Annotated in this window: 44 protein-coding genes (2 of these 44 cut by a window edge); 15 read left to right on the forward strand and 29 right to left on the reverse strand. The window is 73.0% G+C overall.

What is annotated here, in order from left to right:
* From manD to IG94_RS0126885, 6 genes are all read right to left on the reverse strand, one after another.
* On the reverse strand, positions 1-915 hold the 5' portion of the coding sequence (gene manD / locus IG94_RS0126860) for a D-mannonate dehydratase ManD (protein WP_031042446.1). 300 nt of this gene lie to the left of the window's left edge; the window shows 915 of its 1215 coding nt (coding positions 1-915); the start codon lies at positions 913-915; its stop codon lies beyond the left edge, outside the window.
* Between the two features lie 48 nt (positions 916-963).
* Positions 964-1827: a carbohydrate ABC transporter permease gene (locus IG94_RS0126865; protein WP_031042449.1), complete on the reverse strand. Its 864-nt coding sequence runs from the start codon at positions 1825-1827 to the stop codon at positions 964-966.
* Positions 1824-2783, reverse strand: coding sequence for a carbohydrate ABC transporter permease (locus tag IG94_RS0126870; protein ID WP_031042452.1), 960 nt, complete (start codon positions 2781-2783; stop codon positions 1824-1826). The genes IG94_RS0126865 and IG94_RS0126870 overlap by 4 nt, the downstream gene beginning before the upstream one ends.
* Complete coding sequence (locus IG94_RS0126875) at positions 2783-4099, reverse strand: ABC transporter substrate-binding protein (protein WP_031042454.1); 1317 nt, start codon at positions 4097-4099, stop codon at positions 2783-2785. Before IG94_RS0126875 ends, IG94_RS0126870 begins: the two co-directional genes overlap by 1 nt.
* A 236-nt stretch (positions 4100-4335) precedes the next feature.
* On the reverse strand, positions 4336-5163 hold the full coding sequence (locus IG94_RS0126880; protein WP_031042462.1) for a FadR/GntR family transcriptional regulator: 828 nt from the start codon (positions 5161-5163) through the stop codon (positions 4336-4338).
* Positions 5164-5319: 156 nt separating this feature from the next.
* Positions 5320-6735, reverse strand: coding sequence for a DHA2 family efflux MFS transporter permease subunit (locus IG94_RS0126885; RefSeq protein WP_063763411.1), 1416 nt, complete (start codon positions 6733-6735; stop codon positions 5320-5322).
* A gap of 421 nt (positions 6736-7156) precedes the next feature.
* On the opposite strand from IG94_RS0126885, the gene IG94_RS0126890 reads away from it, so the two are divergent.
* A complete protein-coding gene (locus IG94_RS0126890) occupies positions 7157-7618 on the forward strand; it encodes a MarR family winged helix-turn-helix transcriptional regulator (protein ID WP_031042468.1) in 462 nt (153 codons plus the stop codon).
* 87 nt (positions 7619-7705) lie between these two features.
* On the opposite strand, the gene IG94_RS0126895 is transcribed toward IG94_RS0126890, so the two are convergent.
* Positions 7706-8695, reverse strand: coding sequence for an Lrp/AsnC family transcriptional regulator (locus tag IG94_RS0126895; RefSeq protein ID WP_031042472.1), 990 nt, complete (start codon positions 8693-8695; stop codon positions 7706-7708).
* Between the two features lie 345 nt (positions 8696-9040).
* Here IG94_RS0126895 and IG94_RS0126900 point away from each other — a divergent pair, with 345 nt between their 5' ends.
* Entirely contained in the window at positions 9041-10624 is a 1584-nt protein-coding gene (locus tag IG94_RS0126900) for an MFS transporter (RefSeq protein WP_052410893.1), read from the forward strand.
* A gap of 2 nt (positions 10625-10626) precedes the next feature.
* Here the strand turns inward: IG94_RS0126900 and IG94_RS0126905 are convergent, their stop codons facing one another.
* The 4 genes from IG94_RS0126905 to IG94_RS0126920 form a co-directional block, all read right to left on the reverse strand.
* A complete protein-coding gene (locus tag IG94_RS0126905) occupies positions 10627-11928 on the reverse strand; it encodes a glycoside hydrolase family 125 protein (protein ID WP_031042476.1) in 1302 nt (433 codons plus the stop codon).
* 123 nt (positions 11929-12051) lie between these two features.
* On the reverse strand, positions 12052-13065 hold the full coding sequence (locus IG94_RS0126910) for a LacI family DNA-binding transcriptional regulator (protein ID WP_031042477.1): 1014 nt from the start codon (positions 13063-13065) through the stop codon (positions 12052-12054).
* Between the two features lie 110 nt (positions 13066-13175).
* Complete coding sequence (locus IG94_RS0126915; protein ID WP_037763335.1) at positions 13176-14072, reverse strand: ROK family protein; 897 nt, start codon at positions 14070-14072, stop codon at positions 13176-13178.
* 62 nt (positions 14073-14134) lie between these two features.
* A complete protein-coding gene (locus IG94_RS0126920; RefSeq protein ID WP_031042480.1) occupies positions 14135-15853 on the reverse strand; it encodes a class I mannose-6-phosphate isomerase in 1719 nt (572 codons plus the stop codon).
* A gap of 292 nt (positions 15854-16145) precedes the next feature.
* Here IG94_RS0126920 and IG94_RS0126925 point away from each other — a divergent pair, with 292 nt between their 5' ends.
* The 5 genes from IG94_RS0126925 to IG94_RS0126945 are packed head-to-tail and all read left to right on the forward strand — an operon-like array spanning position 16146 to position 23715.
* The gene (locus tag IG94_RS0126925) at positions 16146-17459 is read left to right on the forward strand and encodes an ABC transporter substrate-binding protein (protein ID WP_031042483.1); all 1314 of its coding nucleotides are present in this window, start codon (positions 16146-16148) and stop codon (positions 17457-17459) included.
* Positions 17456-18415 (forward strand): carbohydrate ABC transporter permease, encoded by a 960-nt coding sequence (locus tag IG94_RS0126930; RefSeq protein WP_031042486.1) that lies wholly within the window; start codon positions 17456-17458, stop codon positions 18413-18415. The genes IG94_RS0126925 and IG94_RS0126930 overlap by 4 nt, the downstream gene beginning before the upstream one ends.
* Positions 18412-19233 (forward strand): carbohydrate ABC transporter permease, encoded by an 822-nt coding sequence (locus tag IG94_RS0126935; protein ID WP_031042489.1) that lies wholly within the window; start codon positions 18412-18414, stop codon positions 19231-19233. The genes IG94_RS0126930 and IG94_RS0126935 overlap by 4 nt, the downstream gene beginning before the upstream one ends.
* A 44-nt stretch (positions 19234-19277) precedes the next feature.
* Complete coding sequence (locus tag IG94_RS0126940) at positions 19278-20501, forward strand: glycoside hydrolase family 76 protein (RefSeq protein WP_031042493.1); 1224 nt, start codon at positions 19278-19280, stop codon at positions 20499-20501.
* Between the two features lie 49 nt (positions 20502-20550).
* Positions 20551-23715: a glycoside hydrolase family 38 N-terminal domain-containing protein gene (locus IG94_RS0126945; protein ID WP_031042496.1), complete on the forward strand. Its 3165-nt coding sequence runs from the start codon at positions 20551-20553 to the stop codon at positions 23713-23715.
* A 31-nt stretch (positions 23716-23746) separates the two neighbouring features.
* Here the strand turns inward: IG94_RS0126945 and IG94_RS0126950 are convergent, their stop codons facing one another.
* The 4 genes from IG94_RS0126950 to IG94_RS0126965 form a co-directional block, all read right to left on the reverse strand.
* Entirely contained in the window at positions 23747-24577 is an 831-nt protein-coding gene (locus IG94_RS0126950) for an ABC transporter permease (RefSeq protein ID WP_037763082.1), read from the reverse strand.
* Complete coding sequence (locus IG94_RS0126955; protein ID WP_052410894.1) at positions 24565-25668, reverse strand: ATP-binding cassette domain-containing protein; 1104 nt, start codon at positions 25666-25668, stop codon at positions 24565-24567. The genes IG94_RS0126950 and IG94_RS0126955 overlap by 13 nt, the downstream gene beginning before the upstream one ends.
* A 50-nt stretch (positions 25669-25718) precedes the next feature.
* Complete coding sequence (locus tag IG94_RS0126960; RefSeq protein ID WP_031042506.1) at positions 25719-25952, reverse strand: MbtH family protein; 234 nt, start codon at positions 25950-25952, stop codon at positions 25719-25721.
* An 86-nt stretch (positions 25953-26038) separates the two neighbouring features.
* The gene (locus IG94_RS0126965; RefSeq protein WP_031042510.1) at positions 26039-36595 is read right to left on the reverse strand and encodes a non-ribosomal peptide synthetase; all 10557 of its coding nucleotides are present in this window, start codon (positions 36593-36595) and stop codon (positions 26039-26041) included.
* Between the two features lie 342 nt (positions 36596-36937).
* On the opposite strand from IG94_RS0126965, the gene IG94_RS0126970 reads away from it, so the two are divergent.
* Positions 36938-37267, forward strand: a complete 330-nt coding sequence (locus IG94_RS0126970) for a hypothetical protein (RefSeq protein ID WP_224219737.1) — start codon at positions 36938-36940, stop codon at positions 37265-37267.
* Between the two features lie 111 nt (positions 37268-37378).
* Here IG94_RS0126970 and IG94_RS0126975 read toward each other — a convergent pair whose 3' ends face one another.
* The 5 genes from IG94_RS0126975 to IG94_RS0126995 form a co-directional block, all read right to left on the reverse strand.
* Positions 37379-37708 carry a putative quinol monooxygenase gene (locus IG94_RS0126975; RefSeq protein WP_031042516.1) on the reverse strand — a complete coding sequence of 110 codons (330 nt, stop codon included), beginning with the start codon at positions 37706-37708 and terminating at the stop codon, positions 37379-37381.
* 52 nt (positions 37709-37760) lie between these two features.
* On the reverse strand, positions 37761-38786 hold the full coding sequence (locus IG94_RS0126980; RefSeq protein WP_031042519.1) for an NAD(P)-dependent alcohol dehydrogenase: 1026 nt from the start codon (positions 38784-38786) through the stop codon (positions 37761-37763).
* Positions 38783-39574 carry an iron-sulfur cluster assembly protein gene (locus tag IG94_RS0126985; RefSeq protein WP_031042522.1) on the reverse strand — a complete coding sequence of 264 codons (792 nt, stop codon included), beginning with the start codon at positions 39572-39574 and terminating at the stop codon, positions 38783-38785. Before IG94_RS0126985 ends, IG94_RS0126980 begins: the two co-directional genes overlap by 4 nt.
* A gap of 1 nt (position 39575) precedes the next feature.
* The gene (locus tag IG94_RS0126990; RefSeq protein ID WP_031042525.1) at positions 39576-40577 is read right to left on the reverse strand and encodes an amidohydrolase family protein; all 1002 of its coding nucleotides are present in this window, start codon (positions 40575-40577) and stop codon (positions 39576-39578) included.
* Positions 40578-40659: 82 nt separating this feature from the next.
* The gene (locus IG94_RS0126995) at positions 40660-41457 is read right to left on the reverse strand and encodes an acetoin reductase (protein ID WP_031042539.1); all 798 of its coding nucleotides are present in this window, start codon (positions 41455-41457) and stop codon (positions 40660-40662) included.
* A 225-nt stretch (positions 41458-41682) separates the two neighbouring features.
* Here IG94_RS0126995 and IG94_RS0127000 point away from each other — a divergent pair, with 225 nt between their 5' ends.
* Complete coding sequence (locus tag IG94_RS0127000; RefSeq protein ID WP_031042542.1) at positions 41683-43491, forward strand: sigma-54-dependent Fis family transcriptional regulator; 1809 nt, start codon at positions 41683-41685, stop codon at positions 43489-43491.
* 64 nt (positions 43492-43555) lie between these two features.
* Here the strand turns inward: IG94_RS0127000 and IG94_RS0127005 are convergent, their stop codons facing one another.
* Positions 43556-44467: an endo-beta-N-acetylglucosaminidase H gene (locus IG94_RS0127005; protein WP_078892436.1), complete on the reverse strand. Its 912-nt coding sequence runs from the start codon at positions 44465-44467 to the stop codon at positions 43556-43558.
* A 369-nt stretch (positions 44468-44836) separates the two neighbouring features.
* On the opposite strand from IG94_RS0127005, the gene IG94_RS0127010 reads away from it, so the two are divergent.
* Together IG94_RS0127010 and IG94_RS0127015 are read left to right on the forward strand one after the other, a co-directional pair.
* Positions 44837-46240, forward strand: coding sequence for an MFS transporter (locus IG94_RS0127010; RefSeq protein ID WP_031042547.1), 1404 nt, complete (start codon positions 44837-44839; stop codon positions 46238-46240).
* Positions 46237-47481, forward strand: a complete 1245-nt coding sequence (locus tag IG94_RS0127015; protein ID WP_052410873.1) for an FAD-dependent monooxygenase — start codon at positions 46237-46239, stop codon at positions 47479-47481. Before IG94_RS0127010 ends, IG94_RS0127015 begins: the two co-directional genes overlap by 4 nt.
* A gap of 33 nt (positions 47482-47514) precedes the next feature.
* On the opposite strand, the gene IG94_RS0127020 is transcribed toward IG94_RS0127015, so the two are convergent.
* Positions 47515-48573 carry an MDR family NADP-dependent oxidoreductase gene (locus tag IG94_RS0127020; RefSeq protein ID WP_052410874.1) on the reverse strand — a complete coding sequence of 353 codons (1059 nt, stop codon included), beginning with the start codon at positions 48571-48573 and terminating at the stop codon, positions 47515-47517.
* A gap of 115 nt (positions 48574-48688) precedes the next feature.
* Between IG94_RS0127020 and IG94_RS0127025 the strand changes: the two genes are divergently transcribed.
* Positions 48689-49579, forward strand: a complete 891-nt coding sequence (locus IG94_RS0127025) for a LysR family transcriptional regulator (RefSeq protein WP_031042555.1) — start codon at positions 48689-48691, stop codon at positions 49577-49579.
* A gap of 153 nt (positions 49580-49732) precedes the next feature.
* Here IG94_RS0127025 and IG94_RS0127030 read toward each other — a convergent pair whose 3' ends face one another.
* Positions 49733-50725 (reverse strand): GlxA family transcriptional regulator, encoded by a 993-nt coding sequence (locus tag IG94_RS0127030; RefSeq protein WP_031042557.1) that lies wholly within the window; start codon positions 50723-50725, stop codon positions 49733-49735.
* A gap of 52 nt (positions 50726-50777) precedes the next feature.
* Between IG94_RS0127030 and IG94_RS0127035 the strand changes: the two genes are divergently transcribed.
* Positions 50778-51173 (forward strand): cupin domain-containing protein, encoded by a 396-nt coding sequence (locus IG94_RS0127035; RefSeq protein WP_031042559.1) that lies wholly within the window; start codon positions 50778-50780, stop codon positions 51171-51173.
* 46 nt (positions 51174-51219) lie between these two features.
* Here IG94_RS0127035 and IG94_RS0127040 read toward each other — a convergent pair whose 3' ends face one another.
* Entirely contained in the window at positions 51220-52332 is a 1113-nt protein-coding gene (locus IG94_RS0127040) for an NAD(P)-dependent alcohol dehydrogenase (protein WP_031042565.1), read from the reverse strand.
* A 169-nt stretch (positions 52333-52501) separates the two neighbouring features.
* On the opposite strand from IG94_RS0127040, the gene IG94_RS42630 reads away from it, so the two are divergent.
* Entirely contained in the window at positions 52502-53440 is a 939-nt protein-coding gene (locus IG94_RS42630; RefSeq protein WP_063763414.1) for a LysR family transcriptional regulator, read from the forward strand.
* Between the two features lie 79 nt (positions 53441-53519).
* Here the strand turns inward: IG94_RS42630 and IG94_RS0127050 are convergent, their stop codons facing one another.
* Positions 53520-53738: a DUF397 domain-containing protein gene (locus IG94_RS0127050; protein WP_031042570.1), complete on the reverse strand. Its 219-nt coding sequence runs from the start codon at positions 53736-53738 to the stop codon at positions 53520-53522.
* Entirely contained in the window at positions 53735-54574 is an 840-nt protein-coding gene (locus IG94_RS0127055) for a helix-turn-helix domain-containing protein (protein WP_031042573.1), read from the reverse strand. Before IG94_RS0127055 ends, IG94_RS0127050 begins: the two co-directional genes overlap by 4 nt.
* Positions 54575-54736: 162 nt before the next feature.
* On the opposite strand from IG94_RS0127055, the gene IG94_RS0127060 reads away from it, so the two are divergent.
* On the forward strand, positions 54737-55180 hold the full coding sequence (locus IG94_RS0127060; protein WP_031042576.1) for an ATP-binding protein: 444 nt from the start codon (positions 54737-54739) through the stop codon (positions 55178-55180).
* A 13-nt stretch (positions 55181-55193) separates the two neighbouring features.
* On the opposite strand, the gene IG94_RS0127065 is transcribed toward IG94_RS0127060, so the two are convergent.
* The 3 genes from IG94_RS0127065 to IG94_RS0127075 all read right to left on the reverse strand — a co-directional run.
* The gene (locus IG94_RS0127065) at positions 55194-55865 is read right to left on the reverse strand and encodes a response regulator (RefSeq protein ID WP_031042580.1); all 672 of its coding nucleotides are present in this window, start codon (positions 55863-55865) and stop codon (positions 55194-55196) included.
* The gene (locus IG94_RS0127070; RefSeq protein WP_031042585.1) at positions 55862-57061 is read right to left on the reverse strand and encodes a sensor histidine kinase; all 1200 of its coding nucleotides are present in this window, start codon (positions 57059-57061) and stop codon (positions 55862-55864) included. Before IG94_RS0127070 ends, IG94_RS0127065 begins: the two co-directional genes overlap by 4 nt.
* A 121-nt stretch (positions 57062-57182) precedes the next feature.
* A protein-coding gene (locus tag IG94_RS0127075; protein WP_043484638.1) for an MMPL family transporter crosses the window boundary here: on the reverse strand, positions 57183-57671 show its 3' portion. 1800 nt of this gene lie beyond the right edge of the window; the window shows 489 of its 2289 coding nt (coding positions 1801-2289); its start codon lies beyond the right edge, outside the window — the gene reads right to left on this strand; the stop codon is at positions 57183-57185.

Genomic DNA, 57671 nt, shown 5'->3' on the forward strand with positions numbered 1-57671 from the left:
CGCGGCGAAGTCGAAGAGCTTGCGCAGCGGGGTGACACCGCCGAAGTGGGTGACCGCGGAACGGACGTAATCGATCAGCTGCTCGGTGATCAGCAGCTGGTAGTCGTACACGGTGTTGAAGACCTCGCCGATGGCGAGCGGCGTCGTGGTGTTCCGGCGCACCAGGCGCAGGGCCTCCTGGTTCTCGGCCGGCGTGCAGTCCTCCAGCCAGAACGGGCGGTACGGTTCCAGGTCCCTGCCGAGCCGTGCCGCCTGTACGGGGCTGAGCCGGTGGTGCGCGTCGTGGAGCAGCGGCAGTTCGGCGCCGAACTCCGCGCGGACCGCCTCGAAGACGGTGGGGGTATGGCGCAGGTAGGCGTCGGTGTCCCAGTCCTCCACGAGGGGGCGGGCCTGCTGGTGCAGGACGGGTGCGCCGCCGTCGTCGGTGCTGTGCACGCCGTACACGGCCTTCAGGCCGGGGATGCCCGACTGGATGCGCACCGCCTGGTAGCCCTCGGCGAGCCTGGCGCGTACGGAGTCGAGGAGTTCGGGGATGTCGCGGCCATTCGCGTGCCCGTAGGCGCGGACGCGGTCCCGGCCGGCGCCGCCGAGGAGCTGGTAGAGCGGCAGACCGGCCGCCTTCGCCTTGATGTCCCACAGCGCCACGTCGACGGCGGCGATCGCGGCCATGGTGACGGGGCCGCGCCGCCAGTAGGCCCCCCGGTACAGGTACTGCCAGGTGTCCTCGATCCGGTGCGGGTCGCGGCCGGTGAGCAGGGGGACGACGTGGTCGGTCAGATAGCTGACGACGGCGAGTTCGCGGCCGTTGAGGGTGGCGTCGCCGAGACCGGTGAGGCCGTCGTCGGTCGTCAGCTTCAGCGTGACGAAGTTGCGGCCCGGGCTGGTGACGACGACCTGGGCGTCGACGATCTTCATACGTGTGCTCTTTCCGGTGCGGTGGCGTGGGGCGGGGGCTGGGCTTGCTCAGCCCTTGGTGGCGCCTGCGGTCAGGCCCGCCACCAGGTACTTCTGGCCGACGACGGCGGCGATGAGGACGGGGACGGTGATGAGGGTGGCGGCGGCCATGAGACCGCCCCAGTCCGTGCTCGCGTACGAGATGAAGTTGAAGAGGGTCACGGGCACCGTCTGCGTGCGGTCGTCGGCGAAGACCAGCGCGAACATGAAGTTGTTCCAGCTGAAGACGAAGGCGAGGAGCGAGGCGGTCGCGGTGCCGGGCGCGGCCAGGGGCAGCGAGATGCGCCAGAAGGCGCCGAACGCGCTCAGGCCGTCGGTGCGGGCGGCCTCCTCCAGCTCGACCGGGAGACCCGCGAAGAAGCTGATCATGACCCACATGATCAGCGGCACGGAGACGAACATGTGGCTGAGCACCAGGACGGTGTAGGAGCCGACGAGCCCCATCTGCGCGAACAGGTAGTACCAGGGCACGAGCAGCGAGATCGCCGGCACGATGCGCGCCACGAGGATGAGCGAGCCGGTGCGGTGCATGCCGAACCGGCCCACGGCCCATGCGGCGGGTACGGCGATGACGGCGGACAGCACCGTGGACACCGCCCCGACCAGCAGGGAGTTGCCCAGGGAGCGCACGATCTGACCGGCCTCGACGATGCTGCGGAAGTTGTCGAGGGTGGGCCTGAACCACAGCCCCACGCTCGGGTCGGTCACCTGCACGTTGGTCTTGAAGGCGGCGGCGAACATCCACACCAGGGGCAGCGCGAAGACGAGTGTGACCAGAGCGATGGCCGTGCCGCGCAGCCAGGACCACTTCCGGCGCCCGCGGGCGCCGGGCGCGAGCGGCGGCCGGGACGCGGGGGTGACGGTGGCGCTCATCCGTTCTTCCTTCCGCCGCGGCGGCGCAGGAGGACCACGACACCGATGATGAACAGTGTGAACAGCACCAGGACGGCGGCGGCCAGGCCGTACTCCTGGTAGTCGAAGGTGAGTCCGTAGGCGTAGACGTTGAGCGTCTCCACCTCGAAGTCGGAGCCCCCGCCCGCGCCCTTGGTGGCGTAGAGGATGTCGAAGGTCTTGAGCGCGTCGACGGCGCGCAGGACCAGGGCCGTGGCGAGCGTGGGGGCGAGCATCGGCAGGATCACGTGGCGGAAGCGCTGCCAGGCGCTCGCGCCGTCGACGAGCGCGGCTTCCTCGGGCTCCTCGGGGAGGGTGGTCAGACCCGCGAGCAGGAGCAGCGTCATCATCGGTGTCCACTGCCACACGTCGATGAGCATCAGCACCGGCAGCGACTGGCTCACCGAGCCGAGGAACTCCTGGCGGGGCAGTCCGACACCGGCGAGCAGGTGGTTGGCGATGCCGTTGGTGGGGTCGAGGATCAGCAGCCACAGGACGCCGATCGCGACCGGGGTGGCGAGCAGCGGGATGATCAGGACGGTGCGCACCAGGCGCATACCGCGGAACGGCTTGCGCATCAGCATCGCGAGCGCGAGCCCGAGGACCGTCTCCAGGACCACGGCACCGACGGTGAAGACCAGGGTGCGGCGCGCGGCCGGCCAGAACCGGCGGGTGTCGCCGAGCGCGTCGAGGAAGTTCTGGAGACCGATGTGGCGCTTGTCGGCGTTCACCGCTCCGAAGGCGTCGGTCAGGCTGAGATCGAGGGTGAAAGCCAGCGGAAAGACGATCATCAGGCCGACGAAGAGCAGCGCCGGGGTGAGCATCGCCCATTTCAGGCGCCGGTTGGCCTGCTCGAAGGCGCGCGGCGGCCTGCTGCGGGGTGCGTCCGGCGGCCCCTGGGTGCCGGCGGGGGTGGGGGAGACCTCGGTGGCGGCCATCAGGACTCCTTGTGGCGGTTGTCGCGGACGAGGAAATCGGCGAACTCCGCGTCGGCGTCGCGCGCGACGGGCCGTACGGACTCGCCGAGGATCGCCGCGACCAGGGGGCGCCCGACGATGTCCCTGGCCCGGCCGACCTGGAGGACTCGCGGCCGGTCGTAGCCGAGGCCGCGTTCGGCGTTGACCCGCATCGACTCGGCGAGGTCCGCCGGGAAGGACGCGAGAGTGCGGGAGTCGGCCCACACGGAGCTGCGGGCGCCGGGTATGCCGTCCGACTGGAGGTCGGCGGACATGGCCGGTCCCGCGGCCCACCTGATGAACTCCCACGCCTCGTCGCGCAGCAGGGAGAACTTGTTGATGCCGAGGCTCCAGGACGGGATGTTGTGCGGCTTCGCACCGGCCGGGCCCGCGGGGAAGGGGGCGAACCCGACGGAGTCCCGCACTCCCCGGGTGGCGATCTTCGGATCGAGGAAGTTGCTGTAGATCGCGTCGGCGTCGATGTAGAAGGCGGCCTTGCCCTGCGCGAAGATCGGCATGGCCTGTTCGAGGCTCATGTTGGTGGAGCCGGGCGGGCCGGCCCGCCCGAGCAGGTCGCCGTAGTACTCGTAGGCGGCCAGTGCCTGGCGGCTGCCGATGCCCGACCTGCCGTCGACGAGGAAGTCGCCGCCGTGCGAGTACAGGAAGCTGGACCACTGGGAGACGGCGCCGCTGCGCTGGCCGCGGCCGACGTACCCGTAGAACCCCTTGTCCTTCTCGGTGAGTTCCAGTGCGGTGGACAGCAGGGCGTCCAGGGTGCGGGGCGGCCCGTCGACGAGGTCCTTGCGGTAGTACAGCGTGGGGCGTTCGGTCACCACCGGGACGCTCAGCACCTTGCCGGCCGTCACGGAGGCCTCGCGCGGGGCCTTCTGGAAGTCCGTCCAGGCGAACTCCCGGTCGCCCCCGATCCGGTCGGTGAGGTCGGCCAGCCAGTCGTTGTGCGCGAAGAGCAGCTGCTCCTGGAGGGCGCGGACCATCATGACGTCCACGTCGGTGCCCGAGGCGTTGAGCTTGACGTTGTAGCTGCTCGACAACTGGTCCGCGGTGAGCAGGGTCATCGAGACCCGGCGCCCGATCCGCTCCTCGAACTCCTTCGTCCGCCGCTTGATCGCCTGCGACCACACGTGGTTGATCGCCATGATCCGCAACGGGCTGTCGGCGGACGCCTTGCCGCCCTGCGGCGAACAGGCGCTCACCGCGCCCGCGGCGGCGGTCGCGGCCGTCCCGGCGGCCAGCCTGTTGAAGGAGCGCCTGCTCAACAGCCGACTGCTCGTGGACATCGTCGTCCTCGTCTCTGTGGAGGGTGTTGTCGGGGAGTGGGTTCCTGGCGGGTGGGGGTCATGGGGGTCCCGAACCACTGGTCCAACTGGTAGGACCAGTTTGCTGACGGGACCGTAACAGGGGGTCGAGGCTTCCGAACAGCCCCCGAGGGGAAGATCCGCACAACGGAACGGTTACGCCGCTCCGGTCGGCCCGGTCGGCCCGGCCCGGTCACTCCGGTCGGTGCGAGCGGTGGCTACCCGCCCGCTCTGCCGTTGCCCGCCCGCCGGGCCTCCGCCTGCCCCAGCAGTGTCTCGATGTGGTTGCGTGCCATGATGTCCACCTGCACATCGAGGTCTGCCCCGTACGTGCGCAGACCGAGCGTGAGGTGCTCCCGCATCCGCGTGGCCGCGAGGTCCTCGTCGCGTGCCTCGATCGCCTCGAAGATCTCCGGGTGGTGCGGCACCCCCGGCTCCCCGATCGACGGGTCAGAGTTGGAGCGGAGCATCATCTCGAACATCATGCCGCTGATCGAGGACAGCATGATCCGCAGTACGGGGTTCTTGCTCGCCACCGCGATCGCGTCGTGGAACTCCATGTCGGCCTGCGCCTTGACCACGGCGTCCGTGGCCGACTCCAGGGTCTCGCACGAGCGCCGCATCACGGCGATGTCGTCGTCCGTCGCCCGCCCGGTCGCCAGCCGGACCATCTCCACCTCCAGCGGAAGCCGCGCCTCGATGAGCTGGCGGACCGTCGGGCGGCCGGCGCGGTAGAGCGCGTCGTACTCCCTGGCCTGTCCCGAACTCTGCTCCCGGACGAAGGAACCGCGCCCCGGCGCGACCTCGATGAGGCGCTGCGCCTCAAGCCGCCTCAGTACCTCGCGCACGACATTGCGACTGGAACCGAACTGGGCCGCCAACTCGCGCTCGGAGGGCAGCTTCGCCCCGACCGCGATCTCGCCGGACCGGATTTCGTGCTCCAGCTGGCGCGCGATCCGCTCCGTCAGCAGACCGCGCTCCGCGGGTTCGGTGAGACGACCCGGCTGGGCGGAATCCGACGACGGAGGGAGAGCGGACGACTGCATGGTCGCAGCGTACAACTGTCCCGGCAGCTTGATCGCGCCGCGGGGCAAGGCGCACCCGGGCGCCGGACGCCGGGCGGTGACGCAGCGAGGTGGTGGAGGGACGGAACCGGCCCACCCAGGGGATGCCGGGCGGGCCGGAGTGCGGGGAGGGCGGGTTCAGGCCGAAGTGGCCTCCGGCAGTGGGGCCTTCTCCTCGCCGGCGGGCGGCCCCTCCCCGGGTGCCTCCGCGCGGAAGGAGCCGGGCAGGACCAGGGCCGCGAGGGCCGCGACCACGCTGAAGGCGATGATGACCCAGTACGAGCCGCCGTAGGCGCCGGCGGGGTGGCCGCCCCCGTCGCCCAGCCGCTCCTGCAGGACGATGGCGATCGCCGCGATGCCGAGCGCGCCACCGATCTGGTTGAAGATGAACAGCGCGCTGGTGGCCCGCGGCGCGCTGGCCTCGCCCACGGCCCGGTACATGAACGCCATCGTGCCGGGCGCGGTCAGGCCGATGCCGTAGCCGGTGAGACCGAGTGCGACGGAGAGCAGCGCGGTGTTGGTGCCCGAGCCGATCTGCGAGAAGGCGAGCGCACCGAGCGCGGTGATCAGCATGCCGGCCGTCGAGGTGAGTCGCGCGGTGACCTTGTTCGCGGTCTTGCCCGAGGTGATCGCGCCGGCGGCGCCGAGGAATCCGGAGGGGATCAGCAGCAGACCGGCGTGCAGGGCGCCGAACTCACGGGACTGCTGGTAGTACAACGGGGTCAGGAAGAGCAGGGCGTTGGCGACGGCGCCGACGAAGAACATGGTGATGACGGCCATGGTGAAGCCGCGCTTGTCGAACATCCGCACGTCGATGAGCGGCGCCGGGGTGCGCAGCGCGTGCACCACGTACCCCACGAGCAGCAGCACACCGGCGACGAAGGCGACCAGCACCTTCGGGGACGAGGCGTCGCCGGAGTGCGCGGCGGTCGTGAAGCTGTAGACCAGCGCGGCGAAGCCGGGGGAGAGGAGCGCCAGGCCGAGGACGTCCAGGCGCTCCTCGGGGCGGCCGGCATGCTGGTCGGCGGGCAGGGTGCGCAGCGCGAGCAGCAGGGCGACCAGGCCGATGGGCAGGTTGATCAGGAACATCCAGCGCCAGCTCACCGCGTCCACGAGGACACCGCCGAGGATGGGGCCGAGGATCGGGCCCAGGGTCAGCGGCAGCGAGATCAGCGCCATCGCCTTGGCGACCCGTGCGGGGCCCGCGGTCGTCGCGAGGACGCTCTGCACGACGGGCACGATCATGCCGCCGCCGAGCCCCTGGACCACCCGGAACACGATCAGCGACTCGATCGACCAGGCGAAGCCGGACAGCACCGAGCCGACCACGAACAGGGAGACGGCGGCGATCCACATGCTGCGGCCGCCGTAGCGGTCGACGGCCCAGCCCGCGAACGGCGTGGCGACGGCGACGGCGAGCAGATAGCCGGCGGTGACCCACTGGACCGTCGCGAGCGGCGAGCCGAACTCGCCGCTGAGCGTCTTGACGCCGACGTTGACGATCGTCTCGTCGAGCAGCGCCATCAGCAGGGCGAGCAGCAGGACACCCGCCATGCGCAGGAATGCCGGGTCGAGTCTGTCGCTCGCCGGAGCGTCTGTCTCCGCCGGCGCTGGAGCGGTTTGCGAAGCGTCCGTCGTCGTATCGGGCGTGGAGGATTCGGGTGTTCCGCGTGTCATGCGTACCGCCTGGTGTCGATGCAGTCGGGGACGGGCGCGGTCGCGCGCCGCACGCCCGGCCGGTGCCGGGGCATGCCGAGGACCGGCGTGGAACAACGCCGCTCGCTTCGTGTCTCTCACCGTAGAGCTAGATGCAGGCGCCTGCATCTAGTTTCCCGGACAGATCTGCAGTGGTCCTGCCGGACACCCGGCCGTTGGGGCAGGTTAGGGGAGGGGAGCCCATGATAAGTATGTGTACGGACATGTATTGTGCATGCAGGTGGGTATAGTGGAGGGGAGTGAACGAAGGGGAGGCGACATGTCGGCCGACGAGCGCGCCGGGCGTCCCGGTGAGTTCGACCTGTGGCGTCGGCTGACGCTGATGGTCGGTCAGCTCAACCAGTCGCTGGAGCGGCTGCTCGCGAGCGAGTACCAGATCTCGCTGCCCGAGCTGATGGTGCTCGTCGAGTTGCGGTACGGCCATGAGCGCGGCACCCGTGTCCAGGAGCTGTCCGCCGCGGTGGGGCTCGACCAGTCGTCCATGAGCCGGCTCGTGACCCGGCTGGAGAACAAGGGCCTCACGGCCCGCGTCTCCTGCGAACACGACCGCCGCGGTGTGTACTGCACGCTGACGCCCGCGGGAGCCGAGCGCGGCGAACGGGCCGAGGCCCGCTGCCGTGAGGAGCTGACGGGACTCCTCGACGTCGCCTCGTTCGACGACCGCTGGGCAGCGCTCGTCGCCCGCTTCCGGCACACGGCGGCCGGCTCCGTCGCCCCTTGATCCCGGTCGCCGCATTCCCGTCTGCCCGGCGACGCCGGCCTCCGGCCGGGGGCGCCCCCAGGGCGCGCACCTGACGGCGCCGGGCCCTCACCGGGGCGGCGCGACCAGTCGGCCCTGGTAGACGAGTGAGGCGGCCTTCTTGAGGATGCGCAGGCGGACGCCGACCGTGTAGCCGGTGACTCCGGGCACCGTCGCCAGCCGGCGGCTCAGCCAGTCGTAGAAGTCGGCGGTGCTGGTGCACATGACGATCGCCATCAGGTTCTGCGCCCCGGTCGTGGCGCAGGCGAAGACGACCCGGGGCAGCGCGGCGACGGCCGAGCCCGTCGCGTGCAGGTGGGCGGGGGACGTGGTCAGCCAGATCGCGGCGCTGAAGGGGTAGCCCAGCTTCTCCAGGGCCAGGTCCACGTCGTAGAAGAGGGTGCCCGAGCGCTCCAGCGACTCCAGGCGCCGGGCGACCCGGCCCGTGGTCCAGCCGGTGCGGTCGGCGAGCGTGGCCTGGCTCGCCCGGCCGTCCTCGGCCAGCGCGGCGAGCAGGGGCGCGTCCTCCTCGTGCGGCGCGAGGGGCGGGCCCTGCGATGCCGTGCGCGGATGGTGCTCGCGCAGGGACCGCTCCGCGTCCTCGGGGAGCGAGGGGCTGAGCCGCCTCCAGTCCGCGCCGGGCGGGGAGTAGGTGTGCAGGACCATCCGGCTGTCGATGTCCAGCACGCCCGGCGTGCGGGAGAGCTGGCGCAGGACCTCCGGCATCCGCCCCTCGTGCGGTGTCGCCATCGAACACACGATCTCGGAGCCGCCGAAGGTGATGTGCGCGAAGGAGACCTCGGGGAGCCGGGTCAGCGCGTCGGCGCACGCGTCGATCCGGTCGGGGCGCAGCGAGACCCGGACCAGGCTCGCCACCAGGCCCTGCACCGCCGGGTCGACGAGCCCCACCACCCTGACCGTGCCCGTGCGCCGCATCGTCCGGTAGCGGCGCGCGACGGTCTGTTCCGAGGCGCCGACCACCTCACCGACCAGCCGGAACGGCGCCCGGGGTGCGATATGGAGCGCGTGGAGGATATGGCTGTCCAGGGTGTCGAGCATGGAGCAAGTATGGCGTGGTGGGGACTTGGGTGCAGGTTTCCGCTGGTTGCAGGGGTTGTGTTTGATGGAAAGGACTCTGTGGAGGGAGACTCGGTGAGGCTCGATGTTCGATTTTCGGGCCGCCGGCCGACGGCGTCCGGTGCGACACGGCCCGGCCGTGCGGCTCCGACTCATGGCGGCTCCGGCCCGCGGCGGCTCCGGCCGTGCGGCCCGGTCGCGGCCGGAGCCGCCGCCCCAGGCCTCTCGTCTCTCATCGCTTCCCGCGCCGGCCCCCGGCGCCGCTAAGGAGTTGTGTTGTCCCAGTCACCGCCCTCACCCGTGGCCCGTCGCGGGGCGACCGTGGTCATGGCCTGTCTCGGGGTCTTCGTCGCCTACCTGCCGGTGACCAGCGTCTCGGTGAGCCTGACCGCCATCCAGTCGGCGCTGTCCACGACGACCTCCCAACTGGCCTGGGTGTCGGACGCCTTCGTGCTGCCGATGGCCGCCTTCATCCTCACCGCCGGCGTCTTCGGCGACGTGCACGGCCGGCGCAAGGTGTTCCTCGCCGGACTGCTGCTCTCCGCCGCCGGCGCGGCCACCTCGCTCACCGCGCACTCGATCGGCCAACTGTGGGCCGGGCAGGCGCTGTCCGGGCTCGGCGCCGCCGCGTTGCTGCCCACGACGCTGGCCCTCATCAGCCACGCCGTACCCGACCACCGCGAGCGCGGGAAGTTCATCGGCATCTGGGCGATGTGCCTGCTCGGCGCGCTCGCCGTCGGCGGTGTGCTGGCCGGGACGATCATCAGCAGCGTCAGCTGGCGCTGGATCTTCCTCGTGCCGCTGCCCGTCGCCCTCGTCGCCGTCGTCATCGCCCTGCGGGCCCTGCCCGAGTCCCGCGCTCCGCGCGCCGGGCGGCTCGACTGGCCCGGGCAGATCACCGCCGCGCTCGCCATCACCGCGCTCGTCTACGGCGTCATCGAGGGCGGCGCCGGCTCCTTCGGCGACCCGCAGGTCGTCGCCGCGCTCGCCGTCGCCGTCGTCAGCGGCGCCCTCTTCGTCGTGGTCGAGCGGCGCTCCGCCCACCCGATGCTCGACCTCGCGCTCTTCCGCAGCCCCGGCTTCACCGCCACGGCCCTCGTCGCCATGATCATGTTCCTGGGCATGATCGGCTTCTTCTTCGTGCTGAGCCTCTACTTCGGCATGGTCCAGCGGCTCGACACCCTCGGCACCGCCTGGCGCCTCCTCGTGATCACCGGGGCCGCCCTGGTCGTCAGCGGTGTCGCGGGACGCGTCATGCACCGGCTCTCGCCCCGCCTCATGATCACCACCGGTCTGCTCATGATGACGGCGGCCATGCTCACCCTGCTCGGCGCGGACGCCGGTACCTCCTTCGGCTCGCTCTCCTGGCGGCTGCTCCTGCTGGGGCTCGGCATGGGCCTGGTGACGACGCCGATGACGGCCACCGCGGTCGCCTCCGTACCGCACCCGCTGGCCGGGATGGCGGCCGCCGGCAACAACGCCTTCCGCCAGGTCGGCGGAGCGCTCGGCCCCGCCGTGCTCGGCGCCCTGCTCACCAGCCGCGCCGTCTCCTCGCTCCCCGGCCACCTCGCCGACGCGGGCGTGGACGGCGCGCTGGCCGGCCGGGTCACCGACGCGACGCGGGACTCCGGTCTCGGCGCGGTGGGCTCGCTGGCCCTCGGGCCGCAGGCGGGCCAGGTCTTCGGCGCGGTCGGGGACGCCTTCCTCGACGGCATGCGCCTGTGCCTGATCGTCTCGGCCGGCCTCACGTTCCTGGCCGCGGTCCTCGCCTTCGTCCTCCTCCACCCCGGCGTGGGACGCAACCGCTCGACGCGCGTCGCCGGCGAACCGGCCGCCGCGCGGGTGCCCGAGCCCGCGCGGACCCGGGAGACCGACGAGGCCGGCGAGGTCGGCACGGGGGCGCCCGCCTGACCTCAGGCCCGCGCCCACAGGGGCCGGGTGCCGAGTCCGGCGACGTCCAGGGCGAGTTCCGCGTACATGGCGTTGGCCCAGGAGAACCAGGGACGGGTGTAGCGCCCGGGGTCGTCCTTGTGGAACGACTCGTGCATCTGGCCCGTGCCCGCGTCGGTGGCCAGGAGCGTGCGCAGGAGGGCGACCTTCTCCGCCTCGTCGTCGCTGGTCAGGCCCTGGACGGCGAGGGCGATCGGCCAGATGTGGTCGTCCGGGGTGTGCGGGCTGCCGATGCCCTCGGCGGCCGTCCCCCGGCACCAGGTGGGGTTCGCCGAGGAGAGGACGAACCGCCGGGTGGCGAGGTAGAGCGGGTCGGTGACGGGGACGTTCGCGACGAGGGGCAGGGAGAGCAGCCCGGGCATGTTGGCGTCGTCCATCAGCAGCGTGCTGCCGCGGCCGTCGACCTCGTAGGCGTAGATCCGCCCGAACCGGGGGTGCTCCACGGTGCCGTGCCGCAGCGTGGCGGCCCGCAGTTCCGCCGCCAACCGCGTCGCGCTGTCGGCGAGTCCGGAGTCCTGGGCGTGCCGGGACAGTTCGGCCACGCCGTCGAGGGCGGCGGCGGCACACAGGTTCGCGGGGACGTTGTACCCGTAGCGGCACGCGTCGTCGCTGGGCCGGAAGCCGCTCCAGGTCATCCCGGTCCTCGCGACCGGGGTTCCCCGCCCTCCGTCGGCCAGGGTGTCGCCCGGCGGGCAGTCGTCGCGGCGGAAGCGGTACGTGGAGCGGTGTTCGTGGTCCTGCTCCGTGCGCCACACCCCGATGGCCGTGCGCGCCGTCCGAAGCGCCCCGGGGACATGGTCGGTCCGTCCGGTCGCCCTCCAGAAGCGGTGGGCCAGCAGAAGGGGGAGGGCGAGGGAGTCGACCTCGTACTTCTCCTCCCACACCCAGGGGTCGTCGCACAGGTCGCCGGGGTCGTGGGCCCGGCCGGACGGTTCGGCGTTGAAGGCGTTGGCGTAGGGGTCGTGCGCGATCTGCTGGAACTGGCGGTGGAGCACGGCCAGCACGAGGTCCTGCAGCGGCGGGTTGTCCCCGAGGAGCGCCAGGTAGGGCATCAGCTGTGTGGAGGAGTCGCGCAGCCACATGGCGGGGATGTCGCCGGTCACGACGAACGCGGTGCGGTCGGGCATCTCCTGGATGGTGCGGGCCAGCGTGTCGTCCAGGCAGCGCGTCAGCGTCTCACCGAGACGGGGGTCGCCCAGGGCGTCCAGTCGGTGGATCGCCCGCCGGACGACCGGGTGGTCCTTGACGGTGGTGGGAAAGCCCATGGGGCAGCAGCCTCTCAGCGGTCGGCCGACGGGTGGTTTCTGTGCGGGTGAGCGGGTGAGCGGGTGAGCGGTCGCGCGGGCGCAGGGCGCGCCGGCTGCTCGGCGGAGGGGTACGGATAAGGGTCAGCCCCGGTCCGGCGCGCCGCGGCGGACCACCCGGGTCGGGACGGTGACGCGGCGCGAGGGCGGCGGTTCCGCGTCGCGGTGTTCGAGGCGGTCGACCAGCAGCCGGGCGGCCTGGCGGCCGATCTCGTCCGCGTCGTACGAGACGAGGGTCAGGGGCAGACCGAGGACGTCGGAGAGGTCGAAGTCGTCGAAGCCGGCCACGGGGAGGGTGGTGTCCGCCTTGTAGAGGGCCCGGATCGAGCCCTGGCTGATGCGGTTGTTGGTGCAGAACAGGGCGGTGGGGCGCTCCGCCTGCTCCAGCAGGTCGAGGGTGGCGCGCTCGGCCGCCGCGGAGTCGACCAGCCCCTGGCGGATCAGGGCGTTGTCCGGCTCGATGCCGACCTCCTCGTGGGCCGCCCAGAAGCCGCGCAGGCGTTCCGCACCCGTGTAGAGCGCCGGCGGGTTGCCGAGGAAGGCGACGCGGGTGTGTCCGTCGGCCAGCAGGCGGGCGGTGGCCTCGCGGGCGCCGTGGAAGTCCTCGACCAGGACGCAGTCGGTGTCGAGCCCGGCGGGCGGCCGTGCGGCGAAGACGACCGGGACGTGCCGCATGGCCGCGGCCAGGTGCTGCTGGCGGCTGCCGGCCGGGACGACGATCAGCCCTTCGACCTGGTGGTCGACGAGTCCGTCGATCAGCTCGGGTTCCCGGTCGGCCTGCTCGCCGGAGTTGCTGAGCAGCACGCGGAACCCGTACTCCGTCGCGACTTCCTGGACGCCGAGCGCGAGGCGCGAGTAGAAGGGGTTGGCGAGGTTGGTGACGACGAGGCCGATCATCCCGCTGCCGCCGAGGCGGAGACTGCGCGCGGTCTGGTTGCGGCGGTAGCCCAGCCGGTCGACCGCCGCGAAGACCCGCTCGCGGGTGGCCGTCGAGACGCCGGGGTCGTTCTTGAGTACGCGTGACACGGTCATCGCGCTGACCTGCGCGAGCCTGCCGACGTCGTGCATCGTCGGCAGTCCGCCCCGCCGAGCGGTCACACCCCTGCCCCTTTCGCCGTCCACCTGCACCGGTGCCCCAGGAGGCGTCGTTCGGATCTTGCCGGGGGTCGCGGGCCCCGGCACGGGATCCGAACGGCACCCCCGCGCCGTCACGGGTCCTCCGGCGCGTCCCGCGCCCAGCGGGCGGCCCCGATCAGGGGGGCCTCCTCGGGCAGCCGGGCCGGCAGCACGGGTACCACCGGTCCGCCGGACGCGCCCAGCCCGGTGGTGAGCGCGGGGTGGACCAGGTCCCACGACCGGGCCACCGAGCCGCCGACGACCACCGCGGTGGCTTCGAAGCGGCCGAGCCACGGAGCCAGGGCCAGGCCGAGTGCGCCGAAGGCGTGGCGGAAGGCCTCCACCGCGGCGCTGTCGCCCTTCACCGCCCGTGCCGCCAGCTCGCGGACGTCGGGCAGGTGCCCGTCGGCAGCGGGGGAGAGGCGGGCGTAGTGGGACCGGATGCCCCGGCGGGAGACCGTGTCCTCCAGGGGCCGGCCGTGCACCGTCAGGCGGTGCGCGTACCCGTCGGGCGGGACGAGTGGGCCGGTGTGGACCGGACGGCCGGCGGACAGGAACGAGGAGCCGACGCCCGTACCCAGCGTCAGGCAGACCACGCGGTCGTGACCCGCCGCGGCACCGGAGCCGTACTCGCCGAGCGCGAACGCGTCGGCGTCGTTGAGGAAGCGCAACCGCTCCGCGCGGCCGCCCAGCCGCGCGCGCAGGCCCGCCCCGACGTCGACGCCGGACAGGGACTCGAACTTCCCCACGCCGGAGAAGCGGCCGACTCCGGTGGCGTAGTCGAAGGGGCCGGGCATCGCCACGCCCCAGCGTGTGTCGTGCCCGTCCGGCAGCGCGAGGGCGGCCCGGGCGATGGCGTCGAGGACGGCGTCGGCCGCCGCGTGCGCGTCCAGGGGCTCGCGGATCACCGCGGCGGGGACGGCGCGGCCGCCGACCGGGTCCACCAGCGCGGCGGTGACGTGCGTACCGCCGACGTCGAGCACCGGCACGGGCGCGACCGGGGCGGCGGGCACGACCCGGCCACTGGCGGGCACGACCCGGCCACCGGCGGTCACGGCTCGACCACCAGCGCCTTCACGATCCGCACCTCTTCGCCGCCCACCGCGCGGACGCGGTACGCGCCGACCGCGGCGGGGACGGTGAGGGTCTCCGCGAAGGCCAGTGTGTGCGTGCGGCCGTCGTCCGTCTCGATCACCGCGCCCTCGCCCGCGGCGACGTTGAGGATGTGGAAGCGGCCCGCGGTGTCGTCCCCGATCTCCGCGTCCGGCGCGACGACGAGGCGGTGCACGGCGTAGAACATCTCGGGCAGCGCGCCGACGACCTCCTCGCGCCAGCCCTCCCCGGCGCGCAGCGTACGCGGCTGCTGCACGAGGTCCTTCATGACGTCCGCCCCGCGCCGCTCCGTGTCCAGGTTGGCGAAGCCGTGCCGGTGGGGCAGGGGCCGGGAGGCTCCACGGGCGTCCTTGCGCAGCCAGTCGTACAGCCGCAGCGAGTAGAGGTACGGGGTCGCGCTCACCTCGAGGACCAGGTTGCCCGCGCCGGAGGCGTGCGGTGTGCCGGCCGGGATCATGAACAGCTGGCCGACCGTGGCCGGGTGGGACTGGACGTGGTCCTCGACCGGGACCGGCGTGCCGTGGGCGATGGAGTCCTCGACCTGGCTGCGCAGGGCCTCGACGTCGGCCTGTTCGGTAAGGCCGAGCAGCACCCGGGCGCCGTCCTCGGCGGCCGTGACGTAGTACGTCTCGTGCTGGGTGTACGGCCAGCCGAACACCTCCCGCATGTACTGCTCCCGCGGGTGCAGGTGCAGGGAGAGGTTGCCGCCGCCCACGGTGTCGAGGTAGTCGAACCGGATCGGGAAGGACGTACCGAACCTGCGGTGCGCGTCCTCACCGAGCATCTCCCGGGGGTGCAGGACGCACAGGAGCTGGAAGGGCAGCTCGACCCGGGGGCCGTCCTTCTCGCCGACCAGGACGCCGGCCTCGGGCGCGATCAGCTCGTAGCCGAGGGCGGTGTTGCCGGCCCGCGGGGTGAAGCCGAGCTCGCTCGCCGCCCACTGGCCGCCCCACGGGGTCGAGTTGAAGTACGGCCGGGTGCGCACCGGGCCCCGGGCCAGGTGGGCCAGGGTGCCGCGCAGCGCGGCGCCGTCGAGGGAGGCGGGGCGGGCGGTGTCCTGTACGTCGATCCACCGGTCGACCCGTCCCGCGATCGCGTCGCGGTGCCGGTCGAGGACCGGCCAGTCGGTGTAGAACAGGCGCACCAGGTCGCCGGGTTCGCCGGGGCGCCCCAGGTTGGCGCCGATCGGCAGCTCGCCCTTCGCCACGGCCGCCTCGGCGTACCGCTTGGGCAGGTCCGCGTACCAGAGCACGTCCGGCCCGCACAGCGCGGCACCCGGCCCGAACACCACGGTCACCCCGTCGCGCCCGGGCCGTCCGGGCCGCGGAACGGCGTCGAAGAGGTCCGCGACCTCGCCCCGCGACAGGGGGGTGAAGAACGGGTCGTCGGCCGGGACGGGCGCGGCGGCCACCCGCTCGTCGGCCGCCGCCGCGTAGTGGTCGCGGACGTCGAGCAGGTCCGCGACCCGGCCCGCGGAGCGCACGGCGTCCGCGACGCCGTCGGCCAGCGCGGTCCAGTCGAGGGCCGCCGGGCCGTCCACCGCGAGGACGAGGGGGCCGAGCGGCAGATCCGCGGCCGGGACCGACCAGCCCCCGGCCACCTCCCCGGCGACCGGCCGGTAGCTGGGCAGGGGGTCGTACGAACGAGACGCGGGCACATCTGCTCCTTACTCGGCTCCACGATGCGCGTTAACGATAACAGCGCATGGCCGAAGATGTCCATGGCCGCTTCGGGTGCTTGTTGAGGCGCCTATGCCTGGTTGACCTGCCCATATATCGAACTCCGTCACTCGCCCGGATACTTTTCCGCGTGCAACCCTTGCTACCACTGGAATGGTGTCGTTAACCTCCACGCAACACGTACCGGGCAGCTCCGGCGTTTCTTCGGCGTCGCACGCCCTGTGCTTCACATCCGGCCATGCAGGTGGCCCGATTCCGTGAAGGTGATCAATGTCAGCATCGGGCAGGACCAGCAGCGCGGCCGTGCCGCTTGCTCGGCGCCGCTTCCTTGCCGGGGTGGCCGCCGGTGCGGCCGTCCTGACGGCGGGCGGCTGCGCGCGGGGAGCGAGTACGTCCGCGCAGCCGGGGACCACGAGCATTTCCAACGACAACGCCACCTGGGACGACGGCTACCGCTCGGCCGGCCGCGAGCTGAAGAAGATCACCGGTTACGAACTCAGGCCGCTGTCGAACCCCTCGGTCACCTCGTACCAGCAGGTCGTGCAGATGACCCTGCAGACCTCGAAGTCGACCGACCTCGTCAAGTGGGCGTCCGGCTACCAGCTCAAGCGGCTGGCGCGGGCCGGCGGGCTCACCGACCTCACGCGGGTCTTCAAGGGGTACGCGGCCAAGGGGTGGGTGCGCGGTTCGTCGTGGGACGCGGTCTCCTACCGGGACAAGGCGTACGGGATCCCGCTGTACGAGTCGTACTACGTGCTCTTCTACAGCAAGCCGGTCTTCCGCAGGCTGGGCCTGTCCGTCCCGGACAGCTGGGACGCGCTGCTGCACTGCGCCGAGGTCCTCAAGCGCAACGGGATCACCCCGTTCCTCGCCAGCCAGGTGGGCGGCTGGCCCGCGATCGAGTGGTTCCAGGAGCTGGTCAGCAAGTCCGATCCCGGTTTCTACCAGCGGCTGGTGGACGGCGAGGCCTCCTACACCGACGCCCCGGCCCGCCGGGCGATGGACATCTGGCACGACTTCATGCGCAAGGGCTGGATGACGTCCCCCGACTTCGACCAGGCGCGCGGCCCCGGCGCCCTGAAGGAGGGCACGGTGGGCATGTTCCTGCACGGCACCTGGCAGGCGTCCGGGATGTCCGCGGCGGGCATGAAGCCGGGCACCGACTACGGCGCCTTCATCCTCCCGACGGTGCGCCCCGCCACCGCCAAGAGCGTCATCGCCGAGTCGGGTGTCTTCGTCGTGCCCGGCCGCGCCTCCTCGCACGAGGCGGCGATGGCGAACGTGGGGGCCTGGCTCGACCCGTCCGTCCAGCGGGTGTGGAGCGACTTCCTGGAGGACAGCTCCGCCAACCCGAAGGTGCAGGCCGGCAACCCCGTGGTGGCCGGACTCCAGCGGGACGTCGCCCGCAACCGCCGGCAGGCACTGGTCCGCTACTGGGAGGCGAGCCCGCCCAGCCTCGTCCAGGGCAACAGCAACGACCTCGGCGGCTTCATGGCGGGGCAGACCTCTCCGGCCGCGACCCTGAAGCGGATGCAGGAGCGCGCACAAGACGAATGGGCGGCCTGGAAGCGAGACGAAGCGTGAGCACCTCCACCACCGACCGACGCCCGCCGACCGCGGCCGGCGGACCCGCCGGACCCCGGCGCCCGGCCCCGCGCCTCCCGCTCGGCCACGCGTGGCAGACCACGCGGGAGCGGTTGGCGGCCGGCGGCTTCATGGCCCCGGCGGTCCTTCTGGTCACGCTGTTCCTGCTGGCCCCGTTCGTGTGGACGGTCTACCGGAGCTTCTTCAGCGACACGCGGACGGCGCCGTTCAGCTGGTTCGACAACTACGCGCTGTTCGCCTCCGACCCGGCCCTGGCCCGCTCCATCCAGAACACCCTGATGTGGGTGGTGGGCACGGTCGCGCTGCCGTTCGTGCTCGGGCTCGCCATCGCCGTCATGACCAACGCCGGGCGCCTCTCCCGCCTCGCGCGGCTGTGCGTCGTCCTGCCCTACGCGCTGTCGGGGTCCGCGGTGGCGGTGGTGTGGAACTTCATGCTCACCACCGACGGCGCCGTCAACCAGGTCCTGACCACCGTCGGCCTCGACTCCGTGGCCCAGGGCTGGCTGCTGACCTGGCCCGGCAACACCGTCGTGATGATCCTCGCCAACGCCTGGCAGGCCACCGGCGTGGCCGTGATCCTCTTCCTGGTCGGGCTGCAGTCCATCCCGCCCGAGACACTGGAGGCCGGCTCCCTGGACGGGGCGAACGGCTGGCAGCAGTTCCGCCACATCGTCCTGCCCCAGCTCCGGCCGGTGTCGATCATCGTGATCGGCATGAGCCTGGTCAACGGCCTCAAGTCCTTCGACCTGATCTGGGTGCTCACCCAGGGAGGCCCCGGGCGGGCCACCGAAACACTCGCCGTGTCCATGTACAACGAGACCTTCCTCGAACTCCGGCCCGGCGCCGGAGCGGCGATCGCGGTCGTCCTCACCGTGATCGTGCTGGCGGCCTCCTGGGTCTACCTGCGTCGTCAGCTCGACGTGAAAGGCGGATGACGATGTCACTCGGCCGCGTTCTGCGCAACGCCACCATCGCGGTACTCGCCGTGCTGTGGCTGATCCCCACCTGGCTGCTCGTCGTCAACGCGCTGGTACCGGCGGGCAGTTACTCCGGCAGCCCGCACTGGCTGCCCCAGGAGTTCGGACTGTTCGACAACATGTCCCAGGCCTGGGAGAGGGCCAACCTCGGCCCCGCGCTCGGCAACAGCCTCCTGTACGCCGTGGTCAGCGCCGCGGCCGCCGCGGTGATCGCCGGCTTCGCCGCCTTCGCCACGATCATCATGCCCGTCAAACGGCAGGCCCTGTGGTTCTGGGTGATCTACTCCGGCACCCTGCTGCCCCTCCAGGTGTTCCTCCGCCCCCTGTTCCTCTCCTACGCGCACACGTCGCTGTACGACACCCAGATCGGCCTCGTGCTCATCTACACGGCGATCGCGGTGCCGTTCGCGTTCTTCGTCATGCGCAACTACGCCCTGACGCTGCCGCGTGAGGTCGTGGAGGCCGCGCGGATGGACGGCGCGACGTGGTGGCGGGTGTTCTGGCAGATCCACGTCCCGCTGACCCGGTCCGCCATGATCGCCGTGTTCGTCTTCCAGTTCGTGGCCGTCTGGAACGACCTGATGTTCGGCATCACCATGGTCACCAGCCGCAACATCCGGCCCGTCATGGCCGCCCTCGCCGACCTGCAGGGCAACTACTCCAACGTCGGGCCGCCCGTCGTCCTGGCCGGCGCCCTCCTGGTCTCGCTGCCGACGCTGGTGCTCTTCTTCTCCGCCCAGCGCTTCTTCGTCAGCAGCCTCAGGATCCACCGCTGAACCACCTCTGCTCTCCCCTCCCGTCGTCGTGAAGGGCACCACCCATGCTGAGATCGCTGCTCGTCCGTGCCACCACTCCGGTGATCTGCGCCGGACTCCTCTGGACCGCCGCCCCCGCGCACGCCCAGAGCCCCGCGCACACCCAGCACCCCGCAGGGGCCCGCCCGGTCACCTCCGCCACCTGGGCCGAGCGCGCCACCGACACCTACCGCGTCCTGCAACAGCACCTGTACGAGGGCCCGGACCGGCACGGGCTCTACCTGGAGCACACCCCCCGGCAGGCCGGCGACCCGGAGCACTCCTTCCTGTGGCCGTTCCGCGAGGCCGCGCAGGCGGCCGTCGACATGCAGGCACTGCCCCGCACCGGACCCTCCTACCGGCGCGACGCGGCCGAGCGCTTCGACACCGCCGAGCTGTACTTCACCGGCGGCGACCGCCCCGGCTACGCCTCCTACCTGCCCGCCCCGCTGGGCACGGGCGGCGACATCTACTACGACGACAACGCCGTGGTCGCCCTGAGCCAGCTCGACCAGTACGAGGCCACCGGCGACGCCCGCCTCCTGGAGCGGGCCGAGCAGGTCGTGCCCGTCGTCTCCCGGGCCTGGGACGACGACGCGACCAAGGCCTGCCCGGGCGGCATGGACTGGTACGACTCGCCGGACAACACCTTCCGGGCCACCAACGTCACCGCCCTCTCCGCCCAACTCGCCGCCCGCCTCTACGAGCACACCCGCGACCGCGATTACCTGGCCAAGGCGGAGCAGTGGTACGGCTGGGTGTACTCCTGCATGCGTGCGGCACCGGGCCTCTACAACAACGACCGGGGCGACGACGGCAGCACCAACGAGACCCTGTGGACCTACAACTCGGGTGCCATGATCGGCACGGCCACCGCGCTCTACCGGGGGACGGGCGACACCGGGTACCTGAAGAAGGCCCTGGAGGACGCCCGCGGCTCGCTGGCGTACTGGACGCAGGGGAGCAGGCTGCACGACCAGCCGGCCGTGTTCAACGCCTTCTACTTCAAGGACCTGCTCGACCTGGACGCGGTCCGCCACGACCCCGCCTATCTGAAGGCCATGTCCGCGTACGCGGACAGCACGTACGACTCCAACCGGGACCCCGCCACCGGGCTGTTCCGCTTCCAGCCCTCCAACGGGGGCGACTACGACCCCGAGGCCCCGGCCGCGACCCTCAACCAGTCGGCCATGGTCCAGATCTTCGCCACCCTCGCCGACGCCACCCACCAGCGCAGGCAGCCTTCCTGACGCGGCGGACCGCACCACCGCACACCCAACGCAAAGGACCTCACGCACCATGCCCAAGCCACCGCTCACCCGGCCGTCCTGGTGGGACTCCGACATCGCGCGCGACCTGCTGAAGGAGCGCGTGGCCACCACCGCCGGCCTCGGTGGCCTGCGGGTGCGCCTGTCGGGAGAGCCGCTGCTGCGCCACGACGGGAGGGGCGGCCTGCTGCAGTCCGTCCGGCTGCGGGTGAGCCGCCCCGACGGCGCACGGCCGGCGCCGCGCGTCACCACCGCCCGCGTCACCACCGGCGGCGGCACCCCCGTCCACAGCGAGATACTGCCGGGACCGGACGGCGACATCCGCCTGCTGGTTCCGGAGGTGGACGCCCCCACCCCCCTGCTGATCGAGCTGCCGGAACTGGAGGAAGGCACCCGGCTCCCCTTCGAGGCGCACCCGCAGCGCCACTGGACGCTGCACCTGGTCCAGCACTCCCACCTGGACATCGGCTACACCGACCCGCAGGGCCGGGTGATGGCGGAGAGCCGCGCCTACCTCGACTCCCTCCTCGAACTGTGCCGGGACACCGACGACTGGCCGGACCCCGCCCGGTTCCGCTGGGCCGTCGAGGGGTTCCACTCCTTCCAGGACTGGCGGGCCAACCGGCCCGCCCGCCAGGTGGAGAACCTCCTCGACCGGGTCCGCGAGGGCCGAGTCGAGCTGACGGCCATGCCGTTCAACCTGCACACCGAGACCTGCTCCACCGACGAACTGCACGAACTGATGCGCCCGATGACCGAGCTGCGCGAGCGGCACGGCATCGACATCACCACCGCCATGCAGACGGACGTACCCGGCCAGGTGGTGGGCCTGCCCGACGTCCTCACCGACCACGGCATCCGCTACCTCTCCGTGGCGCACAACTGGGCGGGCCGCGCCGTGCCCCACCTCGTGGGCGGCGAACACCTGCCCCGCCTGTTCCGCTGGCAGGCGCCGAGCGGCAACAGCGTCCTGGTCTGGCGCACGGACACCCCGCACGGCCTGGCCTACATGGAGGGCTCGATCCTCGGCTTCGACGAGTCCTACGACCACGTCGACGACCTGCTGCCCGCCTATCTCAGCGCCCTGGCCCGCTTCCCCTACCCCCACCAGGGACGCGGCATCCCCGGCTTCCCCGCGCTCGACCTGCCCGACACCGCCGACCCCTACCCGTGGGACGTGCTGCACCTGCGGGTCCTCGGCAAGTTCGCGGACAACGGCCCGCCGCGCCGCATCATCTCCGACACGGTGCGCCGCTGGAACGAGCAGTGGGCGTACCCGCAGCTGCGGGCCTCCCGCAACCAGGACTTCTTCGAGGACGCGGAGAACCGCGTCGGGGACCGCCTGGAGACCTACCGGGGCGACTGGAGCGACTGGTGGGTCGACGGCGTCGGCGCCGGTGCCGTCCCGCTGGCCGCCACCCGGCGCGGGCAGGCGGCCCTCGCCGAGGCGCAGACCGTGGCCGGGTACGCCCACCTGATGGGCGTACCCGGCAGCACCGCCGTCACCGCGGGCGCGCCGGACGTCTACCGGTCCGCCTCCCTGTTCAACGAGCACACCTGGGGCGCCGGCGACCCCTGGACCCACGGCGAGCACGGCCACGGCTCCGGCGAGCAGCAGTGGCACTGGAAGTACTCCCAGGCCGTGCGCGCCCACGACGGCGCCGAGACGCTCCTGGACGCCGCCTCCGCCCTGCTCGGCGAGGCCTTCGCCCCGGCCGACGACGCGGCCGCCTCCTTCCACGTGGTGAACACGTGCAGCTGGCCGCGGACCGAGACGGCCCGGCTCTTCCTCCCGGAGAGCACCGTCGCGCTCGGCACCGCGGTCGAGGTCCGCGACGCCCGCACCGGAGCGGCCCTGCCGTTCCTGCCGGAGGCGCAGAGCAACGACCGCCACCGCGCGGCCGGCCGCTTCCTGAACGTGCCCGTCACGGACGTACCGGCCTGCGGGACCGTGCGCCTGGACGTCGTCACCGTCGCGGAACCGGCCGAGGCCCGCGGCGAGGAGGCGGCGGGGGCGCCCGCCGCGGCGGCCACCGTCCTGGAGAACGACCGCCTGCGCGTCACCGTCGACCTGCGCGAGGCGTGCGTCTCCTCGGTCGTCGACAAGGCCACCGGCCGCGAGATGGTGCGCCAGGACGCCGTCGTCGGCCTCAACGGGTACGTGTACGACGAGTACGCCACGGCCGGCGCGTTCAACCACCAGTCCAGCAAGACGGTGGCCGACGGCTCCATGCACCTGCTCGCCTCCCGCAGCACCGCCCCGCCCGCGGCCCTCGTCGACCGCACCGCGGACGCCACCGGTCAGACGCTCGTCTACGAGTGCGCCCCGGCCGGCACCCGCCGGCTCCGCGTACGGCTGCACCTGCCGCACGGCGCGGCCCGCCTCGACATCGAGAACCGGATCGACAAGACCGCGACCCTCACCAAGGAGAGCGCCTTCTTCGCCTTCCCCTTCGCCCTCGACCACCCCGTCGTGCACACGGAGGCCACGGGCGGCGTCCTGGGCACCGACCGCGAGACCGTACCGGGCTCGGCCACCCACATGCGCGCGATCCGGCGCTGGATCGGCCTGAGCGACGGCACGCACCACGCCGCACTGGCGACGGCCGACGCCCCGCTCGTCCAGCTCGGCGGGATCGCCATCCCCTACGTCCCCTACCCGCAGTCCCTGCCGCAGGATGAGCCGGCGACCGTCTTCTCCTGGGTGCACAACAACATCTGGGACACCAACTTCCCCGCCCAGCAGGGGTTCGACCACGTCTTCCGCTACAGCGTCGGCTTCGCCGCGGGCGAGGAGGACGTCGCCGTCCACGCCCAGCGCGTCGCCGCCGTCACCAGCCACCCCCTGGTGCCGGTACGCGCCCGCGCCGCAGCCGGTGCGCGGCCGACGGCGCAGACCCGGTTCCTGACGCTGGACGACCCCCGGGTCCGCCTCGTCGGGGTCACCGTCCCCGGCGACGGGCAACTCCTGGTGCGGCTGCAGTCGGTGGCGGACACCCCCGTCACCTGCCGCCTGCGCACCCCGTTCACCGTCACCGGGGCCGCGCGCACCACCTACCTGGGCCGCGACCCGCGCGACCTCGCCGCCGAGCCGGACGGCGCCGTTCCGGTCGACCTCCCGGCGCTCGGCACGGCGGCCGTCGTGCTGCGCCTGGACCCGCCCACCGCCGTGGGCACGCCGGCGAGCGGCGCCTGACTCCCCGCCGCCGTGCGCTGCCGCCGCGTCCTCAGCCCCGGGCGATGCGGCGGTAGCGGCTGACGGCCAGGGGCATGAAGACGGCGATGATGGCGAACGCGCACAGCAGCGCGTACACCGTCGCGTGCTGGACCGGCCAGGAGTCGGGCGGGACGACGGCCGGCGGTGCCTCGTTGCCGAAGAGCGAGCGGGCCGCCGTGGCGGTCGCCGAGACCGGGTTCCACTCGGCGACCACGCGCAGCGGACCGGGCATCGTCGCCACGGAGACGAAGGCGCCCGAGACGAAGGTGACCGGGAAGAGCCAGATGAGCCCGGCGCTCTGGGCGACCTCGACGCTGCGGGCCACCAGGCCGATCGTCGCCCCGACCCACGACATGGCGAAGGCGAAGAGCAGGACCAGGCCGTAGGCGGCCACGGCGTCCAGCACCGGACCCTGCACGCGCCAGCCGACCAGGAGCCCGCACAGCGAGGTGACGACCAGCGTGACCGCGCTCATGGTGAGGTCGGACAGGGTGCGGCCGAGGATCACCGAACCGCGCGGCATCGGCAGCGCCCGGAAGCGGTCGACCATGCCCTTGTCCATGTCCGCGGCGAGCCCGATCGCGGTGAACGAGGCGTTGAAGGTGACCGCCTGCGCGAAGATCCCGCCCATCAGGAACGAGCGGTACTCCGCGCCGCCGAGGCTGCCGCCGAAGACGTAGGCGAGCAGCAGGACGAACATCAGCGGCTGGACGAGCGCGGCGACGACGGCTCCCGGCGTGCGGCGCAGGTTGAGGAGGTTGCGCCCGGCGATCAGCAGCCCGTCGCGCAGGGTGCCGAACGGTCCGCCCCGCCTGAGCGGGGTCAGGTTCACGGTCGCCATGCGTGGGCCCCCTTCCCGCCCCGGGAACGGCGCCGGGCGCCTCCGGCGGGGCCGTCCCCGCCGGGCTCCCCGCCCCGCGCCGGGGGCGGTCCGGACGCCTCGGCGCCCGCCTCCGCGCCGTGCGGACGGGGCTTGCCGGTCAGGGCGAGGAACACGTCGTCGAGGGTGGGCGGTGCCAGCGACACGTCCCGTACGGCGAGCCCGGCCGCCGCCAGCTCGGCGAGGGCGTACCGCAGTGCCGACGCGCCGTGGTCGGTGGCCACCGAGACCCGGCCGGTACGCGGGTCCACCTCCGGCCGGTACGGGCCCAGCGACGCCAGGACTCCGGCGACCGCCCCGGTGGTCCCAGGCACGGCCGCGTGGACCGTGACGCGTTCTCCGCCGACGGTCGCCTTCAGCTCGCTCGCGGTGCCGTTCGCGATGACGCGGCCGTGGTCGATGACCGCGATGGAGTCCGCGAGCTGGTCGGCCTCCTCCAGGTACTGGGTGGTGAGCAGGACGGTGGTGCCGTCCGCCACCAGGTCCTGCACGGCCTGCCAGGTGTCGGCCCGGCCCCTCGGGTCGAGACCGGTGGTGGGCTCGTCCAGGAAGACCACGGCGGGCCGCACGGTCAGGGCGCCCGCCAGGTCCAGGCGGCGGCGCATACCGCCGGAGAAACCCCCGCTGGGCCGGTCGGCCGCGTCGGTGAGCGCGAACCGGTCGAGCAGCTCGCCGGTGCGGCGCCGGGCCGCCCCGCGGCTCATGCCGTACAGCCGGGCGACGAGCTGGAGGTTCTCCCGCGCGGTCAGCCGCTCGTCGACGGCGGCGTACTGGCCGGACAGGCCGATGCGGGCCCGTACGGCCTCCGGCGCGTCGCGGACGTCGTGCCCGGCGACCGTGGCCCGGCCGCCGTCCGGGCGCAGCAGCGTGGTCAGGACGCGCACCGTGGTGGTCTTGCCCGCGCCGTTGGGGCCGAGCAGGCCGAGGACGCTGCCCGCCGGGGCCCGCAGGTCGACGCCCGCGAGCGCCCGGCGGTCGCCGAAGCTCCGGGTGAGGCCCTCGGCCACGATCGCGTCCTGCCGCCCGGCGGGCACCGGGCCCGCGTCCCCCAGCGGGGGCAGGGGCTGCCGGAGCGGCGGGAGGACGTCGGTGCCGGGTGCGCTCATCGGGCGGCCAGCGCGCTGCGCGGGGTGAGGTCCGTCCAGTGGGCGTCGACGTAGGCGATGCACGCCTCGCGCGAAACGGGGCCGTGGACCGCCTGCCAGCCCGCGGGGACGTCGGCGAACTCCGGCCACAGGGAGTGCTGCCCCTCGTCGTTGACCAGGACGCGGTGCTGGACGGCCGGGTTGTCGAACGGGTTGGTCGTGGTGAGGTTGGTGGTGGCGGAGGTGGTCATGGTGGGGTCGCTCTCCTGATTCGGTGGGCGTTCTCGTAGCGGTATCGGGCAGGTGGTCTCGTGCCGGCGGTCCCGGGGCGGCCGGGTCACGTGGCGCGCAGCGCCGCGTCCAGGACGGGCCCGACCACGGCGCGGGCGTCGGGGCGGAGCATCTGGGCGTGTCCGCACGGCACGTCGTGCACCACGAGGGCGCCGTCGACGTACGGGTCCCACAGCGGGGGGACGAGGCCGCTCGCCGGGTCCTCCTCGGTGGCGCGGAAGAAGAGCACGTCACCGCGGAACGTCCTCGGGACGTGCCGGCGCATGAGCCGGGCCTGGTCGGCGAAGTTGCCGACCATGGTCTCGATGGCGGCCGGCTCCAGCGCGCCCAGCGGGCTGCCGCTCTCGCGCAGCGCGTCCCGCACGACCGCCGCGTCCAGGGGCGCGTCGGCGTCCCACGCGGACAGGTCGACGCCGAGGGCGGTCAGCAGGGCGCGGAAGACGACGTCGTGTCCGGCGTCCTCCAGACCGTCGGCGGGCGGTACGGGGAAGGCGTCCATGATGCTCAGCAGCGCGACCTCCTCGCCCGCCTCCTGGAGCCGCACGGCGATCTCCTGGACGACGTTGCCGCCGAAGGACCAGCCGAGCAGCCGGTAGGGCCCGTGCGGCTGCACCGTGCGCAGCTGGTCGACGTAGTACGCGGCCATCGCCTCGATGCTGTCGGGGAAGTGCTCCGTGCCGTCCAGGTTGGGCGTCTGGAGCCCGTACACCGGCCGGTCGGCGACGTGCTGGAGCAGGCCCGCGTAGGGCCAGGCCAGGCCGCCGGCGGGGTGGACGCAGAACAGCGGCGGGAGGCTGCCGCCCGAACGCAGCGGCAGCAGGCAGGCCAGGTCCGCGCCGGGCCCCGCCCCGGTGCCCGCCTCCGCCTCGCGCGCCGTGAGCGCGGCCGCGAGGCCGGCCGGGGTCGGCGCCTCGAACAGCTCCCTGATGCCCAGCTCGACCCCGGTGGCCTCCCGGACCCGGGCCAGCAGGCGCGCGGCCAGCAGGGAGTGGCCGCCGAGAGTGAAGAAGTCGTCGTCGGACCAGCACCGTTCGACGTCCAGCGTCTCCGCGAACAGGGCGCACAGCAGGTCCTCGCGCGGCCCGGACGGGGCCCGCCCCGCCGCGTGGGCGAGGTGCTCCCCGCGCGGCGCCGGGAGGGCGCCCGCGTCGAGCTTGCCGCTCGCGGTGAGCGGCAGCGCGTCGAGGACGACGAAGGCGGCGGGGACCATGTACCCCGGCAGCTCCGCCGCGAGAGCCGCGCGCAGCGCGTCACGGTCCGGGGCGGCGGGCCCGCCGGACGCCCCCGGGCCGTCGCCGGGCACCACGTAGGCCACCAGCTGCTCCGTGCCGTGGGCGGCCCCGGAGCCGACCGGGCGCAGGGCCACGGCCGCGCGCCGGACGCCGGGCTGCGCCTCCAGCGCGGTGACGATCTCCCCGGGCTCCACCCGGAAGCCGCGCACCTTCACCTGGCCGTCGGCCCGGCCGCGGAACTCCAGCCGGCCGTCCGCGGTACGGCGGACGAGGTCCCCGGTGCGGTACATCCGCCCGCCCGGCGGCCCGAACGGGTCCGGCACGAAGCGCGCGGCGGTCTCCGCGGGCCGCCCCAGGTAGCCGCGGGCCAGGCTCGCGCCCGCCAGGTACAGCTCGCCGGTGGTGTTCGGCGCGGCCGGGCGCAGCAGGCGGTCCAGGACGTAGCAGCTCGTCCCGGCGACGGGCTCGCCCAGCTCGGGCCGGTCACCGCGGTCCAGCCGCGCGTACAGGGTGTCGACGGTGGCCTCCGTGGGCCCGTACAGGTTCCACACGGTGAGGCCGGGCACCTCGCGCAGCCGCCGCCACAGGCCGGGCGGCACGTCCTCGCCGCCCAGGGCGAGGACGGCCGGCCGGTGCCCCGGCGAACCCTCCGCGCACAGCCCCGCGTCCAGCAGGGCCGCCGCGTGGCTCGGCGTGGTCTCCAGCACGTCGACGCGCTCCTCGCGCACCGCCCGGACGAGGGCCGCCGGGTCGCGGCGGGTGTCGTTGTCGACGACGAGCAGTTCGTGCCCGTCGAGCATCCACAGCACCGGGTCCCAGGCGGCGTCGAAGGACAGCGACGCGGTCAGCGCCACCCGCAGCCGGTGCCGGCCGGTCGCCGCCCGGGCGGGGTCGAACAGCGTGCGCCGGTGGTGCTCCGCCAGCTGCGCCAGCGACCGGTGCTCGACGACGACGCCCTTGGGGCGCCCGGTGGAGCCGGAGGTGTGCACGACGTAGGCCGCGTCGCGGGGACCGGGGGCGGCGCCGTCCGGGAACTCGGCGGGCAGGGCGGCCAGTTCGGCCCAGGTGCCGGGGGAGTCGAGGAGCACGGTCTGCCAGGGCCCGTCGGGGATCCGGTCGGCGGTCGCCGCGGTCGCCAGCACCACGGCGGGGCGCGCGTCCGACAGTACGGCGGCCACCCGCGCCGGGGGCAGGGCGTCGTCCAGCGGGGCGTACGCACCGCCCGCGGCGAGCACCCCGAGCAGCGCGGTCAGGGAGCCGGTGGAGCGCGGCAGCAGCACGGCCACCGTCCGGTCCGCGGCCACCCCGCGGCCGCGCAGCAGGTGGGCCAGGCGGGCGCCGTCCCGGGCGAGTTCGGCGAAGGACAGCGCCTGGGCCCCGCAGCGCACCGCGATGTCGCTGCTGCGCGCCGCCGCGGCGGTGGCCGCGAAGCCCGCGACCACCGTCGGGTGCCGCGGGGCGGCCTGCGGGCCGTTCCCGTGGCCGAGGGGCCCGGCGAGCCGGGACGCGTCGAGCGGGTCGTGCCGGGACAGCGGGCTGTCCGGGTCCGCCACCACGAGCCGGAGCAGCCTGACGAAGGAGTCGGCCAGGCCCTGGGCCGTCGCCGTGTCGAACAGGTCGCGGGCGAACTCCAGTTGCCCGGTCAGCTCCCCGTCGCCGGACTGCTCGGAGAAGCTGAACGACAGGTCGAACTTGGCCGCGTCCGTGTCCACGCCCCGTACCTCGGCGTGGAGTCCGGGCAGGTCGAGCGCGGGGCGGCCGGCGTTGTTGAGGGAGAGCATGACCTGGAACAGCGGGTGCCGGGCCGGCGAGCGCGGCGGCGCCAGGTGCTCCACGAGCGACTCGAACGGCAGGTCCTGGTGCGCGTACGCGGCCAGGTCCGTCTCCCGGGCCCGCTCCAGCAGCGCGCGGAAGTCCGGGTCGCCGTCGGTGCGCACCCGCAGGGCCAGGGTGTTGACGAAGAAGCCCACCAGTCCCGCGAGCGCCTCGTCGGTGCGCCCGGCGACCGGACTGCCGACGACGACGTCGTCCCCGGCGCCGTACCGGTCCAGGAGCGCGGCGAGCACGGCGTGCAGCGCCATGAAGGTGCTGGCGCCCTCGCGCCGGGCCAGTTCCGCGAGCCTGCGTCCGTCGCTGCCGGACAGCGGGAGCGGGACGCTGCCGCCGAGGCCGGAGCCGGCGTCCGGGCGGAGCCGGTCGGCGGGCAGCGCGGTCTCGGTCGGAGCGTCCGCCAACGCGCCTCGCCAGTAGGCGAGTTGCCGTGCGTACACGCTGTCGGGATCGTCGTGGCCGCCGAGCAGGTCGCGCTGCCAGAGGGCGTAGTCGGCGTACTGCACCGGCAGTGGCGTCCAGTCGGGGGCGCGGCCCGCGACCCGGGCGGCGTACGCGGCGGCGAGGTCCTGCGCCAGCGGCCCCATCGACCAGCCGTCGGCCGCGATGTGATGCACCGTCAGCAGCAGCACGTGCTCGTCGGCCCCGGTGCGCAGCAGCTCGGCGCGCAACGGCAGGTCGCCGCCGAGGTCGAAGCCCGCCCGGGCCGCCTCGCGCAGCAACCCCGCCACCTGGTCCGGGGTGCTGGGCGTCACGGTGAGCGCCGGGCGCGCCGCACCGGGCGACAGGACCCGCTGGACCGGCGTCCCGGACCGGTCCGCCGCCTCCCGGAAGACCGTCCGCAGGCTCTCGTGCCGGGCCTCCACGTCGCCGAGCGCGCCGTGCAGCGCCGCGACGTCGAGGCGCCCGCACAGGCTCACCGCCATGGGGAGGTTGTAGGAGGCGTCGTCGGGGCGCATCCGGTTGAGGAACCACAGCCGGCGCTGGGCGAAGGACAGCGGCAGCTCCGCCGGCCGGTCGGCGCGGGCGTGCAGCGACGGACGGCCGTGCGCGGCGCCGTCGAGGTGCCGGGCGAGACCGGCCGGGGTCGGGTCCTCGAAGAGCGCGCGCACCGGTATCTCGGCGCCGAACGCGCTGCGCACGCGGTTGACGACGCGGGTGGCCAGCAGCGAGTGGCCGCCCAGGGCGAAGAAGTCCGCGTCCCGGCCGACGGAGTCCGTGCCCAGGCACTCGGCGAACAGCGCGCACAGGATCTCCTCCTGCGGGGTGCGCGGCCGCTCGCCCTGCTCCGCCAGGGCCGGCGCCGGGTCCGGGAGTCGCCCGAAGTCCGTCTTGCCGTGCGCGGTCAGCGGGATCTCCGGCACCAGCGCCAGGTGCGAGGGCGTCATGTACGCCGGGAGCCGGTCGCCGAGGAACGCGCGCAGCCCCGCGGGCGTCGGACGCGCGCAGGTCTCCGGAACGGCCCAGGCCACCAGCCTGCCGCCGCCCTCGGCCTGCCGGACGGTCACCACCGCCCGGCGCACGGCCGGGTGCGCGGTGAGCGCGGCCTCCACCTCGCCGGTCTCCACCCGGAAACCGCGGACCTTGACCTGCGAGTCCGTGCGGCCGACGAAGACCAGCGAGTGGTCCGGGCGGCGCCGGACCAGGTCGCCGGTGCGGTACATCCGGCTGCCCGCGGGACCGTACGGGTCCGCGAGGAACCGGTCGGCGGTCAGTCCCGTCGCCCCGTCGTAGCCGCGGGCCACGCCGGCCCCGGCCAGGTACAGCTCACCCGTGACACCCGGCGGCGTCGGACCCAGCCGGGAGTCGAGGACCCGGGCCCGCATGCCGGTGACCGCGTGTCCGATGGCGGGCCCGGTACCGGCCGTGACCGGCGCGATCACGCTGTCCACGGTCGTCTCGGTCGGTCCGTACAGGTTCCACACGCTCACGCCGGACAGCTCCGCCAGCTCCCGCCACAGCTTCTCGTGCACCGGCTCACCGCCCAGGGCGACGACGCGCGGCCACGGCCTGCCGGGGGCGAACAGGCCGCACACGCGCAGCTGTTCGAGGAAGGACGGGGTCGTCTCCAGCACGTCGATCCGCCGCTCGTGCAGTATCCGCACCAGCGCCTCGGGATCGTGGCGGCTCGCGTCGTCCACCAGGTGCAGCTCGTGCCCGGCGACCATCCACAGCAGCGGGTCCCAGGAGGCGTCGAAGGTCGCCGCCGCCGTCAGGGCCACCCGCAGGGGCCGGCCGTTGTTGGCGCGTTCGGCGGGTTCGATCAGGTGGCGTCCGTGGTGGCGCAGCAGGTTCGCGAGCGCGCGGTGCTCGACGACGACGCCCTTGGGCCGGCCGGTGGAGCCGGAGGTGTACAGGACGTAGGCGGGGTCGGCGCCCCGCGGCCCGTCTGCCGGCAGCGCCTCGGCCGCGGGGGCCGCGTCGGGCGCCTCGTCCAGGTACAGGGTGGGGGTGCGGGAGGCGGGCAGGGCCGCGGCGCGCTCCCGCTCGGTCAGCAGCAGCGCGGGGCGCGCGGACTCCAGGATCCGCGCGTTGCGCGCGGCCGGGTGCGCCGGGTCGAGCGGCACGTACACCGCCCCGGCCCGCAGCACCCCGAAGACGGCGGCGATCTGCCGTGCGGACCGCGGCAGCGCCACGGCGACGCGGTCACCGGGTCGGACCCCGGCCGCCGCCAGGAGCCGGGCGGTGTCCCGCAGCCCGGTCGCCAGCTCGCCGAACGACACCGTGCGCCGTCCCTCGGCCACCGCGGTGCGGTCCGGGGTGACCGCCGCCTGCGTCTCCAGCACGTCGCACACGCTGTGGACCAGCTCGTCCCCGCGCTCCGCGGAGTCGTCCCGCGCGCCCGTGTCGAGGGCCGCGAGGCGCTGGTCCTCCGTGAGCATGCCGAGGGCGCCCAGCCGGGCGTCGGGGGAGCGCAGGACCGAGCGCAGCAGCCGGACGAAGTGGCCGGCGAAGCGGCGTACGGTGCTCTCGTCGAACAGCTCGGCGCTGTACTCCACCTCGCCCGTCAGCCCGTCGGGCCGCCCGTGGGCGTCGTGGGTCTCCGTGAAGTCCCACGTCAGGTCGAACTTCGCCGTCGTCCGCCCGGACCGCAGCGGCTCCGCGTGCACACCGGGCAGGTCGAGCCGGGGGGCGGGGGTGTTGTTCAGGGCGAGCATCACCTGGAAGAGCGGGTGCCGCGAGAGCGACCGCGGCGGTGCCAGCGCCTCCACCAGCTGCTCGAACGGCAGGTCCTGCCGGCCGTAGGCGCTCAGGTCGGTCTCGCGGACCCGGTCCAGCAGCTCCCGGAAGGCGGGGTCGCCGCCGACGCCGACCCGCAGCACGAGGGTGTTGACGAAGAACCCGACGACGTCGTGGAACTCCTCCTCGTCGCGCCCGGCCACCGGCGTGCCGACGACGATGTCGTCCCCGCCGCCGAGGCGGTGCAGCAGGGTGGCGAGCACGCCGTGCAGGACCATGAACGGGCTGACGCCCGCCTCCCGCGCGAGCGCGCCGAGCGCCCGGTGGTCGGCCGCGTCCAGCCGCACCGGCACCCGCCCGCCGCGGGCCGTGGCGCGCTCCGGGCGCGGCCGGTCGTGGGGGAGCGGCAGCTCGGGCGGCAGGCCCTCCAGCGCCGCCCGGGAGGCCGCCAGCTGCCGTGCCGCGAGCGAGCCGGGGTCCTCCCGGTCGCCGAGGCGGGCGCGCTGCCGCAGGGCGTAGTCCGCGTACTGCGCGGGCAGCGGCTGCCACCGGGGCGCGTGCCCGCCGGTGCGGGCCCGGTAGGCCGCGCACAGGTCGTGCACCAGCGGGCCCATCGACCAGCCGTCGGTGACGATGTGATGCAGCGTCAGCAGAAGCAGGTACGAGCCGGGGCCGTCGCCCGCGGGCTCCGCGGTCGGGACCAGCACGGCGTGTACGGGGGGCCGCTCGGCGAGTTCGAAGCGGGGGGCCGGGACGTCCTCCGGGCGGCCGTCCGGCAGTACGGGTGCGGTGCGCAGCTCGACGCCGCAGTCGCCGGCCGGCAGCACGACCTGGTGCGGCCCCTCGGCGTCCTGCGGATAGACGGTCCGCAGGCTCTCGTGCCGTGCCAGCAGGTCGGAGAAGGCCGCCCGCAGGGCGGGTACGTCCAGGTCCCCGTCGAGCCGGACGGCGACGGGTATGTGGTAGCGGTCGCCGCCCTCGCCCATGTGCTCCAGGAGCCACAGCCGGTGCTGGGCCGCCGACAGCGGCAGCCGTGCGGGCCGCTCAGCGACGGCCCGGCCGCCCGGGGGGTCCTCGGGGCCCGCCGAGCGGCGGCCGGCGTCGACGCGCGCGGCGAGACCGGCGACGGTCGGCGCCTCGAAGAGCGCGCGCACCGGCAGCCGGACGCCGGTCCGCCCGGCGAGGTCGGCCAGCAGGCCGGTGGCCAGCAGCGAGTGGCCGCCCAGGGAGAAGAAGTCGTCGTCCCGGCCGACGTCGGCCAGACCGAGGAGGTCCGCCACCGCCGCGCACACCGCCCGCTCGGTGGCCGTGCGCGGCGGGCTCTTGGGACCCGTGGAGACGGCGGTGGCCCGGGGGAGGGCCGCGGTGTCCAGCTTCCCGTTCGGGGTGAGCGGGAGCCGGTCGGTGGCCGCGTACGCCGCGGGCACCATGTACGCCGGGAGCGAGGCCGCGAGGGCGTCGCGGACCCGGCGCCGGTCGCGGCGGACTCCGTCGCCCGCCTCGTCCGGGGTCGGCACCAGGTAGGCGGCCAGGGTCTCGTCGGCCGGACCGTCGGCGTGCAGCGCGACCGCCGCCTGCGCGATGCCGGGCAGGGCGGCGAGCGCGGCCTCGATCTCGCCGGTCTCGACCCGCTGGCCGCGGATCTTGATCTGGGTGTCGCTGCGGCCCGCGAACTCCAGCGAGCCGTTCTCGTGCCACCGTGCCAGGTCCCCGGTGCGGTACATGCGCGACCCGGGCTCCCCGAAGGGGTCCGCGAGGAAGCGGTCGGCGGTCGGCCCCGGCCGTCCGGTGTAGCCGCGGGCCACTCCTTCGCCCGCGAGGTACAGCTCACCGGTCGCCCCGTACGGCAGCAACCTCAGGGCGGTGTCCAGCAGGTAGGCGCGGGCGCCGCGGACCGGGCGTCCGATGACCGGGTCCGTGCCGCGGACGCGGGCGGTGACCGCGTCGACCGTCGTCTCGGTCGGGCCGTAGAAGTTGTAGGCGAGCAGGCCCGGTTGCGAGGAGAGCCGCTGCCACAGCTCGTCACCGACCGGCTCGCCGCCCAGCGCGATCACCGTGGGACGGTGGACCGGCGCGCCGTCCGCGCCGTCTGCCGTGGGCGTCTCGGCGGTGAGGCCGGCGGCCAGCAACTGCCCGAGGAAGCTCGGGGTGGTCTCGATGACGTCGATGCGCTCGGCGCGCAGGAAGGCGACCAGCGCCTCCGGGTCACGGCGCGTGGTGTCGTCCGCGATGTGCAGGTGGTGGCCGCCCAGCATCCACAGCAGCGGGTCCCAGGAGGCGTCGAAGGAGGTGGACGCGGTGAGCGCGACCCGCAGCCGCCGTCCCCCGGCCGACTCCGCGCTCGCGTGCGACTCCCGGCGGTGGTGGGCCAGCAGATTGCTGATCGACCGGTGCTCGACCAGCACACCCTTGGGGCGGCCCGTCGAACCGGACGTGTAGAAGAGATACGCGGCGTCCTCGGCACGCGGCACGTCGAACGGCGCGCCCGGCGCGGTGGTGCCGGACCGCGACAGGCTCCGTACGGCGGTGCCGGCGGGAGCCATGCCGGCGACCGGGCCGCCGGGCGCGCAGAGCAGGACCACCGGGGCCGCGTCGGCCAGCAGATGGGCGATGCGCTCGGCCGGGTACGTGACGTCCACCGGCAGGTAGACCGCGCCGCTGCGCAGCACCGCGAGCGGGGCGACCACGGTGTCGACCGAGCGGGGCAGCGCGACGGCCACCGTCGTGCCGGGCCCCGCGCCGTCGGCCCGCAGCGCCGAGGCGGCGGCGTCGACCGCCCGGTCCAGCTCGGCGAAGGTGAGGCCGCGCGTGCCGTCGTCGACGGCACGCGCGTCGGGCGTCTCCCGCGCCAGCCGGGCCAGCACCTCGGGCAGGGTCGGCTCGGGCACGTCGGCGTGCTCGGTGGACCCGGCGTGCTCGGTGGGCGCGGTGGCGGGGCCCGGGCGTCCGTCCACTCCGCCGTCCACGGGGGCGTCGGTTCTCGGTGCCGGTATTCGGGACCGCTCGCGCGGCCCGGTTCCCAGGGCCAGTACCCGGTCCCGCTCCTCCGGCCCGGTCAGCTCCAGGGCGCTGAGCGGCCGGTCCGGGTCCGCGGCGAACTCCTCCGTCAGCCGCAGGATCCGCTCCAGGTGTCCGGCGGCCGAAGTCCCGTCGTACAGCGCCGCGTTGGCCAGAACGTCGACGCGGGCACCGGCACCGCCCGGGGCCGGGTGCACGGCCAGTGTGAGGTCCTCCACCGGGCCGAGCGAGAGGTTGTGCAGGGTGCCGGTCGCCGGTCCGAACCGCAGGTTCTCGTCGAAGGCCAGCATGTTCACCGCCGGGCCCACGAGGGAGTCGCCCCGACCCAGGCCCAGCTCCCGGCGCAGTTCCTCGACGGGGAACCGCTGGTGCCGCAGGGCACCGCGCATCGCCGTCGTGACCTGTCGCAGCAGGTCCCGTACGGGGACCGCCGGGTCCAGGCGCAGTCTCAGCGGCACGATCTGGGACGTCATCCCCGGCGTCCGCCGTGCGATCCGGCTCCGCCGACCGGTCACCGGCATGCCGAGCAGCAGGTCGTGGGCGCCGCGCATCCGGTGGGTGTAGGCGGCCGTACCGGCGACGAACAGCGCGGGCCACGCCACCCGGCCCTGCCGGGCGCCCTCCCGCAGCCGCCGCCACCGTGCCGGGTCCAGCGCGACCGAACGCCGCAGCACCTCCGTGCCGGGCGGCCCCGTGCGGTCCGTGAGCCGCTCGGCGTGGGGTGCGCCGGCCAGCGACTCGCGCCAGTAGGCCCCGTCCTCGGCGTACTCGGCCGACCGCGCGTACTGCCGGGCGTCCGCCACCAGCGGTTCGAGCGGCAGCGGCTCGGCGGTGACCTCCTCACCGGTGGCGAGGAGACCGTACGTCGTGGCGATCCGGCCGAGCGCCGCAGCGGCGCCGTAGCCGTCCAGCACCAGGTGATGGGTGCGCAGGTACAGCAGGTGACGCGACGTCGAGAGCCGGTACAGCACGAGGGCCGTCACCGGGCCCCGCGTGACGTCGACGGGCGTGGCGAGGTCCTGGAGCATCGCCCGGTGGGCGTCCGCTTCGCCGTTCGCACTCGCGGACAGATCGACGAGAGGCACGTCGAGGGCCATGCCGTCGTGGACACGCTGACCGGCCGTTCCGCCGTCCGGAGCGTCGGTGATCGTCGTACGGAGCGCCTCGGTCTCCCGCGCCACGGAGGCGACTGCCCGGCGCAGCGTGGTGAGGTCCAACTCCCCCTCGATGTCGACGTATTCGGCGATCAGGAACCCGGCGTCCAGCGGGCGCGACTGGTGCGCGAACCACAAGGACTCCTGCGCCGGGGTCAGCGGCAGTCCGACGGCGCTCCGCTCAGTCATGTGTCCGCCCCCGTGCCGAACCGATGCGTGCCGACACCGTCGACCACCCCTCCCGATCTCACCTCGACCGGTGCGGCCGCGAATATCTCGCCGCACCGTCTCTCATGGGTGATCCGCTACGCATGGGGCCTGTGGATTGGTGTGTGATGCAAGACACGCTTTGTTACTAGTGCGTAGCACGTCCTTTTCGTGCGCATGTCAGCGATGGTCGCGGGTCGGCACGGTGTGAGCGGGAGTCGCACACCCATCCGGAGCGGGGGAGGGCTACGGATCACCCTGGTAAGGCAGGCATGGTGAGCGGTTCGCCCGCCGCCGAACCGAGTTGCAGAGGAGCGTCTTCGGATGCAGCGTGCAGGATTGGCCAAGTCGCTCGGCGGCATAGCCGTGGCAGGCGGCGCGATGGTTCTGACCCTCACCGGCGCCACGGCCGCGTCGGCCTTCGGCGGGCCGGCGGCGCCGGCGGCGGGGAAGTCGGACAGCACCTGGGCCCGGCAGGTGGTCCCCGTCGAGCGGTCCGCCTCCGGCGCGGGCGGCTACCGCGGGACCCAGGGCTTCAACCTGTGCCTGCTCTCCCGCTGTTCCATCGGCTCCGGCGACACGAGCGGCGGCGGGATCGGGCTGGTGCAGGGCGGCAACCTCTGCCTGCTCTCGTCCTGCGAGGTCCGGCCCTGACGGGGAGACCCTGACGCGTAGGCCCTGACGCGCAGGCGAGTGGGGCGGCAGCCGTACGACCGGCTGCCGCCCCCTCTCTCGCGACTCTCGCGACTGTCGCCCTCGCCCGCGTCAGCCCGCGTCGACCTCCATCTCGCCGAGCAGCGACCAGTCGTCCTGCGGCACGTTGGCGTTGACGATCCTGGGGGTCGCCGCGAGGTGGGGCGGCAGCGTCCGCCGGGCCGCCTGGAAGTGGGCCGAGCCCACGTGGGCCGCGCCGGCCTCGTCGTCCCGGAAGGCTTCCACCAGGACGTACTCGGTCGGGTCGTCGAGGCTGCGGGACCAGTCGAACCACAGGCACCCCGGTTCGGCCCGCGTCGCGCGGGTGAACTCCTCCACCACCTGCGGCCATTGGTCGGCATGCTCGGGGAGGACACGGAACTTCGCGGTGATGAAGATCAAGGCCTTGCTTCCTTCGCTGTACGTGCTTCGGGGTCCGTCACCCGGTGCCGGGTCACGGGACAAGGATCGCGCGGCCCCGGATGCGGCCGCCGTCCAGGTCGTCCAGGGCGTCCTGGAAACGGTCGAGAGGGTACTTGGCGGTGTGCAGGCGCACGCGGCCCCGCGCCGCGAGGACCATCAGCTCGCACAGGTCGTTGTAGGAGCCGACGAGGTTGCCGATGAAGTTGATCTCGGCGGAGATGATGTCGATGGTCGGGACGTCGATGTTCTCGCCGTAGCCGACCACGTGGTAGTCACCGGCCTGGCGCAGCATGCCGACACCGTCCTTGGTGGAGCCGCCCTCGCCGACGAAGTCGATCACCGCCTCCGCGCCGTGCCCGCCGGTCAGCTCGCGCACCCGCTCCACCTGGCCGCCGTCGGCGAGGACACCGTGGTCGGCCCCGACCGAGACGGCCAGGTCGACCGCGTCGGGGTTGCGGTCGACGACGACGATCTCGGCGGCGGTGAGGGCCCCGAGGACCTGGATGCCGATGTGCCCGAGACCCCCCGCACCGATCACGACGCAGCGGTCGCCGGGCCGGAGCCGCCGGGCCGCCTTGGCCGCCGCGTGGTACGCCGTCAGGCCCGCGTCGGCGAGAGCGGCGACGTCCGCCGGTTCGAGGGAGTCGTCGAGCCGCACGACACTGCGCGCGGAGGTCTTCAGGTACTCGGCGTAGCCGCCAGCCGTGTCGATGCCCGGGAAGAGGTTGTTCTCGCAGTGCACGTCGTCACCGGCCCGGCACGCCCGGCACAGCCCGCAGGTGACCAGCGGATGCACGATGACCTTGTCGCCCTCGGACACGTTGGTGACGGCGCTGCCGACCGCGTGGACCCACCCGGCGTTCTCGTGACCGATAGTGTAGGGCAGTTCCACCCCCGACTTCCCGGCCCACTGCCCCTCCAGGATGTGGATGTCGGTACGGCACACCCCGGCTCCGCCGATCCTGACGATCACGTCGTACGGGCCGGTGACCACGGGGACCGGGACCTCGGCCATTTCGAGGTGCTTGCCGTAGCCCACCACCTGGACTGCTTTCACGAGACGTTCTCCTTCGGTGGAGCGGTGAGCTGGAAGAGGTCGCCCGCCTGCACGGATTCCCCGCCCTCGGGGAATTCCTCCGGGCGCGCGGACTGGTCGGCCGCGGACCGCGGGTACCGGGTGCGCAGCAGGCCCCGGCAGAAGTGGGCGTTGCCGTCGATGGAGATGCGCACGGAGCGTGCGAACCGCAGCCGCAGCGGGATCTCCCCGGGCGGGTAGGGCCGGCCGTCGTCGTCCACGAGGGCCGGGTCGGCAGGGTCGGTGCCGAGCCCGAGGGCGGCGCGGCGGCGCAGCAGGGCCCGGGTGGCGTCGGTGTCCGGCAGGTCGCCGAGGACGACGTCGCCGAGCTGTTCCTCGGCCAGTTCGGGCCGGGCGCGCAGCAGCGCGGTGAGCGCCCGTTCCATCGCGGCGGTGTGCGCCTTGCGCCGGAAGATGCCCCGCAGCTCCTCCAGGTCCTGCTCCGCCTCGTGGCCGAACGTGCCGCGGTACCCGGCGTCGGCGGCCAGACCCCGGTTGATCAGGTCGGAGTCGTGGTGGTCGTCGAGCAGGACCGTGACCTCGCGGGCACCGGGCAGGGCGCCTAGCGCGTCCTTGGAGTCGGAGGCCATGAGGTAGGCGAAGTTCGGCGAGCAGAACGAGGTCGGCAGCCGCAGGTGCACGGTGACACGGCCGTCCTCGGCGGTCAGCGAGCGCACGAAGCCGAGGTCGGTGATGGGCTCGTCCAGCTCGGGGTCGTACACGGTGCCGAGCGCGGCGCGCGCCGCCGCCTCCAGTTGCGCGGCCCCCATGTCACACCACCGCCGGTTCGGCGAGGCCCAGCCCGGCCGGAACCTCGATGTCGTACATCGCGGCCGCGTTCAGGCCGAGGATCTTCTTCTTCTGGGCGACGGTGAGCTGCGGGTACTCGCCCGTCATGTCCTCGGGGATCCGGAAGTCGACGAACTGCTCGACGATCCACTTCGGCGTCCACAGCGCGTAGTCGCTGGAGAACTGGATGCGGTCCTCGTCCAGCCAGTACAGCAGCTCGCCGATGATCTGCGCGAAGTAGCGGGGCCGGGTGTGCATGAACGGGATCGCGACGGCGAGGCCCGCGTGCACGTTGGGCTCCTGGGTGGCGATCCAGCAGAAGTCCTCCAGGCGGGGCAGGCCGCAGTGCTCGACCACGAAGTTCAGGTCGGTGAAGTCGGTGGCCGCCGCGTCGACGTCGGCCACGTCGAAGGCGTCCCGGTCCAGCGGCCGGATCGTGGGGCCCTTGTGGACGTGGATGTTCTTGATGCCCAGCTCCTGGCAGGCCTCCAGGTAGCGGTACGTCCACTTGTCGCTGAGCTTGTAGCCGCGGGAGTCGCCCTTCCACTCGGCGGTGTAGAGCTTGACGCCCTTGAGGCCGAAGCGGGCCGCGTCCTCGCGCAGCTGCCTGAGGCCCGCCTCCTCGAAGCGCGGGTCGAAACAGTGGTTGTAGGTGAGTTTGCCGGGGTGCTCCCGCGTGAGGGCGAAGGCCTCCTCGGTCTGCCCGAACCAGTTGTTGTAGAACGCGGGGAGAGCGGCCGGCTGGAAGATCGCGTGATCGACGTACCCGTCGGTGAACAGGTCCTTCATCAGCCGCTCGCCGCCCTGGTACAGGAAGTCCTCGTACGGCCAGAGTTCGGAGGCCGGGCTCAGGTTGCGGTGGTAGTCGTAGAAGCAGTCGATGAACTGCTTGCCGTGGATGTTGCGCTGGTTCTCGGGGCGCGCGTCCCAGAGGGCGACGTGCGCGTCCACGATGAAGTAGTTCTCGCCGTCCTTGGAATACATCGGTTACTCCTCGGTGCCGCTCGACGGTACAAATGGGAGAGGCGACGGTGTCGCTCAGGAGGGGAAGGCCCGGCGGCGCGGGTCAGGCGAACTGGATGCCGCCGTCGATCATCACCGACTGGCCGGTCATGTAGTCCGAGTCCCGCGAGGCCAGGTAGGAGACGAAGGACGCGACGTCGGCGGGCTCCTCGACCCGGCCGAGCGCGATCGCCTCCGCGTGCTTCTTGATGGCCTGGCCCTTCTGGATGCCCGCCTCCTCGGCCAGCCGCTCGTCGATCAGGTCCCACATGTCGGTGCCGACGATGCCCGGGCAGTACGCGTTGACCGTGATGCCGTACCGCGCCCACTCCATCGCCGCGGCCTGCGTCAGCCCGCGTACGCCCCACTTGGACGCCGAGTAGGTGCCCAGCAGCGCGAAGGGGCGGTGCGCGACGATCGAGGCGGCACCGATGATCTTGCCGCCGCCGCCCTGGGCGATCATCTGCCGCGCGGCGGCCTGGTAGGAGAGGAAGACACCGCGCAGGTTCACGGCCATGACCTGCTCGAACTCGGCGAGCTCGGTCTCCAGCAGCGGGGTCACCCGGGCGATACCGGCGTTGGCCACGTAGACGTCGACCCGGCCGAAGCGGTCGGCCGCCGCCGCGACGAGCGCGTCGGTCTGCTCCTTGCTGGTCACGTCCGCGTGCACCGCGAGGGCCCGGCGGCCCGTCTTCTCGATGCCGGCCGCCACCGCGCTCAACTCCTCGGCCATGCCGGGGAGGTCGGCGACGACCACGTCGAGACCGTCCTCGGCCAGCCGCTCCGCGATGCCGCGGCCGATGCCGCGGGCCGCGCCGGTGACGACGGCGATCCGGGGGGTGGCGTTGTCGACGGAAGTCATGGGTCCTCCAGTGCTCGACTGCTCGACGGTGAGCGTCCGCACTCTCGTGCGGTGCTGCCCAACAGCGTGCGGGCGGGGAGAGCCGTCGACTTTTTCAATGTGGAACACACCCGGGCCCGCCCCTGATCAGGGCAGGGGGAACGTCGGGGAAAGCCGTACCGAACCACCCGTTGACAGGTGCAAACGCGTTCGTAATATGGCGGAAACACGCTCATCGGAGGCGCCATGCTCAGTGACAGCACAGCGCGCGACCGAAACATCGCGCGAGCACGCCTGAAGTTCCTGGAGAACGCGGAACTGCCTGCGGCGATTGTGCCCGAGGGCATCCTCAACTCCTGGCAGCGTTCCAAGTACCTGGGGATCGGCACGGACGAGGTGGTCGTCCCCTACCAGCCGGACTTCGACCGGGAGAGCCGCCTGGTGCGCGCCGCCACGCCCGTCCTGGACCGGCTGGAACAGGCGCTGACGGGTTCGGACGCCAGCGTGATCGTGACCGACCGCAACGGCTGGGTGCGGGACCGCCGCGTCGGGGAGAAGCGGCTCTCGGCGCACCTGGACCGGGTCCACCTGGCGCCCGGCTTCAACTACGCCGAGCAGTTCGTCGGCACGAACGGCATCGGCGTCGCGCTGGAGGAGCGCCGGCCCAACGTGGTGCTGGGCACCGAGCACTTCAACGAACGCCTGCAGGGCGTCTCCTGCGCCGCCGCCCCGATCCGCAACTCGGTCACCGGACGGGTCGAGGGGGCCATGAACCTGACCTGCTGGAACGGCCCGGCGCGCCCCCTCATGGCAGCCCTCGTGCAGGAAGCCGTCGAGGACATCGAGCGCGTGATGTACGAGTTCAGCAGCGCCCACCAGCGCGCTCTCCTGGAGGCGTTCCAGCAGGTCACCCACTACGGCGACCGGCCGGTGCTCTGCCTCGGCCAGGATCTCGTGCTCGCCAACACCGCCGCCTCGGCGCGGCTCACCGGCGACGACCACCGGCTGCTGCACGAGGCCGCCGCCGAGTTCGGGCACGCGCCCCGCACCCGCAGGGAGGTACGCCTGACCGGCGGGCAGCACGCCGTGATGCGCTGCCGGCAGGTCGACAGCCCGGCGGGCGCGGCCGGATACCTGCTGGAGCTGGCCTTCACGGACCACCCGGCCGACCGGCCCGACCCCCGTACGAGGCCGGGTACCCGCACGGAGGCGGGCGCGGCCGTGGGCCCCTGGCCGCTGCCCGGCCTGGTCGGCACGGACCCGGCCTGGAACGCGGTCTCCCGCACCGTCTCGCGCTGCGCCCGCGCCCGCACCCCGCTGCTGCTCCACGGCGAGCCCGGCACCGGCAAGGCGACCCTGGTCCGCGCCGCGCACGCGCTGACCGGTGCGGCCTCGGCCCCCGTCGTCGTGGACGCCGCCGTCCCCGGGGCCGCGGACGCCGGGCACGACCTGCCGGCCGCCCTGCGCGCGGCGCCCGCCGGACCGGGCCGCGTCCTGGTCCTGCGCAACGTCGACGCGGTACCGCCCGAGGACGAGGCCGCCGTCGCCGGGGCACTGGAGGCCGCGACGGCGCAGGGCACCTGGCTCGTCGGCACACTGCAGGGCGCACTCGGCGTGCCGGAGGCGCTGCGCAACCGCTTCCTCGAAGTGGCGGAGGTACCCGCCCTGCGGCACCGGCTCGCGGACCTCCCGGCCCTGGTCGACTGCCTGCTGCGGCGCATCGGCCCCGGCGTGGAGTGCGCCCCGGAGGCCGTGGCGCCGCTGCGCCGGCACGACTGGCCCGGCAACGTCCGCGAACTGAGCCTCGTCCTGAGCCGGGCCGCCGCGGCCCGCCGCACGTACCGGATCGAACTCGGCGACCTGCCGCCGTCCCTGCACAGCGCGGGCAGCCGGTCCCTGAGCGTGTGGGAGGCGTCCGAGCGCGACACCCTGGTCCAGGCGCTCCTGGAGGCCGACGGCAACAAGCTGCTCGCGGCCCAGCGGCTCGGCATCTCCCGGACGACGATCTACCGCAAGATGCGGGCCTACGGCATCACCCTCCCCGCCCGGGGCTGACCCGGCCGCCGGCCTCCCTCCCGGGACCGGCGGCCCGCGCCGCGTCCGGTGCTAGGGTCTGTCGTCAAATTCCCGTCGTCCGCCCGGAGGGCGGGCCTGGCGGCGTCAGGTGCGTGCTCTCGGCGTGCCGGGCGTCGACCGGCGTACTGGTTGTACGTGGTCGGCGCCCGGTGCGGCGAGAGTGCGCGATCTCCACGGCCGCCGGCGACAGCTGCGACTTGGGCAGTCCGATGCCGGGGACCTGCCAGGTGCCGTAGTACGGGTTCCAGGCGTAGTCGAACTTGCCGGAGACGTCGACGCCGCCGTAGGACAGGCGGGACGCGGCCGGGCCGATGTTGTAGAGGCTGATGATCTTGTCCGGCAGGTTCGCCCGCAGCGCCGTCACCAGGTGCACGAACGAGCTGTCGTTGGGCTGGCCGGTGCCGTTGTTGCCGTAGTCGGCGTACTCGTCGTCGAAGTCGATGCCGTCGAGGCCGTACTCGGCCACGGTGTCCGACATCTCCTTGGCGAACGCCGAAGCCGCCTCCTGGGACGGGAAGTTGGCGAACCCGGCGCCCTCGTGGTTGCCGAGCACCGAGAGCACGACCTTGATGCCCTGCTCCTGCAGCGGCCGGATCTCCGTGTCGGCGTTGTCGAGGACGCGCTGCACGTTCTCGTTGAAGTGGAGGTACGCCGACTTGCTGTTCGTGTCGTAGTTGATGTTCGCCGCGAAGATCACGGCGACGTCGAAAACGTTGTCACCGTCGGCGAGCGTGTACTTGCCGACGTTGCGCATGCTGTGGTTGTTCACCTCGACGTAGGCGACCGAGGTCGGCCCGTCCTTGGCGGCAGCGGCGGCGGGTGCGGGGGCCGCCTCCGCGTCGGTGGCGCCGCTCGCACCGGCCGTGGCGGCCGTGCCGAGGGCGAGGGCCGCGACGGCCGTGAGCGCCAGGGCGCCCGTCCGTACTCTGTTCCGTTTCCGCACCGGAGTGGACATGGTGGGTCGTCTCCCTTCGCAGGGCCGGCGCCCGACTGGTTCGGGGCGCCGAGTGGGGGACTACGAGTTTTCCGCCGCAGTGAACGAAGTCCGGCGACCGCACGCGAACCCTTCACTAATTCTCCACGCGAAGCGTCCCAACTGGGCTGCCGTCCGGCCGGATTGACCGACCGGCGAGGCCCCGCCCCGCACCCCCTACCGCGGTAGCACCCCCACATTGGCTCCCCGGTATGACGCCACGCACGCGACCGCCCCCGCACGCTCCCTCCTGCCCGCCCGGATTCCAGATTCCCGTATCCCGAATCGATTCCCGAATCCTCGCCCCCCGGACTCCCGGACTCCCGGACCCCACGGAACGGATGGACGTTCATGACGACGACCCTGCCCCCCTCGCCCCCACCCACCATGGGGAGGACCGCAGTCGGGGCGCTCGGCCTCCTCGCGCTGTCCACCGGCGCCCTGGAGTCGGTGGTGTCACCGACGATCCCGCTCCTGGAGCGCGAACTGGACCTGAGCCAGTCCGAGTCGGCGCTGCTCAGCATCGTGCTCCTCATCACCGGCGCGCTCATCACCCCGCTGGCCGGCAAGTTCGGCGACCGCTACGGCGGCAAGAAGGTCCTGATCCGGCTGATGGCGGTCGTGACGGTCGGTGGCACGGTGTCCGCCCTCGCCCCCAACCTGCCCGTGCTGCTGCTCGGCCAGGTGCTGCAGGGCGCGATGGTGGGCGCGCTGCCCCTCTCCTTCATCGTGGTGCGCAAGCACCTCCCCGCGGGCGAGTCGAAGGTGGCCATCGGCGTGGTCAGCGGACTCTTCGTCGGCGGCGGGATGGTCGGCATGCTGTCGGCCGGCCCGGTCGCCGACGCGCTCTCCCGGCACTGGATGTTCGCCCTGCCGACGCTGGCGGTCGCCGGAGCCACCCTGCTGGTGAACCGCCTGATGCCCTCCGACCCACCGGGCCGCTCCCACGGCACCCGTATCGACTGGCCCGGCCTGCTCCTGCTGAGCGGAACGTTGGTCACCCTCATGCTCGTCCTCGCGCTGGCGCCCGAGGCCGCCTCGCAGCCCCTCGCGCTCGGCGCTCTCCTCGTGATCCTGGCCGCCCTCGTCACCGCCTGGATCCGCGTCGAACGACGCGCGACCGCCCCGATGATCGACCTGCGCATGCTGGCGCGGCCCGCGATCTGGAAGGCGTGCGTGCTGACGTTCGTGATCTGCCTCGGCACGTCGACGGCGGTCTTCCTCGTCCCGCAGCTGCTCGACGAGCGCGGCGACGGGTACGGGTTCGGGGCGAGCGCCACCCAGATCGGCTTCATCCTGCTGCCCGGCGCCATCGCCGCGACGCTCGCCGGACCGCTCGGCGGCATCGGGGACCGCCGGTTCGGCTCGCGCGCCGTGGTCAACTTCGGCGTCGTCACGATGGCCGCCTCCCTGCTCGCCCTGGCGGCCGTGCACTCCGAGATCTGGCACGTCGCCGTCGCCAAGGCGCTGATCGCGCTGGCCAACGGCCTGTGCGTCACGGCCATGATGACCAGCACCGCCACGGCCGTCGACGAGAGCGACACCGGCATCGCCTCCAGCCTGATCCTGACGAGCCGGGTGCTCGGCTACGCCGTGGGCGGCCAGCTCGGCGGCGCCCTGCTTACCGCCGCAACCCCCTCCGGCTCGGAGACGGCGGCCGAATCGGCCTACGTCACCGGCTTCGTCCTGGCCGGCGTCGTCACGTCGCTGGCCCTGTTCGTCACCCGCACCATGCGCAAGGGAGTCTCGTCATGACCCGCACCGCACCCCGCCGCAAGGTCCTGATCTCCGGAGCCAGCATCGCCGGCCCCGCCCTGGCCTACTGGCTCAACCGCCACGGACACGAGGTCACGGTCGTCGAGAAGGCCGGCGCGCTCCGCAGCGGCGGCTACCCCATCGACGTACGCGGCACCGCGCTGGACGTGGTGGACCGGATGGGGCTGCTCCCCCGACTGCGCGACGCGCACATCGACCTGCGCCGCCTCACCTTCCTGAACGGCGACGGCAGCGAGGTCACGTCCCTCCACCCGCACGCCGTCACCGGCGGCGTCGAGGGACGCGACCTGGAGATCCGGCGCGGCGACCTGACGGACGCCCTGTACGAGGCGGTCCGCGACGACGTGGAGTTCCTCTTCAACGACTCCGTCGCCACCCTCGACCAGTCCGCCCACGGGGTCGACGTCACCTTCCGCGGCGGCGGCAGCCGCACCTTCGACATGGTCTTCGGCGCGGACGGCATGCACTCCGCCACCCGCAAGGCGCTCTTCGGTCCCGAGGAGCAGTTCCACCACTACCTCGGCTACTGCTTCGCGGTCTTCCCCATGCGCAACACCCTCGGCCTCTCCCACGAGACGGTCATGTGGAACACCCCGGGCAGGGCGGCGGCCCTCTACGCCACGGGCGACACCGACGAGGTCCACGCCTTCCTGAACTTCGCCCAACCCGAGCCTCCCCGCGCTGCGTTCGGCGACCCGCAGACCCAGCGAGAGCTGATCGCCAAGGTCTTCGCCGACGCCGGCTGGCAGGTGCCGGCCATCCTGACCGCCCTCCGCGACGCCGACGACGTGTTCTTCGACGCGGTCGGCCAGATCCGCATGCCCCGCTGGACCAGCGGCAGGGTCGCGCTCCTCGGCGACGCCGCGTACGCCCCCTCGTTCCTCACCGGCCAGGGCACCAGCCTCGCCCTCGTCGGCGCCTACATGCTCGCGGCGTCCCTGGCCGACCGCGACCACGCCGGGGGCTTCGCCGCGTACGAGCACGCCACCCGCGACTTCGTCACCCGGAACCAGGCCCTCGTCGGCAAGGGCGGCGCCACCCTCTTCCCGACCACGGCGTCGGCCCTGGCCCAGCGCAACACCCGCCTACGCGGCCTCAGCGCGATGCCGGTCCCGGAGCCCCGGCCGGCCCACTCGTCCCTGACCCTGCCCGGACCCGGCGACCGCGTGACGCGCCATAGTGGGTCGCGTCCTTCACACAACGGTTCATGTCGGTCCTGACGTTGATGTGCGCCCCGGGAAGAGGGCAAGCTCTCACAGCTCCACCAGGACCGCACCCACGTGGCGGCCTTCAACCAGTTCACGCAGGGCCCTGGGGGCGTTGTCGAGGCCGTGCAGCCGGGCGTGCGGGAAGGCCAGCGTGCCGTCGCGCAGCCCGGCGCCGAACCGGTTGTGCCACTCGGGGATCAGATCGAGGTGGTCCGTGTGGAGGACGGTGCCGCGCAGCGTGATGCCCCGGGTCAGCAGGGAGAAGGTGTCGATGGCCGTCGTCGGGGTGCCGGAGTCCGTGAGCTGGGCGTCCAGCGCGCCGACGAGGCCGATACGGGCACCCCGGTTGGCCACGGCGATCGATGCCTGGAGCTGTTCGCCGCCGACGCTGTCGATCACCGCGTCGACGCCCTCCGGAGCCACGGCGCGCAACTGGTCCTCGATCGGTCCCGCGCCGCGGAGCACGACGGCGTCGTAGCCGAGTTCCTCGCGCAGGATGGCCGCCTTGTGCTGCGAGCCGACGCTGCCGATGACGCGCCGGGCCCCGCGCAGTCGGGCCGCCTGCCCGGCGAGGGAGCCCACACCGCCTGCCGCACCGGTGACGAAGACCGTGTCCCCGGGCCCTACCTCGGCTCCCCGGGTGACGGCCATCCAGGCCGTGGGGCCCTGCGACAGGTAGGCCGCGGGGTCGGGCAGCAGGCCGGGGTCGACGCCCTGGACGTCGGAGGGGTCCAGCAGGGCGAACTCGCGCCAGCCGAGGTCGTACTGGACAAGATCGCCGGGGACGAACCCGGTGCCGGGAGCGGCCACGACCTCGCCGATCGCGGGGCCGTACAGCGGCTCACCGAGCGCGAAGGGACGCATCGGCACGTCGGTCGTCTCGTCCATGAGTGTCCGCATCACGGCGGCAACGCTCATGACTCTGGTGCGGACGAGGAGCCGGCCGGGCTCGGGGGAGGGCGTCGGGACCTCGGCGATCTCGAAGAGATCGTCCGTGAGCCGTGCACCCGGCGCGGGACGGGCGGCCAACCGGACCTCGCGGTGGGTGCGCAGACCGTGGTCGCCGCGGGGGGTGCGGCGGCTGTCGGAGGGTGGAGTGGTCATGGTGGTCGCCTCCGGGCTGAGTGCGCTTCGTGTGCCCTCCACGCTCCGCTTCCCGGTCGATCATGTCCAACGAACAATTTTGCTCGCAGCCATCACCTGGCGAGATGCTTGGGGGGTGGAGCTGCGTCAGTTGGAGTGCTTTGTCGCGGTGGCGGAGGAGTCGAGTTTCACGCGCGCCGCGGCCCGGTTGCACGTCGTGCAGTCGGCTGTGTCGGCGACGATCGCCTCCCTGGAGCGGGAGTTGAACTCCAGACTGCTGGAGCGCACTTCCAGGCGGGTCGAGCTCTCGGACGCGGGGCGGGTGCTGCTGCCGAAGGCCCGAGCGGTCCTCGACGCCGCGCGTGACGCGCGCGACGCGGTCGACGACGCCAACGGTGGCGTCAGAGGAACACTGCGCATAGGAACGATGAGTTCACTGGGGCAGATCGACCTGCCCTCGCTGCTGGGCCGCTTCCACCGCGAACACCCCGCTGTCTCCGTGCACCTGGCCACTGCGGCGTCGTGCGGCGGCTCACCGGGGCTCGTCGAAGCGCTCACGGAGGGGAGGCTCGACCTCGCGTTCGTCTCGATTCCCGGTCCTCCACCGGTCGGCGTGCGCTGGGAAGACATCACCAGGACGCCGTTGGACCTCGTCGTTCCCCCGGGGCACCGGCTTGCCGATCAGAGCCAGGTGGCACTCGGGGAGCTGGCAGGTGAAGGGTTCATCGACTTCCCGGTCGGTTACGGCAACCGCGCTGTGACGGATCGAGTGTTCGCCGCGGCCGGGCTTTCACGCCATGTCGTCGTCGAGATCACCGCCATCGGGGACGGCGCCGACTTCGTCCGCCACGGCTTGGGTGTGGCTCTGCTGCCCCGGGGCAGCGCGGAGCCCGGCAGCGACCTGGTCTCGCTGCCTGTCACCGGCGCGGACCTCGACTGGCCGATATCCCTGGCCACGCGCAGTGACCGGACTCCGAGCGCGGCGGCCCGCGCCTTCCAGCGCCTGGTCGGCAAGCACCTGTGGTGACTCGGCGGGGCGCGTACCGTTCCGCGCGAGGGCCGGGCGCCACGACCACTGGAGGTACCGCCGTCTGCTCCGGCAGCGAGGCATCCGCCCCGAACTCCTGAGTGCCGGTTCCGTTCCGATGTTCCCCGCCCTCCGGGGGACAGAAGCCCGCCGTCAGTTCGCCTCCGGCCCGAACCGACGCCTGTACGCAGACGGTGTGATGCCGGTCTCGCGCCGCATCAGCGTGCGCAGATTGGCAGCTGTGCCAAGCCCGCTGCGCCGCGCGACCACCTCGAACCGGGAATCGCCTCGCTCGATCAACCGGCACGCCAGAGCGAGCCGTTCCCCCGTCAGCCATGCCAGCGGCGTCGTGCCCAACTGCGCCTGGAAGCGGCGATGCAGTGTTGCCGGACTGACCGCCGCACGCGCCGCAAGGCCGGACACGGTGAGCGGTGAGTCCAACCGTTCCTGGGCCCAGGCCAGAACGGGCGCCAAGGACTCGTCCGCCGGGTCGGGCATGGGGCGCTCCACGAACTGCCGCTGCCCACCGTCCCGGTGCGCCGCGAAGACCAGCCGCCGGCTCACAGCGTTGGCGACCTCCGCGCCGTAGTCGCGGCGGACCACGTGCAGCCCAAGATCGAGCGCAGCGGCACTGCCTGCCGAGGTGAGGATGTCACCATCGTCAACGAACAGCACGTCTGCTTCGAGCCGGACAGAGGGGAAGCGGGTCCGGAAGGAATCCGCCCACTGCCAGTGCGCGGTGGCCCGGCGCCCGTCGAGGACTCCGGCCTCGGCCAGGGTGAAGGCGCCGCTGCAGAGGCCGACCAGTCGCGCGCCTCGGGCGTGTGCCCGGCGGACGGCGTCGAGCACGGCGGGACGGCGGGGTACTTCGATGTCCGGACGGTTGGGGACGATCAGAGTGTCCGCCGCGTCGGCGGCTTCCAGGCCGGCGACTCCCGTGAGCGTGAAGAAGCCGTCTCGCATCAGGGTGCGGGGCTGGGGGGAGCAGAGCCTGAAGTCGTAGAGAGCACGGCTGATCTCCGGTCTGTGCAAACCGAAGACCTCGGTCGCGCAGCCGAGCTCGAAGGGGTTCGAGTTCTCGTCCACGATCACGACGACCCGGTGTACGCCTGCTGCGCGAACTCCGTGCGAGGATTCTTTCGTCATGTGCGATTCCTAGCACTCGCGGTGGTCAGACGGTACGGCTCAGGATGAGCCCATGAGCAGCGAACCCGTCCTCCTCGGCAAGGCCCTGGCCTCCTTCGGCGCCCTGTGGAGCCCCCGCATCGTCACGAGCGTCAACGACTACGACGTCCGCATCGCCAAGGTCGAGGGCGAACATATCTGGCATGCGCACGATGACACTGACGAGTTCTTCCTCGTACTCGACGGCGAGCTGCGCATCTCCCTGCGCGAGCCCGCCGGGGAGCGCACGGTCCTGCTCCCGCAGGGAGCGGTCTTCACCGTCCCCCGAGGCACGGAGCACAAGCCGTACGCTCCGTCCGGTGCCGCCATCCTCTTGTTCGAGCCCACCGGGACACCGACCGTGGGCGATCGCCACGACGAGATCCCGGAGCACATCGACTCGACAACCGGACACGCACTCGGCGCCTGACCCGAGCACCGGGTCAGTGCACAGGGAGCCCGCGGTCCGCGGTGGTTCAGGCCGGCAGCAGGACCGGCTTGACGACCTCGCCCTTCTCGACCGCCTCGGTCCAGGCGGTGACGTCGTTCAGGGGGAAGGTCGTCACGAACCGCTCGACCGGCAGGTCCCCGCGTTCCGCCATCGCCACCAGGCGGGGGATGAGTTCGTGGGGGCGCGAGGCTCCCTCCACGACGCCTACGAGGCGTTTGCTGCCATTGACCAGGTCCATGACGTCCAGCGGGATCGTGGCGCCGGCCTGGGAGGTGCCCACGACGGCGAGGGTTCCGCCGGTGGCGAGGGCCCGGATGCCGTCCCGCAGGGCCGCCGGAGAGCCGCTGCTCTCCAGCAGGTAGGGGGCACCGCCGCCGAGTATGGACCGGACCGCTTCGTCGGAAGCGTCGCGGGAGGCGTTGACCACATGCGTGGCACCGACCTGAAGGGCCAGGTCCAGGCGGCTGTCGCGGGTGTCCACGACGACCACCTTGCGCTCCTCCAGCGCGGCCGCCATCACCGCCGACAGGCCCACGGCGCCGGCACCTATCACCACCACCGGTGCCGTGGCCGGAGGCGCGAGGACGCTCAGCACGCTGCCCGCCCCGGTCTGTACCGCGCAGCCGAAGGGTGCGAGCAGGTGCGGAGGCAGCTCGCTGTCGACGACGACCGCGTTGCGTTCGTTCACCAGAGCGTAGGTGGCGAACGCAGACTGACCGAAGAAGTTCCCGTTCACGGGCTCGCTGCCGTGCCATAGTCGCGCGGTGCCGTCCTCGCGGGTGCCGGCGGTGAAGTTGCGGGCCACGAAGTGGTCGCACTGGCTGGGGACACCGGCCCGGCACCGGCCGCAGCGCCCGCACGAGTCGAAGGTCAGCACGACCCGGTCGCCGGGCCGCAGCCCGCTCACCGAACTGCCCACTTCCTCGACCGTTCCGGTGCCCTCGTGACCGGCCACCAGCGGTGTCGGGACCGGCAGCGCTCCGGTCCGTGCCTGGATGTCGGCGTGGCACACGCCGACGGCATCGATCCGTACCAGGGCCTCGTCGGCCCTCGGCGCGTCGATCTCCAGCTCGGCAAGGGCGAATGGTGCACCGGTGGCGCCGGCCACGGCCGCGGTGACGCTACGCCGCGCGCCCACCGCGGCACTTCCCCGGCCTGGGCCGGGTGGGAAATTAGGCGCGAAGGACATGGGGTTCACCTCTCGCTCAGAAGGACGGCAGCAGAAGCCCCCGCTCTGCATGGTGGGACCCTCCACCGCGCCCCGGCGTGCCGTCAAATGCATGTCGAGCACTATTAATATGCGCTCCATGCATATCGAGAGCGTTGATCTGAATCTGCTCAAAGCGCTTGAGGTGCTGCTGGAGGAACGGCATGTCTCACGGGCGGCAGCCCGCTTCCACCTCAGCCAGTCGGCGATGAGCCGCACCCTGAGCCGGCTGCGGCAGGCATTCGCCGACGAGTTGCTCGTACGGACCGCCACCGGTTACGTCCTCACGCCGCGCGCCCGTCATATCCGGGCCGAACTGTCGGAAATCTTGCCCAGGTTGCGCAATCTGGTGACCGAGGAGAACTTCGACCCCTCGACGGCGAACGGGCTGATACGCATAGCGGCGTCCGACTATTTCCTGGCCGTTGTCGGGAGCGGAGTCTTCTCTGCCTTCTTCGAGCAGGCCCAGGGAATTTCATTGGTCGTGGAGCCGGTAAGCCCCACCACGTTCGAGGATCTCGAGCGAGGCCGTGTGGACATGGCGTTCGTCCCGACCTCGGCACCGCCCCGGATGTCCAGGCATGTGCTGTTCACCGAGGACCACGTGTGCGTGCTGGCCGAGGACCACCCGCTGACCCGGGACCGGCTGACACCGGCCGACCTGGGGGCGTATCCGCATGCCGGTGTGGCGGCCCTGGAGAGCGGGCACATGCTGGTGGAGGCACATATGGAGCGGCTCGGCATCCGCCCGCCCGCCGGGTTGACCGTTCCCTATTTCGCCGCGGCTGCCGCCGCCGTGCGCGGGACCCGGCTGATCGCGATAGTCCCCCGGCGCCTCGTGGGCCTCCTGCGTGAACCCGGGCTGCGCGTGGCCGAGGCGCCGGAGCAGTTCCCCTCTTTCGACTACCCGATGCTGTGGCATCCGCGCCTGACCGGCGACCCGGCGCATCGGTGGATGCGCTCGCTCCTGATCCGCGCCGGCGCGGCTCTCACGCCCGGGCCGGACATCGGTGCCGTGCAGGACGGACCGTCGGCCTGACAGGTGCGCGCCGGGGGTGCGAGGTCGTAGAGCGGAGCACTGGAACAAGTGGAACCTGTCGGGATGTTCTGCCCGGTCCTTACAGCTCCGTCGCCCGGTCGGCTGCGAACCCGACGAACGCGGCCCACTGGGTCGCGCCCACGCTGATTGAAGGCAGGGCGCGGTCCTTGGAGTCCCGGACGTGCACGGTCGCGGAGGCGGCGGCGACCTCGACGCAGTCTCCGCCCCCGGACCCGCTGTAGCTGCTCTTGAACCAGGACAACGGGTTCAGGCCGCGAGACGTGGGTTCGCTGGTCATAGTTCTCCCGCCGCATTCTCGATGAGACGTGCCGACTCTTCGACATTCAGGGCTTGCGAACGCAGCTTGCCATATCGTAGGCCGAATGCGCTGACCCTTGCGGGTTCGGTGATCACTACGCCAGTCTCTTGCGACTCGATGTATCCCACCTGCCTGTGCTCCAGGGTCTCCAGCACGACCATGGGGCCGTTCAGTCCGGGGTGGAAACCGCGCACCGTGGGCATGACCTGCACCTCCACGTTCCGCAGTCGCCCCTGCTGGGTCAGGTGCAGTAGCTGCTCGCGCATTACCTCCGTGCTCCCCAGAGGATTGCGCAGAGCCGCCTCGCCGATGACGAAGCTCAACTCCACCACAGGTGTCCGGGTCAGCAGCTTCTGCCGGTTGAGTCGCGCCTCCACATGCTGTTCTGCCGTCTCCTCGCCCAGCTGCGGGCAATGCCCGGCGAACAACTCCCGCGCGTACGCCTCTGTTTGCAGCAGCCCCGGCACCAGCAGCGGGTCGTAGGAGAAGCGGCTGACCGCCTCGGTCTCGATGAGCGCGAAGTCCTGGAAGAAGGTGGGCAGCTTCGCCCGCTCCACCTCGTCCTGGAGCGTGGCCAGCACCCCGCCCGCCCCCAGCACCCGTTCCGCCGCCTCCGTGAACGCCGCCTTTGCCGGGCGGCGGCCCTGTTCGATGGACGCGACCTGCTCGTACGAGTACCCGACCGCCTCGGCCAGTGCCTGCTGCGTGAGGCCCGCCTTGTCTCTGAAAAGCCGGACCAGTTTGCCGTAGCCGGCCCAGATCGCGGGCTTGTCGTCGTTGCCGTTGCCCGGCTTCTTCTGCTGGCGGGCTGCCATTCACACCACGTCCCCGATCCGTGCGTTGCCCCTTCCAACAGGGCCCGCCGCCCGCGAGGCACGCGAACGGACCCGTACAGGCCCGTACGCGACCCGTACAGCGCGTCCGGGTACGCCGAACCTCCCTGTTCAGGCTATTCACAGTGACGGGATGGTCACCCTGTGAATGCAGAAACCGCCGCTCCGGCCCGCCCGTTCACCGTGCTCCTCAGCTCCACCCGACGCGGCGCCCGCCTGGCCCGCAGCCTTGCGGTGAGCCAGCTCATCGACTGGGGCGTCCCGCACGCGGCACCCGTCGTCGCGGACACCGGCGCCGTCACGGCGGAACTCGCCGCCAACGCGGTCGCCCACGGTCGGGCGCCGGGCCGGGACTTCCGGCTCACCCTGGCGCTGGTGCCCGCGGCGGGCCGGCTCCGCATCGCCGTGTCCGACACCCGCCCCGGCCTGCTCCCGCCGCGTCCCGGCACGCTGGACGTCCCGTCTTCCGAGGCGGAGGGCGGGCGGGGCCTGCTGCTCGTGGAGGCCCTCGCGGCCGACTGGGGCTGGACGGCCGACGATCCCGTGGTCAAGACCGTCTGGGCGGAGCTCGGTCTCCCTCCGGCCTGACGCGGCCGACGCGCTACGGGCGTGGGCGGACCAGGCCGCTCTGGTAGGCGATCACGACGAGTTGGGCGCGGTCGCGGGCGTGGAGTTTGGTCATCGCGCGCTGGACGTGGCTGCGTACGGTCAGCGGGCTGACCACGAGGTGCCCGGCGATCTCGGTGTTGGACATGCCGTGCGCGACCAGGGACATGACCTCGCGTTCGCGCTCGGTGAGGGTGGTCAGGCGCGCGGGCGGGGCCAGCGGTGCCTCGGCGTCCGGTGTGGCCAGGAAGCGGGTGATGAGGGTCCGGGTCGCCGCCGGGGAGAGCAGGGACTCCCCGGCGGCGACGGTGCGGATGCCGGTCAGGAGGACGTCCGGGCCCACGTCCTTGCCCAGGAAGCCGCTGGCGCCCGCCCGCAGGGCCCTGGCGACGTTCTGGTCGTTCTCGAAGGTGGTGAGGACCAGGACCCGGGTGGCCGCCAGGTTTGGCAGTGAGCAGATGTCGGCGGTGGCAGTCAGTCCGTCGGTGTCCGGCATGCGGAGGTCCATGAGGACCACGTCCGGTACGTGGACCAGGGCGAGGTCGGTCGCCTCCCGGCCGTCGGCGGCCTCCGCGACCACGGTCATCCCGGGATCCGAGTCGATGAGGATGCGGAAGGTGGCCCGCAGCAGGGCCTGGTCGTCGGCCAGCAGGACGCGGATCGTCATCGGGCGGCGCTTTCGTCGTGGCCGGGGAGCGGGCCGTGCAGGGGGAGGGCGCAGGCGACCTCGAAGCCGCCTCCCGGCAGGGGCCCCGCGTGGAAGGTGCCGCCCGCGGCGAGGGCGCGTTCGCGCATGCCGAGGAGGCCGAAGCCGGGGCCGGGCGGGGGAGCGGGGCGGGACCCGGCGGCGGTGCCGTTGGTGACCGTGAGGGTCAGGAAGCGTGCCCCGTGGGCCAGCCGCACCTCGGCGGTGGCGGGACCGGCGTGCTTGGTGACGTTGGTGAGGGCCTCCTGGACGATCCGGTAGGCCGTCAGGTCGAGCCCCGGCGCGAGCGGTCCCGGCTCGCCCTCCGTGCTGACCGTCACGGTCACGTCGGCCGCCGCGCAGGCCGCCACCAGGTCGGGCAGCCGGGCCAGACCCGGTGCCGGCGCCAGTTCGTCGTCGGCGTCGGTGTCCTGGCGCAGCAGGCCGACGGTGGACTTGAGCTCGCGCAGGGCCGCGGCCGTGGTGTCCGACAGCCGGCCCATGATGTCGTACGCCTGCTCCGGATCGGTACGGGCCAGGTGCGTCGCGACACCCGCCTGGGCGTGGGCCAGGGTGAGGTGGTGGGCGACGACGTCGTGCAGTTCGCGGGCGATGCGCATGCGGTCCTGGACGACGCGGTGGCGGGCCTCCTCCTCGCGTTCGCGGGCGATGTGCTCGGCTCGGGCGGCGGCGTACTCGCGGCGGACGCGCACGTAGCTGCCGAACGCCGCGGACAGCGGTACCCAGGCGGCCGGATTGACCAGGCCGATCAGCCACTGGTCGCGCAGCTCGTCGTGGAAGAGCCCGGAGGCCACCAGGGCCGCCGTCGCCACCAGAGCGGCGCACCAGCCGGCCCGGCGCCGGGCGCGCAGGCTGACGGAGTACTGCGCGACCATGAGCGGGCTCATGAGCATGGCGGTCACGAGGTGGCCCAGTGCGGACACGGTCACCACGCACAGGGTCGTCACCGCCAGCACCCAGAAGGGCCACCTGCGGCGCCAGGCCAGCGCCGCGCAGGCGAGCGCGGACAGCGCGACGCCGGCCCACATCGGGGGACGGCCCGGCATCACGCCGAACGAGAGGAAGCAGCCGGAGAGTGCGATCGCGAACAGGAGCGTGAGCGTGAGCGCCTCGGTGGTCCGGCGGCTCGCCACGCGGCGCTGCCAAAGGGTGCTCATGGTGTGCTCATCGCGCGTTCTCCGGGGGGGGGCTGGGGTGCCATCGTGACAGACGCGGGCCGCTGAGCCGTCGGAGACGGTGCCGCGGCCCGCGGGCGCGCCGCTCCGGGTGCGGAACGGTTCAGGTGCGGGCGGCCTCCCGAGGCTCCTGCGGCTGAGCGTCCCCGCCGGCGGGCGCCTGGACGGGCGCGGACCGCCCGGCGAGTCCGGTGCCCTCGATGTCGACGCGCGGCAGCAGCCTGTCGAGCGGGCGGGGCAGCCACCACGCCCTGTCCCCGAGCAGGGCCAGCACGGCGGGCACCAGGGCCATGCGTACGACGAAGGCGTCGAACAGCACCGCCACGGCGAGACCGAAGCCGATCGTCTTGATCATCGACTCGCCGGAGCCGACGAAGCCCGAGAAGACCGCGATCATGATCACCGCGGCGGCGACGACCACGCGGGCGCTGTGCCGGAAGCCGCCGATCACCGCCTGCGCGGGCCGCTCCCCGTGCACGTACGCCTCCCGCATGCGCGAGACCAGGAAGACCTCGTAGTCCATCGCCAGACCGAAGACGATGCCCACCAGGAAGACCGGCATCAGGCTCATGATCGGGCCGGCCTGCTCGAC

It is taken from the genome of Streptomyces olivaceus (assembly GCF_000721235.1).
In the GTDB taxonomy this organism is placed as follows: Bacteria; Actinomycetota; Actinomycetes; order Streptomycetales; family Streptomycetaceae; genus Streptomyces; species Streptomyces olivaceus.

What these genes read in the sequence shown, in the direction of transcription:
- IG94_RS0126865 (WP_031042449.1), bottom strand. Translation starts at nt 1,827, where the DNA reads ATGAGCGCCACCGTCACCCCCGCGTCCCGGCCGCCGCTCGCGCCCGGC.
- IG94_RS0126870 (WP_031042452.1), bottom strand. Translation starts at nt 2,783, where the DNA reads ATGGCCGCCACCGAGGTCTCCCCCACCCCCGCCGGCACCCAGGGGCCG.
- IG94_RS0126875 (WP_031042454.1), bottom strand. Translation starts at nt 4,099, where the DNA reads ATGTCCACGAGCAGTCGGCTGTTGAGCAGGCGCTCCTTCAACAGGCTG.
- IG94_RS0126880 (WP_031042462.1), bottom strand. Translation starts at nt 5,163, where the DNA reads ATGCAGTCGTCCGCTCTCCCTCCGTCGTCGGATTCCGCCCAGCCGGGT.
- IG94_RS0126885 (WP_063763411.1), bottom strand. Translation starts at nt 6,735, where the DNA reads ATGGCGGGTGTCCTGCTGCTCGCCCTGCTGATGGCGCTGCTCGACGAG.
- IG94_RS0126890 (WP_031042468.1), top strand. Translation starts at nt 7,157, where the DNA reads ATGTCGGCCGACGAGCGCGCCGGGCGTCCCGGTGAGTTCGACCTGTGG.
- IG94_RS0126895 (WP_031042472.1), bottom strand. Translation starts at nt 8,695, where the DNA reads ATGCTCGACACCCTGGACAGCCATATCCTCCACGCGCTCCATATCGCA.
- IG94_RS0126900 (WP_052410893.1), top strand. Translation starts at nt 9,041, where the DNA reads ATGGCCTGTCTCGGGGTCTTCGTCGCCTACCTGCCGGTGACCAGCGTC.
- IG94_RS0126905 (WP_031042476.1), bottom strand. Translation starts at nt 11,928, where the DNA reads ATGGGCTTTCCCACCACCGTCAAGGACCACCCGGTCGTCCGGCGGGCG.
- IG94_RS0126925 (WP_031042483.1), top strand. Translation starts at nt 16,146, where the DNA reads ATGTCAGCATCGGGCAGGACCAGCAGCGCGGCCGTGCCGCTTGCTCGG.
- IG94_RS0126935 (WP_031042489.1), top strand. Translation starts at nt 18,412, where the DNA reads ATGACGATGTCACTCGGCCGCGTTCTGCGCAACGCCACCATCGCGGTA.
- IG94_RS0126940 (WP_031042493.1), top strand. Translation starts at nt 19,278, where the DNA reads ATGCTGAGATCGCTGCTCGTCCGTGCCACCACTCCGGTGATCTGCGCC.
- IG94_RS0126945 (WP_031042496.1), top strand. Translation starts at nt 20,551, where the DNA reads ATGCCCAAGCCACCGCTCACCCGGCCGTCCTGGTGGGACTCCGACATC.
- IG94_RS0126950 (WP_037763082.1), bottom strand. Translation starts at nt 24,577, where the DNA reads ATGGCGACCGTGAACCTGACCCCGCTCAGGCGGGGCGGACCGTTCGGC.
- IG94_RS0126960 (WP_031042506.1), bottom strand. Translation starts at nt 25,952, where the DNA reads ATGACCACCTCCGCCACCACCAACCTCACCACGACCAACCCGTTCGAC.
- IG94_RS0126965 (WP_031042510.1), bottom strand. Translation starts at nt 36,595, where the DNA reads ATGACTGAGCGGAGCGCCGTCGGACTGCCGCTGACCCCGGCGCAGGAG.
- IG94_RS0126970 (WP_224219737.1), top strand. Translation starts at nt 36,938, where the DNA reads ATGCAGCGTGCAGGATTGGCCAAGTCGCTCGGCGGCATAGCCGTGGCA.
- IG94_RS0126985 (WP_031042522.1), bottom strand. Translation starts at nt 39,574, where the DNA reads ATGGGGGCCGCGCAACTGGAGGCGGCGGCGCGCGCCGCGCTCGGCACC.
- IG94_RS0126990 (WP_031042525.1), bottom strand. Translation starts at nt 40,577, where the DNA reads ATGTATTCCAAGGACGGCGAGAACTACTTCATCGTGGACGCGCACGTC.
- IG94_RS0126995 (WP_031042539.1), bottom strand. Translation starts at nt 41,457, where the DNA reads ATGACTTCCGTCGACAACGCCACCCCCCGGATCGCCGTCGTCACCGGC.
- IG94_RS0127000 (WP_031042542.1), top strand. Translation starts at nt 41,683, where the DNA reads ATGCTCAGTGACAGCACAGCGCGCGACCGAAACATCGCGCGAGCACGC.
- IG94_RS0127005 (WP_078892436.1), bottom strand. Translation starts at nt 44,467, where the DNA reads ATGTCCACTCCGGTGCGGAAACGGAACAGAGTACGGACGGGCGCCCTG.
- IG94_RS0127010 (WP_031042547.1), top strand. Translation starts at nt 44,837, where the DNA reads ATGACGACGACCCTGCCCCCCTCGCCCCCACCCACCATGGGGAGGACC.
- IG94_RS0127015 (WP_052410873.1), top strand. Translation starts at nt 46,237, where the DNA reads ATGACCCGCACCGCACCCCGCCGCAAGGTCCTGATCTCCGGAGCCAGC.
- IG94_RS0127020 (WP_052410874.1), bottom strand. Translation starts at nt 48,573, where the DNA reads ATGACCACTCCACCCTCCGACAGCCGCCGCACCCCCCGCGGCGACCAC.
- IG94_RS0127030 (WP_031042557.1), bottom strand. Translation starts at nt 50,725, where the DNA reads ATGACGAAAGAATCCTCGCACGGAGTTCGCGCAGCAGGCGTACACCGG.
- IG94_RS0127035 (WP_031042559.1), top strand. Translation starts at nt 50,778, where the DNA reads ATGAGCAGCGAACCCGTCCTCCTCGGCAAGGCCCTGGCCTCCTTCGGC.
- IG94_RS42630 (WP_063763414.1), top strand. Translation starts at nt 52,502, where the DNA reads ATGCATATCGAGAGCGTTGATCTGAATCTGCTCAAAGCGCTTGAGGTG.
- IG94_RS0127050 (WP_031042570.1), bottom strand. Translation starts at nt 53,738, where the DNA reads ATGACCAGCGAACCCACGTCTCGCGGCCTGAACCCGTTGTCCTGGTTC.
- IG94_RS0127055 (WP_031042573.1), bottom strand. Translation starts at nt 54,574, where the DNA reads ATGGCAGCCCGCCAGCAGAAGAAGCCGGGCAACGGCAACGACGACAAG.
- IG94_RS0127065 (WP_031042580.1), bottom strand. Translation starts at nt 55,865, where the DNA reads ATGACGATCCGCGTCCTGCTGGCCGACGACCAGGCCCTGCTGCGGGCC.
- IG94_RS0127070 (WP_031042585.1), bottom strand. Translation starts at nt 57,061, where the DNA reads ATGAGCACCCTTTGGCAGCGCCGCGTGGCGAGCCGCCGGACCACCGAG.